52 protein-coding genes and 7 tRNA genes (1 of these 59 running past the window's edge) are annotated in these 57,671 nt (G+C 55.7%); 28 read left to right on the top strand and 31 right to left on the bottom strand.

Features of this window, described 5'->3' with window-relative positions:
• On the bottom strand, positions 1-112 hold the 5' portion of the coding sequence (locus tag B498_RS09715; protein ID WP_008501625.1) for an ArsC family reductase. It extends 239 nt beyond the left edge of the window; only the first 112 of its 351 coding nucleotides appear in the window; the start codon lies at positions 110-112; the stop codon falls past the left edge of the window.
• 387 nt (positions 113-499) lie between these two features.
• Here B498_RS09715 and ypfM point away from each other — a divergent pair, with 387 nt between their 5' ends.
• Complete coding sequence (gene ypfM, locus B498_RS23150; protein WP_015572204.1) at positions 500-559, top strand: protein YpfM; 60 nt, start codon at positions 500-502, stop codon at positions 557-559.
• Between the two features lie 109 nt (positions 560-668).
• Here the strand turns inward: ypfM and acrD are convergent, their stop codons facing one another.
• Together acrD and narQ are read right to left on the bottom strand one after the other, a co-directional pair.
• Positions 669-3,782 carry a multidrug efflux RND transporter permease AcrD gene (gene acrD, locus B498_RS09720; protein ID WP_008501624.1) on the bottom strand — a complete coding sequence of 1,038 codons (3,114 nt, stop codon included), beginning with the start codon at positions 3,780-3,782 and terminating at the stop codon, positions 669-671.
• A gap of 142 nt (positions 3,783-3,924) precedes the next feature.
• Positions 3,925-5,619 carry a nitrate/nitrite two-component system sensor histidine kinase NarQ gene (narQ, locus tag B498_RS09725; protein WP_008501623.1) on the bottom strand — a complete coding sequence of 565 codons (1,695 nt, stop codon included), beginning with the start codon at positions 5,617-5,619 and terminating at the stop codon, positions 3,925-3,927.
• 152 nt (positions 5,620-5,771) lie between these two features.
• On the opposite strand from narQ, the gene aegA reads away from it, so the two are divergent.
• The 3 genes from aegA to B498_RS09740 all read left to right on the top strand — a co-directional run bounded on the left by aegA (position 5,772) and on the right by B498_RS09740 (position 9,556).
• The gene (aegA, locus tag B498_RS09730; RefSeq protein ID WP_008501622.1) at positions 5,772-7,751 is read left to right on the top strand and encodes a formate-dependent uric acid utilization protein AegA; all 1,980 of its coding nucleotides are present in this window, start codon (positions 5,772-5,774) and stop codon (positions 7,749-7,751) included.
• Between the two features lie 66 nt (positions 7,752-7,817).
• Positions 7,818-8,411 (top strand): GDP-mannose pyrophosphatase NudK, encoded by a 594-nt coding sequence (gene nudK, locus B498_RS09735; RefSeq protein ID WP_008501621.1) that lies wholly within the window; start codon positions 7,818-7,820, stop codon positions 8,409-8,411.
• Between the two features lie 101 nt (positions 8,412-8,512).
• Entirely contained in the window at positions 8,513-9,556 is a 1,044-nt protein-coding gene (locus B498_RS09740) for a DUF1176 domain-containing protein (RefSeq protein ID WP_008501620.1), read from the top strand.
• Positions 9,557-9,652: 96 nt separating this feature from the next.
• Here B498_RS09740 and tkt read toward each other — a convergent pair whose 3' ends face one another.
• Entirely contained in the window at positions 9,653-11,641 is a 1,989-nt protein-coding gene (gene tkt, locus B498_RS09745) for a transketolase (protein ID WP_008501619.1), read from the bottom strand.
• 19 nt (positions 11,642-11,660) lie between these two features.
• Entirely contained in the window at positions 11,661-12,611 is a 951-nt protein-coding gene (tal, locus tag B498_RS09750; RefSeq protein WP_008501618.1) for a transaldolase, read from the bottom strand.
• 289 nt (positions 12,612-12,900) lie between these two features.
• On the opposite strand from tal, the gene maeB reads away from it, so the two are divergent.
• Complete coding sequence (maeB, locus tag B498_RS09755; RefSeq protein ID WP_008501617.1) at positions 12,901-15,180, top strand: NADP-dependent oxaloacetate-decarboxylating malate dehydrogenase; 2,280 nt, start codon at positions 12,901-12,903, stop codon at positions 15,178-15,180.
• Between the two features lie 79 nt (positions 15,181-15,259).
• Here the strand turns inward: maeB and hemF are convergent, their stop codons facing one another.
• Positions 15,260-16,159 (bottom strand): oxygen-dependent coproporphyrinogen oxidase, encoded by a 900-nt coding sequence (gene hemF, locus B498_RS09760; protein ID WP_008501616.1) that lies wholly within the window; start codon positions 16,157-16,159, stop codon positions 15,260-15,262.
• On the bottom strand, positions 16,159-17,034 hold the full coding sequence (amiA, locus tag B498_RS09765) for an N-acetylmuramoyl-L-alanine amidase AmiA (protein WP_008501615.1): 876 nt from the start codon (positions 17,032-17,034) through the stop codon (positions 16,159-16,161). The genes hemF and amiA overlap by 1 nt, the downstream gene beginning before the upstream one ends.
• Before the next feature lie 212 nt (positions 17,035-17,246).
• Between amiA and B498_RS09770 the strand changes: the two genes are divergently transcribed.
• The 10 genes from B498_RS09770 to pdxK all read left to right on the top strand — a co-directional run bounded on the left by B498_RS09770 (position 17,247) and on the right by pdxK (position 25,592).
• On the top strand, positions 17,247-17,672 hold the full coding sequence (locus B498_RS09770) for a GNAT family acetyltransferase (RefSeq protein WP_008501614.1): 426 nt from the start codon (positions 17,247-17,249) through the stop codon (positions 17,670-17,672).
• Positions 17,659-18,108, top strand: coding sequence for a DUF2919 domain-containing protein (locus B498_RS09775; protein ID WP_008501613.1), 450 nt, complete (start codon positions 17,659-17,661; stop codon positions 18,106-18,108). Before B498_RS09770 ends, B498_RS09775 begins: the two co-directional genes overlap by 14 nt.
• Positions 18,109-18,171: 63 nt before the next feature.
• Positions 18,172-18,747 (top strand): RpoE-regulated lipoprotein, encoded by a 576-nt coding sequence (locus tag B498_RS09780; RefSeq protein ID WP_008501612.1) that lies wholly within the window; start codon positions 18,172-18,174, stop codon positions 18,745-18,747.
• 92 nt (positions 18,748-18,839) lie between these two features.
• Positions 18,840-19,739, top strand: coding sequence for a Dyp-type peroxidase (locus B498_RS09785; protein WP_008501611.1), 900 nt, complete (start codon positions 18,840-18,842; stop codon positions 19,737-19,739).
• 175 nt (positions 19,740-19,914) lie between these two features.
• Positions 19,915-20,928 (top strand): sulfate ABC transporter substrate-binding protein, encoded by a 1,014-nt coding sequence (locus tag B498_RS09790; protein ID WP_008501610.1) that lies wholly within the window; start codon positions 19,915-19,917, stop codon positions 20,926-20,928.
• On the top strand, positions 20,928-21,761 hold the full coding sequence (gene cysT / locus B498_RS09795) for a sulfate/thiosulfate ABC transporter permease CysT (protein WP_008501609.1): 834 nt from the start codon (positions 20,928-20,930) through the stop codon (positions 21,759-21,761). Before B498_RS09790 ends, cysT begins: the two co-directional genes overlap by 1 nt.
• On the top strand, positions 21,761-22,636 hold the full coding sequence (gene cysW, locus B498_RS09800) for a sulfate/thiosulfate ABC transporter permease CysW (protein ID WP_008501608.1): 876 nt from the start codon (positions 21,761-21,763) through the stop codon (positions 22,634-22,636). The genes cysT and cysW overlap by 1 nt, the downstream gene beginning before the upstream one ends.
• Positions 22,626-23,720, top strand: a complete 1,095-nt coding sequence (gene cysA / locus B498_RS09805; protein ID WP_008501607.1) for a sulfate/thiosulfate ABC transporter ATP-binding protein CysA — start codon at positions 22,626-22,628, stop codon at positions 23,718-23,720. Before cysW ends, cysA begins: the two co-directional genes overlap by 11 nt.
• 118 nt (positions 23,721-23,838) lie before the next feature.
• The gene (cysM, locus tag B498_RS09810) at positions 23,839-24,750 is read left to right on the top strand and encodes a cysteine synthase CysM (RefSeq protein WP_008501606.1); all 912 of its coding nucleotides are present in this window, start codon (positions 23,839-23,841) and stop codon (positions 24,748-24,750) included.
• Between the two features lie 5 nt (positions 24,751-24,755).
• The gene (gene pdxK / locus B498_RS09815) at positions 24,756-25,592 is read left to right on the top strand and encodes a pyridoxine/pyridoxal/pyridoxamine kinase (RefSeq protein WP_008501605.1); all 837 of its coding nucleotides are present in this window, start codon (positions 24,756-24,758) and stop codon (positions 25,590-25,592) included.
• 44 nt (positions 25,593-25,636) lie between these two features.
• Here the strand turns inward: pdxK and crr are convergent, their stop codons facing one another.
• The 5 genes from crr to cysZ all read right to left on the bottom strand — a co-directional run bounded on the left by crr (position 25,637) and on the right by cysZ (position 30,430).
• The gene (gene crr, locus B498_RS09820) at positions 25,637-26,146 is read right to left on the bottom strand and encodes a PTS glucose transporter subunit IIA (protein WP_003861316.1); all 510 of its coding nucleotides are present in this window, start codon (positions 26,144-26,146) and stop codon (positions 25,637-25,639) included.
• Between the two features lie 40 nt (positions 26,147-26,186).
• The gene (ptsI, locus tag B498_RS09825) at positions 26,187-27,914 is read right to left on the bottom strand and encodes a phosphoenolpyruvate-protein phosphotransferase PtsI (protein WP_008501604.1); all 1,728 of its coding nucleotides are present in this window, start codon (positions 27,912-27,914) and stop codon (positions 26,187-26,189) included.
• Positions 27,915-27,958: 44 nt separating this feature from the next.
• Positions 27,959-28,216, bottom strand: coding sequence for a phosphocarrier protein Hpr (gene ptsH, locus B498_RS09830; protein ID WP_000487600.1), 258 nt, complete (start codon positions 28,214-28,216; stop codon positions 27,959-27,961).
• A 317-nt stretch (positions 28,217-28,533) separates the two neighbouring features.
• Positions 28,534-29,505 carry a cysteine synthase A gene (cysK, locus tag B498_RS09835; RefSeq protein WP_008501603.1) on the bottom strand — a complete coding sequence of 324 codons (972 nt, stop codon included), beginning with the start codon at positions 29,503-29,505 and terminating at the stop codon, positions 28,534-28,536.
• A gap of 163 nt (positions 29,506-29,668) precedes the next feature.
• Entirely contained in the window at positions 29,669-30,430 is a 762-nt protein-coding gene (gene cysZ / locus B498_RS09840; protein WP_008501602.1) for a sulfate transporter CysZ, read from the bottom strand.
• Between the two features lie 230 nt (positions 30,431-30,660).
• Here cysZ and zipA point away from each other — a divergent pair, with 230 nt between their 5' ends.
• The 3 genes from zipA to B498_RS09855 all read left to right on the top strand — a co-directional run bounded on the left by zipA (position 30,661) and on the right by B498_RS09855 (position 33,946).
• Positions 30,661-31,644: a cell division protein ZipA gene (zipA, locus tag B498_RS09845; RefSeq protein ID WP_008501601.1), complete on the top strand. Its 984-nt coding sequence runs from the start codon at positions 30,661-30,663 to the stop codon at positions 31,642-31,644.
• A 69-nt stretch (positions 31,645-31,713) separates the two neighbouring features.
• Entirely contained in the window at positions 31,714-33,729 is a 2,016-nt protein-coding gene (gene ligA, locus B498_RS09850; RefSeq protein WP_032622933.1) for an NAD-dependent DNA ligase LigA, read from the top strand.
• 1 nt (position 33,730) lies between these two features.
• Positions 33,731-33,946, top strand: a complete 216-nt coding sequence (locus tag B498_RS09855; protein ID WP_008501599.1) for a DUF3820 family protein — start codon at positions 33,731-33,733, stop codon at positions 33,944-33,946.
• Here B498_RS09855 and B498_RS09860 read toward each other — a convergent pair.
• Entirely contained in the window at positions 33,943-34,938 is a 996-nt protein-coding gene (locus tag B498_RS09860) for a bile acid:sodium symporter family protein (RefSeq protein WP_008501598.1), read from the bottom strand. The two genes, B498_RS09855 and B498_RS09860, sit on opposite strands and share 4 nt — an antisense overlap.
• An 89-nt stretch (positions 34,939-35,027) precedes the next feature.
• On the opposite strand from B498_RS09860, the gene B498_RS09865 reads away from it, so the two are divergent.
• Entirely contained in the window at positions 35,028-35,969 is a 942-nt protein-coding gene (locus tag B498_RS09865) for a LysR family transcriptional regulator (RefSeq protein WP_008501597.1), read from the top strand.
• On the opposite strand, the gene B498_RS09870 is transcribed toward B498_RS09865, so the two are convergent.
• From B498_RS09870 to B498_RS09890, 5 genes are all read right to left on the bottom strand, one after another.
• On the bottom strand, positions 35,960-36,298 hold the full coding sequence (locus tag B498_RS09870) for a FlxA-like family protein (protein ID WP_008501596.1): 339 nt from the start codon (positions 36,296-36,298) through the stop codon (positions 35,960-35,962). The two genes, B498_RS09865 and B498_RS09870, sit on opposite strands and share 10 nt — an antisense overlap.
• Positions 36,299-36,424: 126 nt before the next feature.
• Positions 36,425-36,500: transfer RNA gene (locus B498_RS09875), tRNA-Lys, on the bottom strand.
• Positions 36,501-36,504: 4 nt separating this feature from the next.
• Positions 36,505-36,580: transfer RNA gene (locus tag B498_RS09880), tRNA-Val, on the bottom strand.
• 29 nt (positions 36,581-36,609) lie between these two features.
• Positions 36,610-36,685 (bottom strand) — tRNA-Val (locus B498_RS09885).
• 41 nt (positions 36,686-36,726) lie between these two features.
• A tRNA-Val gene (locus B498_RS09890) sits at positions 36,727-36,802 on the bottom strand.
• 258 nt (positions 36,803-37,060) lie between these two features.
• Between B498_RS09890 and gltX the strand changes: the two genes are divergently transcribed.
• A complete protein-coding gene (gltX, locus tag B498_RS09895) occupies positions 37,061-38,476 on the top strand; it encodes a glutamate--tRNA ligase (RefSeq protein ID WP_008501595.1) in 1,416 nt (471 codons plus the stop codon).
• 46 nt (positions 38,477-38,522) lie between these two features.
• Here gltX and B498_RS09900 read toward each other — a convergent pair whose 3' ends face one another.
• Together B498_RS09900 and B498_RS09905 are read right to left on the bottom strand one after the other, a co-directional pair.
• Positions 38,523-38,915: a YfeC-like transcriptional regulator gene (locus tag B498_RS09900; RefSeq protein ID WP_008501594.1), complete on the bottom strand. Its 393-nt coding sequence runs from the start codon at positions 38,913-38,915 to the stop codon at positions 38,523-38,525.
• A 1-nt stretch (position 38,916) separates the two neighbouring features.
• Positions 38,917-39,279, bottom strand: coding sequence for a YfeC-like transcriptional regulator (locus B498_RS09905; RefSeq protein ID WP_008501593.1), 363 nt, complete (start codon positions 39,277-39,279; stop codon positions 38,917-38,919).
• Positions 39,280-39,496: 217 nt separating this feature from the next.
• On the opposite strand from B498_RS09905, the gene B498_RS09910 reads away from it, so the two are divergent.
• The 3 genes from B498_RS09910 to B498_RS09920 all read left to right on the top strand — a co-directional run bounded on the left by B498_RS09910 (position 39,497) and on the right by B498_RS09920 (position 42,094).
• Positions 39,497-39,572: transfer RNA gene (locus B498_RS09910), tRNA-Ala, on the top strand.
• Positions 39,573-39,613: 41 nt separating this feature from the next.
• Positions 39,614-39,689 (top strand) — tRNA-Ala (locus B498_RS09915).
• Positions 39,690-39,904: 215 nt separating this feature from the next.
• The gene (locus tag B498_RS09920; protein ID WP_032622932.1) at positions 39,905-42,094 is read left to right on the top strand and encodes an EAL domain-containing protein; all 2,190 of its coding nucleotides are present in this window, start codon (positions 39,905-39,907) and stop codon (positions 42,092-42,094) included.
• Positions 42,095-42,138: 44 nt separating this feature from the next.
• Here B498_RS09920 and B498_RS09925 read toward each other — a convergent pair whose 3' ends face one another.
• The 4 genes from B498_RS09925 to B498_RS23135 all read right to left on the bottom strand — a co-directional run bounded on the left by B498_RS09925 (position 42,139) and on the right by B498_RS23135 (position 44,799).
• Entirely contained in the window at positions 42,139-43,326 is a 1,188-nt protein-coding gene (locus B498_RS09925; protein ID WP_008501591.1) for a NupC/NupG family nucleoside CNT transporter, read from the bottom strand.
• A 408-nt stretch (positions 43,327-43,734) separates the two neighbouring features.
• Positions 43,735-44,124: a hypothetical protein gene (locus tag B498_RS23145; protein WP_157179051.1), complete on the bottom strand. Its 390-nt coding sequence runs from the start codon at positions 44,122-44,124 to the stop codon at positions 43,735-43,737.
• Positions 44,125-44,196: 72 nt separating this feature from the next.
• Positions 44,197-44,529, bottom strand: a complete 333-nt coding sequence (locus B498_RS23140; RefSeq protein WP_157179050.1) for a hypothetical protein — start codon at positions 44,527-44,529, stop codon at positions 44,197-44,199.
• A gap of 154 nt (positions 44,530-44,683) precedes the next feature.
• Positions 44,684-44,799: transfer RNA gene (locus B498_RS23135), tRNA-Met, on the bottom strand.
• Here B498_RS23135 and B498_RS23130 point away from each other — a divergent pair.
• Positions 44,767-44,913 carry a manganese transporter gene (locus tag B498_RS23130; RefSeq protein ID WP_148639726.1) on the top strand — a complete coding sequence of 49 codons (147 nt, stop codon included), beginning with the start codon at positions 44,767-44,769 and terminating at the stop codon, positions 44,911-44,913. The genes B498_RS23135 and B498_RS23130 overlap by 33 nt on opposite strands.
• A gap of 39 nt (positions 44,914-44,952) precedes the next feature.
• Here B498_RS23130 and B498_RS09935 read toward each other — a convergent pair whose 3' ends face one another.
• A complete protein-coding gene (locus B498_RS09935; protein ID WP_008501589.1) occupies positions 44,953-45,294 on the bottom strand; it encodes a DUF2502 domain-containing protein in 342 nt (113 codons plus the stop codon).
• Between the two features lie 127 nt (positions 45,295-45,421).
• Entirely contained in the window at positions 45,422-46,420 is a 999-nt protein-coding gene (gene mgrA / locus B498_RS09940; protein WP_008501588.1) for an L-glyceraldehyde 3-phosphate reductase, read from the bottom strand.
• Positions 46,421-46,605: 185 nt separating this feature from the next.
• On the opposite strand from mgrA, the gene ipdC reads away from it, so the two are divergent.
• Positions 46,606-48,264 carry an indolepyruvate decarboxylase gene (gene ipdC, locus B498_RS09945; protein WP_008501587.1) on the top strand — a complete coding sequence of 553 codons (1,659 nt, stop codon included), beginning with the start codon at positions 46,606-46,608 and terminating at the stop codon, positions 48,262-48,264.
• On the opposite strand, the gene B498_RS09950 is transcribed toward ipdC, so the two are convergent.
• Positions 48,265-49,500: an ion channel protein gene (locus tag B498_RS09950; protein WP_008501586.1), complete on the bottom strand. Its 1,236-nt coding sequence runs from the start codon at positions 49,498-49,500 to the stop codon at positions 48,265-48,267.
• A 205-nt stretch (positions 49,501-49,705) separates the two neighbouring features.
• Here B498_RS09950 and glk point away from each other — a divergent pair, with 205 nt between their 5' ends.
• Positions 49,706-50,671 (top strand): glucokinase, encoded by a 966-nt coding sequence (glk, locus tag B498_RS09955; RefSeq protein WP_008501585.1) that lies wholly within the window; start codon positions 49,706-49,708, stop codon positions 50,669-50,671.
• Between the two features lie 35 nt (positions 50,672-50,706).
• On the opposite strand, the gene B498_RS09960 is transcribed toward glk, so the two are convergent.
• The gene (locus B498_RS09960; RefSeq protein WP_008501584.1) at positions 50,707-51,438 is read right to left on the bottom strand and encodes a LytR/AlgR family response regulator transcription factor; all 732 of its coding nucleotides are present in this window, start codon (positions 51,436-51,438) and stop codon (positions 50,707-50,709) included.
• A 3-nt stretch (positions 51,439-51,441) separates the two neighbouring features.
• Complete coding sequence (locus B498_RS09965) at positions 51,442-53,148, bottom strand: sensor histidine kinase (protein WP_008501583.1); 1,707 nt, start codon at positions 53,146-53,148, stop codon at positions 51,442-51,444.
• Positions 53,149-53,534: 386 nt separating this feature from the next.
• Between B498_RS09965 and alaC the strand changes: the two genes are divergently transcribed.
• Complete coding sequence (gene alaC, locus B498_RS09970; protein ID WP_008501582.1) at positions 53,535-54,773, top strand: alanine transaminase; 1,239 nt, start codon at positions 53,535-53,537, stop codon at positions 54,771-54,773.
• Between the two features lie 52 nt (positions 54,774-54,825).
• Here the strand turns inward: alaC and ypdK are convergent, their stop codons facing one another.
• Together ypdK and lpxP are read right to left on the bottom strand one after the other, a co-directional pair.
• A complete protein-coding gene (ypdK, locus tag B498_RS22930) occupies positions 54,826-54,897 on the bottom strand; it encodes a membrane protein YpdK (RefSeq protein ID WP_099458937.1) in 72 nt (23 codons plus the stop codon).
• A gap of 357 nt (positions 54,898-55,254) precedes the next feature.
• Positions 55,255-56,175, bottom strand: a complete 921-nt coding sequence (lpxP, locus tag B498_RS09975; RefSeq protein ID WP_025912768.1) for a kdo(2)-lipid IV(A) palmitoleoyltransferase — start codon at positions 56,173-56,175, stop codon at positions 55,255-55,257.
• A gap of 789 nt (positions 56,176-56,964) precedes the next feature.
• On the opposite strand from lpxP, the gene tssB reads away from it, so the two are divergent.
• Positions 56,965-57,462, top strand: coding sequence for a type VI secretion system contractile sheath small subunit (gene tssB / locus B498_RS09980; protein WP_008501580.1), 498 nt, complete (start codon positions 56,965-56,967; stop codon positions 57,460-57,462).
• Positions 57,463-57,671: the final 209 nt, after the last annotated feature.

Here is a 57,671-nt window from a genome sequence, read left to right as displayed (position 1 = left end):
CGAGCCCGTCGGCACGGTAATCGTGGAAGCGGTACTCCACGCTGTTAGCGTCCAGCCAGCGGCGGGCTTTTTTGATGGTGTCGCAATTTTTAATGCCGTACATCACAACCATGGTGAATCCTTTTGATGTTCTGATAATTAAATGTTCAGTAAATTCGAAGATATATCCTTAAGTGGAATATAACACATTCAGGAATTGTCTGGATTAATACGTCTTCTTAATTCGACTCACAACTGTACGCTGAATATTCTTTCATCATTTAAGCATAGATGTCCATTAACTTTAAAAATCCAATAAACTCAGCCAATAAAATAAAACTCACCCGTTCGTAGGGTTATTTCAAAATATTGCTGGCCGTCACAAAAAATTGAGGGCTCTCCGTTCATATTTATCATAAATCCCCGCAGGACGTAGGGTACAATCACAGCAATTGGTTAAATAGTCTTCACAATGATGGTACGTTTTTGTAGAATGCGCATAATAATAAGAGAGGTTGTTATGATTGAACGTGAACTGGGGAACTGGAAAGATTTTATCGAAGGCATGCTTCGTAAATGACATTCAGTAAGAATTGCAAGAGCACTAAAATAAGTAAAATAACCATAGTGTGAATTAATCACACAGTAAAAAGGCGGCCGATAAAGCCGCCTTTTTTTATTTCAACCACTTACTCAGGACGTTCCTTTAGCGGGAAGCGGCGACGCACCAGCACAAAGAACAACGGAACGAAGTAAATGGCCAGGATGGTGGCCGAAATCATGCCGCCCATCACCCCCGTGCCGACGGCATGCTGGCTGCTGGAACCTGCACCGGTGCTGGTCGCCATCGGCAGTACACCAAAAATAAACGCCAGCGAGGTCATCAGGATCGGACGCAGGCGCTGACGGCAGGCGTGCAGCGTGGCGGCCATCAGCTCGTGGCCTTTGGCATTCATCTCGTTAGCAAACTCAACGATCAGAATGGCGTTTTTCGCCGACAGCCCAATGACGGTGAGCAGGCCCACCTGGAAGTAGACATCGTTCTCCAGGCCGCGCATCCACGTTGCGAGCAGCGCACCGATAACCCCAAGGGGCACGACCAGCATGACCGAGAACGGGACCGACCAGCTCTCATACAGGGCGGCAAGGCAGAGGAAGACCACCAGCAGCGAGAGCGCGTAAAGGGCGGGGGCCTGCGCCCCTGAGAGACGCTCCTGGTAAGACATGGCCGTCCACTCGAGACCAAAACCGGCGGGCAGCTGTTGCACCAGTTTTTCCATGGTGTCCATGGCGGTACCGGTGCTGACGCCCGGCGCGGCTTCCCCGACGATTTCAACCGCAGAGTAGCCGTTATAGCGTTCCAGGCGTGGCGATCCGCTCTCCCAGTGCGAACTGGCAAAGGCGGAGAACGGCACCATGCCGCCAGCATTATTTCTGACAAACCAGCGGTTAATATCATCCGGCAGCATGCGGAACGGCGCGGCGGACTGGACATACACTTTTTTCACGCGGCCGCGATCCATAAAGTCATTCACATAGCTCGACCCCCACGCCGTTTGCAGGGTGTCGTTGATATCGTTGATCGACACACCCAGCGCCTGCGCCTTACGCTGATCGATATCCACCTGAAGCTGCGGGCTGTCGTCGAGGCCGTTATGGCGAACGCGGGTCAGGCCGGGATCGTTGCCTGCCAGTGCTAACAGCTTATCGCGTGCCGCCATCAGCGCCGTGTGGCCCGCACCGGCGTGATCCTGCAGCTCCATATCAAACCCGGCTGAACTGCCCAGGCCGCTTATCGCCGGTGGGCTGCTGGCAAAGACGCGCGCTTCTTTGATGTGCGCAAAGGCTTTTGTCGCACGTTCAATGATGGCAAACGAGGTGCCCGTCCGGGTATCGCGTTCGTCCCAGTCCTTCAGGCGGACAAACATGCGGGCAACGTTCTGCCCGTTTCCGCCCGGGCCGGAACCGACGGTGGAGAAGACCGAGACAACGTTATCTTTCTCTTTGGTGAAGAAGTACTGCTCCACTTTCTGCACCACTTTAAGCGTCTGCTGCTGCGTTGCGCCGCTCGGAAGCTGCACCGAGGTGGTGAACATCCCCCGGTCTTCCATCGGCAGGAACGAGGTGGGCAGGTGCAGGAACAGCCACACCATCCCGCCCAGCAGCACAACGTAAATCATCATCCAGCGCAGGCTGCGGTGCAGTACGCGACCCACGGCAGATTCATAGCGCGCGGCGTTGCGGTTGAACATCCGGTTAAACCAGCCGAAGAACCCTTTCTGCCCGTGATGCTCCCCTTTGTGCAGCGGTTTCAGAATGGTGGCGCACAGCGCGGGGGTGAGGATCAGCGCGACCAGCACGGAGAGCACCATCGCCGAGACGATGGTGATCGAGAACTGGCGATAAATCGCCCCGGTGGTGCCGCCAAAGAAGGCCATTGGGATAAAGACGGCCGACAGCACCATCGCAATCCCGACCAGCGCCCCCTGAATTTGCCCCATGGACTTGCGCGTCGCCTGGCGCGGAGAGAGCCCTTCTTCGCTCATGATGCGCTCGACGTTTTCAACCACCACGATGGCATCATCCACCAGAAGGCCGATTGCCAGCACCATCGCAAACATCGTCAGGGTATTAATGCTGTACCCGAAGGCGTAAAGCACCGCAAAGGTCCCCAGCAACACCACGGGGACGGCAATGGTGGGGATCAGCGTCGCGCGGAAATTTTGCAGGAACAGGTACATGACCAGGAACACCAGCGCGATGGCTTCCAGCAGGGTTTTCACCACGTCCTCAATCGACGCTTTAACGAAGGAGGTGGTTTCATAGGCGACTTTGTACTCCAGCCCGTGCGGGAAATACTGCGACAGCTCGTCCAGACGGTCTAACACCAGTTTTGCCGTCGCCATTTCGTTCGCGCCGGAGGCCAGCTTAATCCCCAGACCGGAGGCCTGATTGCCGTTAAAGCGGCTCAGGTAGTCGTATTTCTCCGCCCCCATTTCCACCGTGGCGACATCGCCCAGACGCACTTCCGACCCGTCCTGATTCACGCGCAGGGTGATATTGCGGAACTGGTCCGGCGTCTGCAGCAGGGATTGCGAATTAATGGTGGCGTTCAGGGCTTGCTTATCAACGGAAGGCGTTCCCCCCAGTTGTCCCACGGCAATCTGGGCGTTCTGGGCTTTAATGGCATCCGTCACGTCGGTTGCCGTCATCTGGTAGCTGTTCAGCTTGTTGGGATCGAGCCAGATACGCATGGAGTACTGTGAGCCGTAGGCGTCGATATCCCCGACGCCGTTGATACGGCTGATGGGATCCTGAATATTACTGGCGACGTAGTCCGCGATGTCCTGTTTATCCATCGAGCCATCTGTCGAGACAAACGCGATGGTCAATATGTTGGTATCGCCGGTTTTACGCACGGTCACGCCCTGGTTTTGCACCGCCTGGGGCAGCTTGCGCATCGCCGACTGCAGCTGGTTTTGGACCTGCTGCACCGCTTCGTCCGGGTCGGTGCCCGCCTTAAAGCTCAGGGTCACCGTCGCCTGTCCCGTGGCGCTGCTTTGCGAGGACATGTACATCAGGTTATCCAGACCCGTCATGTTCTGCTCGATAACCTGCGTCACGGTATTTTCCAGCGTCTGTGCCGATGCGCCGGGGTAGTTTGCGGTGACGCGCACGTTCGGCGGTGCCAGGTCGGGGTATTGCTCAACGGGAAGTGACGTAATCGCCAGGACACCTGTTAGACACAACAGGATGGCAAGCACCCAGGCAAAAATGGGGCGATCGATGAAAAAATTCGCCATGAAAGTGTGACCTCGTTTTGCTGCACGTCATTATTGTTTATTGCCCGCATAACTTTAGCGGTAAGGCCCAGGTCAAACGTGGAGAAATAAAGGAGATAGTGTAAATTATCATGCGCTTTTCCCTGCGCTTCCCTCTTTACCGTTATTTACCCGTTAACGGCGTGGGCGCCGGAAACGTCACGCTGACCAGCGTGCCGCCGTTTTGCGGCTGTGAAAAGTGCAGCACTCCTCCAAGCCGCTGCGCGCGTTCGCGCATAATGTTAAGACCGTAGTGTCCCGGCGGCTCGCTGGCCTCGCCAATCCCGATGCCGTTGTCGCGAATGCTGACGCTGTGCGTACCGTCCGCTGCGGTCACGCAACTGACGGTGATTTCGCTCGCCTGCGCGTGCTTAATGGCGTTCAGCACCGCCTCACGCACGATTTGCAGCAAATGCACCTGCTTTTGCGCGTCGAGCGCCAGCGAGGAGAGGCGGCAGTCGAGATGCAGTTTCGCCTGCGTCTGGCTCTGCAGCCCGTCGAGGGACTCCTGCAGCGCCGCGGGTAAATTCGCGTGGTTCAACGTCAGGCGGAAGGTGGTCAGCAGCTCGCGCAGCTGCTGCCAGGCGTTGTTCAGCTCGCGGGAGAAGTCGGTGATAATGGCCTGCGCTTGGGTATTTTCTTCCGGCACGGCGCGTTTGAGCAGCGCAAGCTGAATGCGCAGATACGACAGCACCTGCGCCAGCGAATCGTGCAGCTCGCGGGCAATAGTGGCGCGCTCTTCCATCAGCAGCAGCTGCTGGTAATGCTTTTGCGCCTGGTTAAAGTACAGCCCGCGCCCGAGCATGGTCGCCACGCTTCTCATCAGCGGAAGGGGGACGCTGTCCGTCTCGCTTTGCCAGCGCAGCTCGCCGTAGAGCGTGTCCTGCATCAGTACCGGCAGGTTTTGCAGAGGGATACCCTCAGCCTCCGTCCCTTCGCACAGCCGCCAGTCGTCGCTGGTGCGCAGTTCCAGATAATTCATCTGCGTATAGTCATGGACAATCTGCAGGATATGCCGGAAACAGTGGCTGTCAATCTGGCCGGTATTGAGCGCCTGCGAGCACTTGAACAGCATGTCGAGCTGCTGGTGGGCTTCGTGCAGGTACCGCGTCTTTTCCGCAACCGAGGCTTCGAGCGAACGGTAGAGCGTATCAAGCTCGGCTGACATGTGGTTAAAGGCGCGCGAAAGCTGGCCCAGCTCGTTCGGCAGGGCGCTATCCGGCGCAGGAGTGGCAAATTCGCCGCGCTCAATGCGTTCGCTGGCCGCCACCAGGTTATTCAGCGGCAGCACCACCTGACGACGGATGCGTCGCAGGGTAAACAGCGTCATCAGCAGGATCCCGAGTGCGCCAGCCAGCGAGAGCAGGGTGACCGTTTGAATTTTATGTTCGGAGTAGTGCTGGAGGGCGAGCACAAAAGCATCAATGCGGCCCACAAAATCCTCAATATTGCGTTGGTACCACGCGCTGTCGCCGCGGGCGATATGCGCATCCATCTCCTGCCAGGCCACATGCAGCTGCTGATAGCGTGCTTTCACATTGTCCGGGACGTACCAGCGATCCAGCTTCTGCAGGGCAGGCGCACCGAGCGTCTGTTGCCAGCTCTCGCGATGTGCCGCAAGGGACGGGCTGTTGCGCTGCATCTCGTAGCCCAGACGATAGCTCTGCATGCGCAGTGAGCCAGCGATGTTGATGGCTTCGGCATCGCGCTGGCTGCTGGCCAGCGTCAGCAACGCGACGGTGCTGCTGAGTACGGATAGGGCAATGATCGAAAAGAAAGCCCAGGCAAGGCTTCCGGAAACGGGTCGTTTAACGGTCACAGAACGGCTCTCTGAATAAAATTGATCTGCCACAGGTTCACTGGAAATAATTGGGCGCTTCAGGCATTTGAACATTGCCCGAACGCACCGTGATGCGTAAATACCATACTCTTATAAAGAGAAAGGTTATTGAACCAAAAACAGGTGTGGTTATGAATCGTTTTATTATGGCTAACAGCCAGCAGTGCATTGGGTGTCGCGCCTGCGAAGTCGCCTGCGTGATGGCGCACAACGGTGAGCAGCATGCCCTGAGCGAGCGCCATTTTCATCCCCGTATCACGGTCCTGAGATCCGGCGAGAAGAGCCACCCCGTGACCTGTCATCATTGCGAAAATGCACCCTGCGCGCAAAGCTGCCCGAACGGCGCCATCAGCAAATGCGATGACAGCGTACAGGTGAATCAACAAAAATGCATCGGCTGTAAGGCCTGCGTGGTGGCCTGCCCGTTTGGCACGATGGAGATTATCGTCACTCCGCTCGACAATGGCAGCGTGAAGGCCTCGGCGAATAAATGCGATCTCTGTCTGACGCGTCCACACGGCCCGGCCTGTATCGAACATTGCCCGGCGGATGTCCTCTCCCTGGCGACGCCCGCCGCGCTGGAAAACCTGGCGAAATCGCGCCGACAGCGCACGGCCTGCCTGGAGGCGCAGCCCTGGCATGGTGCCGAGGCCGTCAGCGTGGACGCGCCGCGTACCAAACTGCAGCAGATGCAAACGACCCCGCCCCGCGGCGAGCCCGACAAGCTGGCTGGCGCAGAGCGCGTGGGCCATTTTAACGAAATTTACCTGCCGTTCCGGGCCGAACAGGCCGCCCGCGAGGTGTCGCGCTGCCTGAAGTGCGGAGAGCACAGCATTTGCGAATGGACCTGCCCGCTGCACAACCACATCCCGCAGTGGATTGAGCGCCTCAACGCGGGGGATATCACCGGCGCGGCCGAGCTTTCTCATCAGACCAACTGTTTACCTGAAATTACCGGTCGCGTCTGCCCGCAGGACCGGTTATGCGAGGGAGCCTGCACGCTTCGTGACGCGGCGGGGGCCGTTACGATCGGCAACATCGAGCGCTACATCTCCGATCGGGCGCTGGCGATGGGCTGGCGGCCGGATATGTCCGCCGTCACGCCGTCAGGTAAACGTGTCGCGATTGTCGGCGCGGGGCCCGCCGGGCTGGCGTGCGCCGACGTGCTGGCGCGCCGCGGCGTGAGCGTGACGGTCTATGACCGGCATCCGGAGATCGGCGGTTTGCTGACCTTTGGCATCCCGGCATTTAAGCTCGATAAATCGCTGCTCGCGCGGCGCAGAGAGATCTTTACCGCGATGGGGATCCGCTTCGAGCTGAACTGCGAGGTGGGCCAGGACGTGTCGATGTCGCAGCTCAAGAGCGATTACGACGCCCTGTTTATTGGCGTGGGTACCTATCGTTCGATGAAGGCGGGTATCCCGAACGAGGATGCGCCAGGGGTCTACGACGCGCTGCCTTTCCTGGTGGGCAACACGCGGCATGTTATGGGGCTGGAGGCGACGGCCAGCGAGCCGTTCATCGACACCCGTGGCCTGAACGTGGTGGTGCTGGGTGGAGGCGATACCGCGATGGACTGCGTCCGCACGGCGTTACGTCACGGCGCGGCGACGGTCACCTGCGCCTATCGTCGGGATGAGGCCAACATGCCGGGCTCGAAGAAAGAGGTGCAGAACGCCAGAGAAGAGGGGGCGTCATTTGAGTTTAACGTCCAGCCGGTTGAGCTGACGCTGGATCCGAACGGTAAGGTCAACGGTATCCGGATGCTGCGTACCGCGCTCGGTGAGCCGGATGCGCAGGGGCGTCGTCGGCCCGTTCCGGTGGCGGGCAGCGAGTTTGTGATGGCCGCGGATGCAGTCATCATGGCGTTTGGCTTTAATCCGCACGCGATGCCGTGGCTGCAGGCGCAGGGTGTCGAAACGGATGACTGGGGGCGGATCGTGGCCTCGGTCGAGAGCCGCTACCGTTATCAAACAACCAACCCGCAGATCTTCGCCGGGGGCGATGCGGTACGCGGCGCGGATCTGGTCGTCACCGCGATGGCGGAAGGGCGTCATGCCGCGCAGGGGATACTCGACTGGCTGGGAGTGGATGTACCACAACATCATTAATCCGGCGGACGACAAAGCGGGATTCACGGCGTAGTATAGGACGACTCATTGTGCCGTGGAGCCCGTATGACCCTGAAAATTGACGTTATCAAAGACAAAATTCTCTCTGAAAACTACTTTGTCCTGCGTAACATCACCTATGATCTTACACGTAACAACGGTGAAGTGATCCGCCACAAGCGCGAGGTCTATGACCGTGGTAACGGAGCAACCATCCTGCTCTATAACCGTGAAAAGCAGAGCGTGGTGCTGATCCGTCAGTTCAGGGTGGCAACATGGGTCAATGGCAATCCTGACGGACGTCTGATTGAAACCTGCGCGGGCCTGCTCGATGACGATGAGCCGGAAGTCTGCATCCGCAAAGAGGCCGTCGAAGAGACCGGCTTTGAAGTGGGCGAGGTCAAAAAGGTCTTCGAGCTGTACATGTCCCCGGGCGGCGTGACGGAAATTGTCCATTTCTTCATTGCTGAATACAGCGACGCACAGCGCACGCACCGGGGCGGTGGCGTAGAGGATGAAGATATCGACGTGCTGGAGCTTCCTTTTGCCCAAGCGCTGGAGATGGTGCGTTCAGGCGAAATCAGGGATGGTAAAGCGGTGATATTGCTGCAGTATTTACAGACAACCGGGCTGATGAACACCCCTTTCGAACGGATATAGCCTGTTTTTCAGGTATATCTGATAAATCCGATTGAGCAACCCCGGCGGGAACACGAAGATACTGCCCTGTTATGCGTTTTCGTTCCGGGATTGTGTCATTCATGCGCTACAGCGTCTTTTTATTTTCCCTGTTTTGTGTGCTCCTCGCGCCGCAGGTGCGGGCTGCACCTGCGCAGCAAGCCTTCTCTGACTGGCAGGTGACCTGCAATAACCAGAACTTTTGCCTTGCCCGCAACACGGGCGAACACCGCGGTCTGGTCATGACGCTCACCCGGAGCGCCGGGGCAAAAACGGATGCCACGCTGCGTATCGATCTCGGCGGTCTTGATACGCCTTCCGTGAAAGAGCCGGATATTGCCCCGCGGCTGCTGCTGGATAATGTTCCCCTGAAGCTCGACAAACAGCGCTGGCAGCTCACCCCCTGGCATCTGAAAACGGACGATGCGGCCACCATCACCGCCTTTCTGAAAAACATCCAGGAAGGAAAAGCCCTGACTCTGCGAGGCGGTAAGCAGGTGATTTCACTGGCCGGTCTGAAAGCCGCGCTGCTGTTCATTGATGCCCAGCAAAAGCGCGTTGGCAGCGAAACCGCGTGGATCAAGAAAGGTGACGATCCGCCGTTAAGCGTGCCGCCCGCACCTGCCCTGAAAAAGGTGGCGATCGTTAATCCTACCCCAACACCGCTTTCCCACGCTGAACTGAACGATCTGCTGGATTATGGTACCGGCAGGATGAACAGCAGCCAGTGCTCGCTGGATCCTAACCGTCGCGAAGTGCGCGTCACCGCGTTAACCGATGACAAAGCGCTGCTGATCGTCAGCTGCGAGGCGGGGGCCTATAACACGGTCGATCTGGCGTGGCTGGTGTCACGTAAAAAACCGTTCTCTGCCCGCAGCGTGAGGCTGCGTCTGCCGTTTACGCCGTCAAGCGACAGCAGCGAAATCGAGTTGATGAACGCCAGCTTTGATGAAAAGACGCGTGAGCTGACCACGCTCTCGCTGGGGCGCGGTATGGGGGATTGTGGGATCCAGACGCGCTGGCGGTTTGACGGCCAGCGTTTCCGCCTGGTGCGCTATGCCGAGGAACCCAGCTGTGATAACTGGAATGGGCCAGACGCCTGGCCCACGCTGTGGATCACGCGGTAGCTTTTTGCCGGGTGGCGCTGTCGCTTACCCGGCCTACGGTTTGGTGGTTTTGTAGGCCGGGTAAGGCGTAGCCGCCACCCGGCAACGCAGACCGCACTAAATCACGCTCAGCGCCTTCTCTACCACGTTCTCAACGGTAAAACCAAAGTACGGGAACAGCTTGTCGGCAGGGGCGGACTCACCGTAGCCCCGCATCCCAACAATCGCCCCTTTGAGCCCGACATACTTGTACCAGTAGTCGGCAATACCGGCCTCCACCGCCACGCGCGCCGCGACGTTAGAGGGCAGCACCGATTCCCGGTACGCCTCGTCCTGGGCGTCAAAGATATCCGTTGAGGGCAGGGACACCACGCGCACCGCGTGGCCTTCGGCGGTCAGTTTTTCCGCCGCTTTCACCGTGATTTCCACCTCGGAACCGGTCGCAATCAGGATCACGTCCGGCTTGCCGCCGCTGTCTTTCAGGATGTAGCCGCCGCGGGCAATGTTTTTCACCTGCTCCGGCGTGCGCTCAATCTGCGTCAGGTTCTGGCGTGACAGGATCAGCGCCGTCGGGCCGTTATGGCGTTCTACCGCCAGCTTCCAGCCCACTGCCGCTTCGACCTGATCGCAGGGGCGCCAGGTGCTGAAGTTGGGCGTTAAACGCAGGCTCGCCAGCTGTTCAACCGCCTGGTGGGTGGGGCCGTCTTCTCCCAGACCGATGGAGTCGTGGGTATAGACCATAATCTGCCGCGCCTTCATCAGCGCTGCCATGCGCGCCGCGTTACGGGCGTACTCGACGAACATCAGGAAGGTGGCGGTGTAGGGCACGAAGCCGCCGTGGTGGGCGATGCCGTTGGCGATCGCGGTCATCCCGAACTCGCGCACGCCGTAGTGGATATAGTTCCCGGCAATATCCTCTTTCAGCGATTTCGAGCCCGACCAGATGGTCAGGTTACTCGGTGCCAGGTCCGCCGAGCCGCCCAGCAGCTCAGGAAGGAGAGGGCCAATCGCATTCAGGGTGTTTTGCGACGCCTTACGGGTGGCGATTTTTGCCGGGTTGGACTGCAGGTTTTCAATCAGCGCCTGGGTTTTATCGTCCCAGTCCTCCGGCAGACCGCCGCTCATGCGCCGGGAAAACTCGGCGGCCAGTTCCGGGTACGCTTTTTTGTAGGCGGCAAATTTCTCGTTCCAGGCCTGCTGGGCTTTCTCACCGTCTTCACGGGCATCCCACGCCCGGTAGATCTCTTTCGGGATTTCAAACGGCGGGTACTTCCAGCCCAGCTTCTGCCGGGTCAGCGCCACTTCTTCGTCACCCAGCGCCGCGCCGTGCGCCTCTTCTTTACCCGCCTTGTTCGGCGAGCCGAAGCCGATAACCGTGCGGCAGATAATCAGGGACGGTTTGTCCTTCACGCTCTGCGCTTCCTGAATCGCTTTTTTCACCGCCTCAGGATCGTGGCCGTCGATCTCGTGCACCACGTGCCAGTGGTAGGCCTCGAAGCGTTTTGCCGTGTCGTCGGTGAACCAGCCCTCGGTTTCCCCGTCGATGGAGATGCCGTTGTGATCGTAGAAGCCAATCAGCTTGCCGAGCCCCAGGGTGCCCGCCAGGGAACAGACCTCATGGGAGATCCCCTCCATCAGACAGCCGTCACCCATAAACACGTAGGTGTAGTGATCGACAATCTCGTGGTCCGGCTGGTTGAACTGTGCCGCCAGCGTACGCTCGGCAATCGCCAGCCCGACCGCATTTGCCAGCCCCTGACCGAGCGGCCCGGTGGTGGTCTCCACGCCCGGCGTATAGCCGATCTCCGGGTGACCCGGGGTTTTGGAGTGCAGCTGGCGGAAGTTTTTCAGCTCCTCAAGCGGCAGATCGTAACCGGACAGGTGCAGCAGGCTGTAGAGCAGCATCGAGGCGTGGCCGTTGGAGAGAATAAAGCGGTCTCGGTCGTACCAGGTGGGATCGTTGGGGTTGTGTTTCAGGAAGTCGTTCCACAGCACTTCGGCAATATCGGCCATGCCCATCGGTGCGCCGGGATGGCCAGAATTGGCTTTCTGCACGGCATCCATGCTGAGGGCGCGGATGGCATTGGCGAGCTCTTTACGGGACATAGTTCACTCCGTGGCAAGGTTAAAGTTTGGCAGCGAGAAGATCTTCAAGTTTGCGCTGGTCGACAGCGAACAGGCGGATACCTTCCGCCAGTTTTTCCACGGCCATGGCGTCCTGATTGTGCTCCCAGCGGAATTCGGCTTCGGTCATGGCTTTCGGTTTTGGCAGAACGGTAGAGGTGGGGATCAGCTTGCGGATGACCGTCTCTTCTTTATCCTGTAGCTCCTGGAGCAGGTTAGGGGAGATGGTCAGGCGGTCGCAGCCCGCCAGGGCGAGGATCTGCTCGGTACGGCGGAAGCTGGCCCCCATCACGATGGTTTCGTAGCGATGCTGTTTGTAGTAGTCGTAGATATTGCGCACCGATTTCACGCCCGGGTCCTCATCCACCACGTACGGATCCATCGGCTGTTTCGCCTGGTACCAGTCGTAGATGCGGCCAACAAACGGTGACACCAGGAACACGCCCGCTTCGGCACAGGCGCGCGCCTGGGCAAAGGAGAACAGCAGCGTCAGGTTGCAGTGAATTCCCTCTTTTTCCAGCACCTCTGCCGCGCGGATGCCTTCCCACGTCGACGCCAGCTTGATCAGAATGCGTGATTTATCGATCCCCTGCTCCTGGTAGAGTTCCACCAGGCGGCGAGCCTTGTTGATGCTCTTTTCTTTATCGAACGAAAGGCGGGCGTCAACTTCGGTCGAGACGCGCCCCGGAATGCTTTTAAGAATTTCCGCACCAAAATTAACTGCCAGCTTGTCGCTGGCTTCGGCGACCTGCTGCTCCTGCGTCTTCCCGCGCTGTTTTCCGTAGGCAATGGCGTCATCAATCAGATGACTAAAATGGGTAAGCCCGGCTGCCTTGAGCAGTAGCGAAGGGTTGGTGGTCGCATCCTCCGGCTGATAGTGGCGAATCGACTCGATATCGCCGCTGTCTGCCACCACCGTGGTGAATTGTTTGATGCCGTCTAGCTGGTTCATAAATGATTACTCCTTGGAAATAAAAGCGTTAGCTGAGTGCGTTAGTTCACACTTCTGAGAAAATCATGATGGACTTAACAAAAAAGCATAGCAGACGGGGGAGGCATTGCTTTTGAGACGGGTAACATGGCTGTTATAAATTGATAACAATTTTTAATGTGTGATGGTGAGAGTTTGGCAGCCTTCAAAGTTTAGGAGGCGGCCTGAGGCGATACTAGGCGGCACACCAGGGTGTGCAACCGGATCGTTTTCGTCACCCTTTTGACCGATACGTGAAAGGAAAAATAAGATGGATGAGCAGTTGAAACAGAGTGCCCTCGATTTTCACGAGTTCCCTGTCCCGGGCAAAATTCAGGTCTCCCCAACCAAGCCGCTGGCGACCCAGCGCGATCTGGCGCTGGCCTACTCGCCGGGCGTGGCGGCCCCGTGTCTGGAGATCGAAAAAGATCCGCTGGCGGCCTATAAATACACCGCGCGCGGCAACCTTGTTGCCGTGATCTCTAACGGCACGGCGGTACTGGGGCTCGGTAACATCGGCGCGCTGGCCGGTAAGCCGGTGATGGAAGGCAAGGGGGTGCTGTTCAAGAAATTCGCCGGTATCGACGTGTTTGATATCGAGGTGGACGAGCTCGATCCTGACAAATTCATCAACGTGGTGGCCGCGCTGGAGCCGACCTTCGGCGGGATCAACCTGGAAGACATCAAAGCGCCGGAATGTTTCTATATCGAGCAGAAGCTGCGCGAGCGTATGAACATTCCCGTGTTCCATGACGACCAGCACGGAACGGCCATTATCAGCACCGCCGCCATTCTCAACGGCCTGCGCGTGGTAGAGAAAAATCTCTCCGACGTGCGCATGGTGGTCTCCGGCGCTGGCGCGGCGGCGATTGCCTGTATGAACCTGCTGGTGGCGCTGGGTATGCAGAAACACAACATTGTGGTCTGCGACTCAAAAGGGGTGATTTACAAAGATCGTGAGCCGAACATGGCGGAAACCAAAGCGGCGTATGCGGTAGAAGACGACGGCAAGCGCACGCTTGAGGACGTGATTGACGGCGCGGATATCTTCCTCGGCTGCTCGGGTCCGAAAGTGCTGACCCAGGAGATGGTGAAGAAGATGGCGCGCGCGCCGATGATCCTGGCCCTGGCGAACCCTGAGCCGGAAATTCTGCCGCCGCTGGCGAAAGCGGTGCGTGAAGACGCCATTATCTGCACCGGGCGTTCCGACTACCCGAACCAGGTGAACAACGTGCTCTGCTTCCCGTTCATCTTCCGCGGCGCGCTGGACGTCGGCGCGACGGCGATCAACGAAGAGATGAAGCTGGCCGCGGTGCACGCCATTGCGGAGCTGGCCCACGCCGAGCAGAGTGAAGTGGTTGCCTCAGCCTATGGCGATCAGGATCTGAGCTTTGGCCCGGACTACATCATTCCAAAACCGTTCGACCCGCGTCTGATTGTCAAAATTGCCCCTGCGGTGGCAAAAGCGGCGATGGATTCCGGCGTGGCGACGCGTCCGATTGAAGACTTCGACGCTTACGTCGATAAGCTCACCGAGTTTGTCTATAAAACCAACCTGTTCATGAAGCCGATCTTCTCTCAGGCGCGCGCCGACGCGAAGCGCGTGGTGCTGGCGGAAGGGGAAGAGGCGCGCGTGCTGCACGCCACCCAGGAGCTGATCACCTTAGGCCTGGCGAAACCGATCCTGATTGGTCGTCCGAGCGTGATTGAAATGCGTATCCAGAAGCTGGGCCTGCAGATTAAGCCGGGCGTCGACTTCGAGATCGTCAACAACGAATCCGATCCGCGCTTCAAAGAGTACTGGAGCGAATACTACGCGATCATGAAGCGCCGGGGGATCACCCAGGAGCAGGCGCAGAAAGCCGTCATCAGCAACACGACGGTGATCGGCGCGATCATGGTCCATCGCGGCGAGGCGGATGCGCTGATCTGCGGCACCATCGGCGACTACCACGAGCACTTTAGCGTGGTGCAGGAGATCTTCGGCTATCGCGACGGCGTCCATACCGCCGGGGCGATGAACGCCCTGCTGCTGCCGAGCGGGAACACCTTTATCGCTGACACCTATGTTAACGACGATCCGAGCCCGGACGAGCTGGCGGAGATCACCGTGATGGCCGCCGAGACCGTGCGCCGCTTCGGTATCGAGCCGAAGGTGGCGCTGCTGTCGCACTCTAACTTCGGTTCGTCCAAATCAGCGGCGGCCTGCAAAATGCGTGAGACGCTGGCGCTGGTGCGCGAGCGTGCGCCGGAGCTGATGATTGACGGGGAAATGCACGGCGATGCGGCGCTGGTGGAGAGCATCCGCAACGAACGTATGCCGGACAGCCCGCTGAAGGGATCGGCGAACATCCTGATTATGCCGAACGTGGAGGCGGCGCGTATCAGCTACAACCTGCTGCGCGTCTCCAGCTCTGAAGGGGTGACCGTAGGACCGGTGCTGATGGGCGTGGCGAAGCCGGTGCATGTGTTAACGCCGATTGCCTCCGTGCGCCGTATCGTGAATATGGTGGCGCTGGCGGTGGTTGAGGCGCAGACGCAGCCGCTGTAAGCCTTGTGAGTCGGGTGGCGCGTTCGCTTACCCGACCTACAGGTTGAGCAGGTCGGATAAGCGCAGCGCCATCCGGCAGTTAAACCCAGTCGCGTACTTTAAGGAACTCACTCAAGGCAGCCTCCGGGCTGCCTTCTTTTGGCTCGTAGCAGTACTCCCAGCGCACCAGCGGCGGCATCGACATCAGAATCGACTCCGTGCGCCCGCCGGTCTGCAGGCCAAACAGCGTCCCGCGATCCCATACCAGATTGAACTCCACGTAGCGCCCGCGACGGTAGAGCTGGAACTCGCGCTCGCGCACGCCATAGCTGGTGTCTTTACGGCATTCGACGATGGGCAGGTACGCGTCGGTATAGCCTTCGCCTACCGCGCGCATAAAGCTGAATGCGGTATCAAAATCAGGCGTGTTGAGATCGTCAAAGAACAGCCCGCCGATGCCGCGCTGCTCGTCGCGGTGCTTCAGGTAAAAGTAGTCATCGCACCACTTTTTAAATTTCGGGTAAATGTCTTCGCCAAACGGCAGGCAAAGATCCCGTGCGGTGGTGTGCCAGTGCACGGCATCCTCTTCGAAGCCGTAGTAGGGCGTCATGTCGAAACCGCCGCCAAACCACCAGACCGGATCGGCCCCCGCTTTTTCCGCAATGAAAAAGCGCACGTTGGCGTGGCTGGTCGGCACAAACGGATTGTGCGGATGCACCACCAGCGAAACGCCCATCGCTTCGAAGCTGCGGCCCGCAAGTTCAGGACGGTGTGCCGTCGCAGACGCGGGCATCGCGTCGCCATGAACGTGGGAAAAATTCACGCCCGCCTGTTCGAAGATGCCGCCGTTACGCAGCACGCGGCTACGCCCGCCGCCGCCGGCTTCGCGCTGCCAGTTGTCTTCCTGAAATTCTCCGCCGTCAGCGGCGGCCAGTTTCTGGCAAATTTCGTCCTGCAGCTGCAGCAGGAAGGTTTTGACCAGTTGAGCATTGGGTTTCATCAACGTTTCCTGGAGTGCGCTTTTTGGTTATCAAACCAGTTGAAGTAACTGATAATGCCGGAGGCGATGGCGTTGGCGATCTTCTGACGAAACGCCGTGGTGCCGAGGAGTCGCTCCTCTTCCGGGTTGGTAATGAACGAGGTTTCCACCAGCACGGACGGGATAGACGGTGATTTCAACACCACAAACGCCGCCTGTTCGGTGCTCCTGCTGTGCAGGCGATGCACTGGCTTAATCTTCTTCAGGATGTGCGAGCCGAGCGTCAGGCTGTTTTTGATCGTATCCGTCTGCACGAGGTCGAACAGCACCTGCTGTAGCAGGTGGTCTTTGTCGGTGGCTTTTTTCCCGGCGACTTCATCCGCCCGGTTTTCGCGGTCGGAGAGGTATTTTGCCATGGCGCTACTGGCGCCGCGGTTGGACAGCGCAAACACCGAGGCACCGGCGGCAGACGGGTTGGTAAAGCCGTCCGCGTGAATCGACATAAACAGATCCGCCCCGTGCTGGTGGGCGATCTCTACGCGATCGTACAGCGGAATAAAGGTGTCGCCAGAGCGCGTCAGACGCGCGTCAATGCCGTTGCTGCGTAAAATCGCCCGCACATTTTTTGCAATCGCCAGCACGACGTGTTTTTCTTTCGACCCGTTTTTGCCGATGGCGCCGGTATCAATACCGCCGTGGCCCGGGTCGAGCATCACCAGGCGCTTTGCGCCCGGCTTTTTGGTTTTCGGTTTGCTGTGTCCGTTACTGGTTTTAAGCGTGCTCTCGTCTTTTGCCTGAGCCTGCTTTGCGATGCCCGTTAACGTTAAGGCCGCCAGCCCCGCTTTGAGAACCTGACGACGCGATGTGAGTGCTTTTAATGGTTTGAATGTGCTCATGCGGCCTGAATACTAAAAAATGGGGTCCTGGTGTTATATCGTATCGCGTTTAGCGTTACGACAGTCCTTATTGAGAATTGTTTTACTTTTCATTTCAATACGTGACAAAGTGACATTATGCCAAATTTTGGCGAGATTTTCCCCGGTTATTGGCTAAAGGCGTGGTTCGCGCCATAATCACTGTTTTTAAACCCGAAAAGGCGGTTAATACCATGGAGATACGCGTTTTTCGCCAGGAAGATTTCGAAGAGGTGATCACCCTTTGGGAGCGCTGCGATCTGCTGCGTCCGTGGAACGATCCGGAAATGGATATCGAACGTAAGGTGAATCACGACGTCAGTCTGTTTCTGGTTGCGGAAGTCAATGGCGAGGTTGTGGGGACGGTGATGGGCGGTTATGACGGCCATCGCGGCTCGGCCTATTATCTGGGCGTCCATCCGGAATACCGTGGTCGCGGTATTGCCAATGCGCTGCTCAACCGGCTCGAGAAGAAGCTGATCGCCCGCGGCTGTCCGAAAATCCAGATCATGGTGCGGGAAGATAACGACGTGGTGCTGGGCATGTATGAACGCCTGGGCTACGTACACGCTGACGTGCTGAATTTAGGAAAGCGTCTCATCGAAGATGAAGAGTACTGAGATCCATCCGGCAGATTATGACGCGCAGGGTCGCATCAGGCTGCCCTTTTTATTCTGGTGCGTTCTGCTGCTTCAGGCCCGCACCTGGGTGCTGTTTGTGATGGCCGCCGCGTCGCGCGGGCAGGGCGACACGCTGCTGACGCTCTTCTATCCCGATCACGATGCCTTCTGGCTCGGCTTGCTGCCGGGCGTACCGGCGGTGGTGGCTTTCTTGTGCAGCGGTCGGCGGCACGTAATCCCGCGCTTGTGGCGCGCGCTTCGCGGGCTGCTGATCCTTGCCCAAATTGCGCTGCTCTTCTGGCAGCCGGTACTCTGGTGGTACGGTGAACCGCTGACGGGCATCGGCGTTGCGCTGGTGGTTGCCGATATCGTGGCGCTGCTGTGGCTGCTGACCAACCCGCGCCTTCGCGCCTGTTTTGTGCCTCAGGATGATTAATCCGGCACTTTTTGCCGATGTCGCACTCCAACAAGCGTTGATTTAACACGTAAGGACGTTTCAATGAAATCGCTGCGTTTAGTTTTATGCGCTCTTCCGCTGGCATTGACCGGCTGTTCGACGCTCTCCTCCATTAACTGGTCTGCCGCGTATCCGTGGAACTGGTTTGGTTCATCAACGGAAGTGACCGAGCAGGGCGTGGGTAAAATTACCGCCGCGACGGCGCTGGATCAGAATGCTATTCAGGATGCGCTCAGCAGTGACTACCGCCTGCGCAGCGGCATGAAAACAGAGAATGGCAATATTGTTCGCTATTACGAGGCGCTGAAGGGCGACAAGCTGGCGCTGGCGATCAACGGTGACAAAGGCACGGTAAACCGGATCGCGGTGATAGATGAAGATATTCCGACCGCCAGCGGCGTGAAGGTCGGAACGCCGTTTAGCGATCTTTATAAGCAGGCCTTTGGCAACTGCACCAGCGTGCCATCCGACGATGAAGTGGCGGTGGAGTGTAAGGCGGAAGGCAGCCAGCACATCAGCTATGTTTTTACCGGCACCTGGAGCGGCCCGGAAGGGCTGATGCCGTCTGACGACACCCTGAAGAGCTGGAAGGTGAGCAAAATACTCTGGAAGGAGTAATTTGCGCCTGAACAAACCGCCTCGCTGAAATCCGGGTATAATAGCCGCCATCAATGCCACGCTGACGTGGCATCTTTATTTCAGGAGGAGCGATGTCTCAGGTTCAGAGTGGCATTTTGCCAGAACATTGCCGCGCGGCGATTTGGATTGAAGCCAATGTCAAAGGGGACGTGGATGCCCTGCGTGCGGCCAGCAAAGCGTTTATTGATAAACTGGCGACCTTCCAGGCCAAATTCCCGGAAGCCCACCTCGGCGCCGTTGTTGCGTTTGGCAATAACGTCTGGCGTCAGCTGAGCGGCGGTGAAGGGGCAGAAGAGCTGAAGGACTTCATTCCTTACGGCAAAGGCCTTGCACCTGCGACCCAGTACGACGTGCTGATCCATATCCTTTCTCTGCGTCACGACGTGAACTTCTCGGTTGCGCAGGCGGCGGTGGCGGCCTTTGGCGACAGCATCGAGGTGCAGGAAGAAGTTCACGGTTTCCGCTGGGTAGAAGAGCGCGATCTGAGCGGCTTTGTCGACGGAACCGAAAACCCGGCGGGTGAAGAGACGCGTCGTGAAGTCGCGGTAATCAAAGACGGCGTGGACGCGGGCGGCAGCTACGTGTTCGTGCAGCGCTGGGAGCATAACCTCAAGCAGCTTAACCGCATGAGCGTGCATGACCAGGAGATGATGATTGGCCGCACCAAAGAAGCTAACGAAGAGATCGACGGCGATGATCGTCCGGTCACCTCGCACCTGAGCCGCGTTGACCTCAAAGAAGACGGCAAAGGGCTGAAGATTGTCCGCCAGAGTCTGCCGTACGGTACCGCAAGCGGTACGCACGGCCTCTACTTCTGCGCCTACTGCGCGCGCCTGCATAACATTGAACAGCAGCTGCTGAGCATGTTCGGCGATACCGACGGCAAGCGCGACGCCATGCTGCGCTTCACCAAACCGGTGACCGGCGGCTACTACTTCGCGCCGTCCGTCGAGCGTCTGCTGGCGCTGTAAAACCGCTTTCCATACGTAGGCCGGGTAAGCGTTAGCGCCACCCGGCAATTTTCCCCGCGCCTTATTCCCTTTTCTGCTTCTAAATCACCAAACGGTATATAAAACCGTTACTGCTTTCATCACCGTTATAAATATTATGACTATAAGATAGTCATCACATTTATAAGGGTGCGCAATGGCCGTTACTGTACTGAAAAAAGGAACTCTGGCGCTGGCAGGTTTACTGCTGGTGGCACAGGCGCAGGCGACTGAACTGTTGAACAGTTCGTATGACGTCTCCCGCGAGCTGTTTGCCGCCCTTAATCCCCCGTTCGAACAGCAGTGGGCGAAAGACAATAACGGCGACAAGCTGACCATCAAGCAGTCTCACGCCGGTTCGTCCAAGCAGGCGCTGGCCATTCTCCAGGGACTGAAAGCGGATGTGGTGACCTACAACCAGGTCACTGACGTGCAGATCCTGCATGACAAAGGCAAGCTCATCCCGGCGGACTGGCAGAGCCGTCTGCCGAACAACAGCTCGCCGTTCTACTCCACCATGGGCTTCCTGGTGCGCAAGGGCAATCCGAAGAATATCCACGACTGGAGCGATCTGGTGCGTTCCGACGTGAAGCTGATCTTCCCGAACCCAAAAACCTCCGGTAACGCGCGTTACACCTATTTAGCGGCGTGGGGCGCGGCGGACAAGGCTGACGGCAACGATAAAGCCAAAACCGAGCAGTTCATGACCCAGTTCCTGAAAAACGTCGAAGTGTTCGATACCGGCGGCCGCGGGGCGACCACGACCTTCGCAGAGCGCGGCCTGGGCGATGTGCTGATCAGCTTTGAGTCGGAAGTGAACAACATCCGCAAGCAGTATGAAGCGCAGGGCTTTGAGGTGGTTATCCCGAAAACCAACATCCTGGCCGAGTTCCCGGTCGCATGGGTGGATAAAAACGTGCAGGCGAACGGTACCGAGAAAGCGGCAAAAGCCTATCTCAACTACCTGTACAGCCCTCAGGCGCAGGCCATCATTACCGATTACTACTACCGCGTAAACAATCCGGACGTGATGAACAAGCTGAAAGATAAGTTCCCGCAGACCGCGCTGTTCCGCGTGGAAGATCATTTTGGCTCCTGGCCAGACGTGATGAAAACGCATTTTGCCAGCGGCGGTGAGTTAGACAAACTGCTGGCGGCGGGGCATAAGTAATGTTTGCAGTCTCGACCAAACGCGTGCTGCCGGGCTTTACCTTAAGCCTCGGGACCAGCCTGCTGTTCGTCTGCCTGATTCTGCTGTTGCCGCTCAGCGCGCTGGTAATGCAGCTTGCGCAGATGAGCTGGGCCCAGTACTGGGACGTGATCACCAACCCGCAGGTGGTGGCGGCCTATAAGGTGACGCTGCTGTCGGCGTTTGTCGCCTCCATTTTTAACGGCGTGTTTGGCCTGCTGATGGCGTGGATTTTGACCCGCTATCGCTTCCCGGGCCGCACGCTGCTTGACGCCCTGATGGATCTGCCATTTGCGCTGCCGACGGCGGTCGCGGGCTTAACCCTCGCGTCGCTCTTCTCCGTGAACGGGCTGTACGGTGAGTGGCTGGCGAAATTTGACATCAAGGTGACCTATACCTGGCTCGGTATCGCGGTGGCGATGGCCTTTACCAGCATCCCGTTTGTGGTGCGTACCGTGCAGCCGGTGCTGGAAGAGTTAGGTCCGGAATACGAAGAAGCGGCGGAAACGCTGGGCGCCACGCGCTGGCAGAGCTTCCGCAAGGTGGTGCTGCCGGAGCTGTCTCCGGCGCTGATGGCGGGCGTCGCGCTGTCGTTTACCCGCAGCCTCGGCGAGTTCGGTGCGGTGATATTTATCGCCGGGAACATCGCCTGGAAAACGGAAGTGACCTCGCTGATGATTTTCATTCGCCTGCAGGAGTTTGATTATCCGGCGGCGAGCGCGATCGCTTCGGTGATCCTCGCGGCATCGCTGCTGCTGCTGTACTCGATTAACACTCTGCAAAGTCGCTTTGGTCGACGTGTGGTAGGTCACTGATGGCGGAAGTTACGCAATTGAAGCGATACGATGCGCCCCGCATCAACTGGGGTAAATGGTTTCTGATTGGGGCGGGCGTGCTGGTTTCCGCCCTCATTCTCGTCGTGCCGACGATTTATATCTTCGTTCAGGCGTTCAGCAAAGGCCTGATGCCCGCGCTGGAAAACCTGGCGAACCCGGATATGCTGCACGCCATCTGGCTGACCGTGCTGATTGCCCTGATCACCGTTCCGGTGAACCTGGTGTTCGGTACCCTGCTGGCGTGGCTGGTGACGCGCTTTAATTTCCCGGGACGTCAGCTGCTGCTGACCCTGCTGGATATTCCGTTTGCCGTGTCGCCGGTGGTGGCGGGCCTGGTGTATCTGCTCTTTTACGGCTCCAACGGCCCGCTTGGCGGCTGGCTGGATGCGCATAACCTGCAGATCATGTTCGCCTGGCCGGGCATGGTGCTGGTGACCATCTTCGTGACCTGTCCGTTTGTGGTGCGCGAGCTGGTGCCGGTGATGTTAAGCCAGGGGAGCAACGAAGACGAAGCGGCGGTGCTGCTGGGGGCGTCGGGCTGGCAGATGTTCCGCCGCGTGACGCTGCCGAACATCCGCTGGGCGCTGCTTTATGGCGTGGTGCTGACCAACGCCCGCGCGATTGGCGAGTTCGGTGCCGTTTCCGTCGTCTCTGGCTCCATTCGGGGTGAAACCCTGTCGCTGCCGCTGCAGATTGAACTCCTGCAGCAGGACTACAACACCATCGGCGCCTTTACTGCCGCAGCGTTGCTGACGCTGATGGCTATTTTGACCCTGTTTTTGAAGAGTGTGGTGCAGTGGCGTTTAGAAAATCAGGAAAAACGTCAGCATCAGGAGGGAAATCATGAGCATTGAGATTGCCAATATTAAGAAGTCTTTTGGTCGCACCCAGGTGCTGAATGATATCTCGCTGGATATCCCTTCCGGACAAATGGTGGCGCTGCTGGGGCCGTCTGGCTCGGGCAAAACCACGCTGCTGCGCATTATCGCCGGGCTTGAGCACCAGACCAGCGGGCACATCCGCTTCCACGGCACCGACGTGAGCCGCCTGCACGCCCGCGATCGTAAGGTGGGCTTTGTGTTCCAGCACTACGCGCTGTTCCGCCACATGACCGTGTTTGACAACATCGCCTTTGGCCTGACCGTGCTGCCGCGTCGTGAGCGTCCGGATGCGGCGACCATTAAGGCGAAGGTCACTAAACTGCTTGAGATGGTGCAGCTGGCCCATTTGGCGGACCGTTTCCCGGCCCAGCTGTCCGGCGGGCAGAAACAGCGCGTGGCGCTGGCGCGCGCGCTGGCCGTTGAGCCGCAAATTCTGCTGCTGGACGAACCCTTCGGCGCGCTGGATGCACAGGTGCGTAAAGAGCTGCGCCGCTGGCTGCGTCAGCTGCATGAAGAGCTGAAATTCACCAGCGTCTTCGTGACCCACGACCAGGAAGAGGCCATGGAAGTTGCGGATCGCGTGGTGGTGATGAGCCAGGGCAACATTGAGCAGGTTGACGAGCCGGAGCAGCTCTGGCGTGAACCGGCGACCCGCTTCGTGCTGGAGTTTATGGGCGAGGTGAACCGCCTGCAGGGCACCATTCGCGGTGGTCAGTTCCACGTGGGCGCGCACCGCTGGCCGCTGGGCTATACCTCCGCGCATCAGGGCCCGGTCGATCTGTTCCTGCGTCCGTGGGAAGTGGACGTGAGCCGTCGAACCAGCCTGGACTCACCGCTGCCGGTACAGGTGCTGGAAGCGAGCCCTAAAGGGCATTACACCCAACTGGTGGTTCAGCCGCTGGGCTGGTACACCGAGCCGCTGACCGTGGTCATGCGTGACGACGTCCCGCCGCATCGGGGAGAGCGCCTGTTTGTCGGTCTTCAGCATGCCCGTATTTATCACGGCAAGGAACGCATCGAGACGCGCGAGGATATTGCTCTGGCGGAGTCAGCCTGATAGGTTATTAGGATGTTTATCGCCCGGTGGCGCTGCGCTGACCGGGCCTACAGCTAAAACTGCGTCTTGTAGGCCGGGATCGCTGCGCGCAACCCGGCTTTTTTATTGAGTAAAAATCGTGAATACACTCGAACACACCATCGGCAATACCCCTCTGGTCAAGCTTCAGCGCATGGGGCCGGATAACGGCAGCGAAATCTGGGTCAAACTCGAAGGCAATAACCCGGCGGGGTCGGTGAAAGACCGTGCCGCACTGTCGATGATCGTCCAGGCCGAAAAGCGCGGCGAGATTAAGCCGGGCGACGTGCTGATTGAAGCCACCAGCGGCAACACCGGTATCGCCCTGGCGATGATTGCGGCGCTGAAAGGCTACCGCATGAAGCTGCTGATGCCGGACAATATGAGTCAGGAGCGTCGCGCCGCGATGCGTGCCTACGGAGCCGAGCTGATTCTGGTGACCAAAGAGCAGGGGATGGAAGGCGCGCGCGACCTGGCGTTAGAAATGGCCGAGCGCGGCGAAGGTAAACTGCTCGATCAGTTTAACAACCCGGACAACCCTTACGCGCACTACACCACCACCGGCCCGGAAATCTGGCAGCAAACCGACGGGCGCATTACCCATTTTGTCTCCAGCATGGGCACCACGGGGACCATTACCGGCGTATCCCGTTTTCTGCGCGAGCAGGCGAAAGCCGTCACCATCGTTGGCCTGCAGCCGGAAGAGGGGAGCAGCATTCCGGGCATTCGCCGCTGGCCGGCGGAGTATATGCCCGGCATCTTTAATGCGCAGCTTGTGGACCAGGTGCTGGATCTTCACCAGCGCGAGGCGGAAAATACCATGCGTGAGCTGGCCGTGCGCGAAGGTATCTTCTGCGGCGTCAGCTCGGGCGGAGCGGTAGCGGGTGCGATTCGGGTGGCGCAGGCAAACCCGGGTGCAGTAGTGGTGGCGATTATTTGCGATCGCGGCGATCGCTATCTCTCTACCGGCGTCTTTGGTGAAGAGAGTTATTCGCAGGGGGCGGGGATTTAAGCGTCATGGAGATGATTCTATTCCGGGATAATACCCGGGCGCAGCAAACCGATATTGTCGCCGTGCAGTCGCAGGTGGTGTACGGCAGCGTGGGGAACAGCATTGCGGTACCGAATATTCGTACCCACAGGCTGAACGTTACCGCCGTGCCGACGGTACTGTTCAGCAACACGCCGCACTATGACACCTTCTACGGCGGCGTGATCCCCGACGAGTGGTTCAGCGGCTACCTTAAGGCGCTGGAAGAGCGAGAGATCCTGCGCGAGCTTAAGGCGGTCACCACCGGCTATATGGGCAGTGCCAGCCAGATCGTCCTGCTGGCGCAGTGGTTGAAGGCGGTCAAAGCGCAGCATCCTGACCTGCTGGTGCTGGTCGATCCGGTTATCGGCGATATCGACAGCGGGATGTACGTGAAGCCTGAGATCCCCGAAGCGTATCGGGAGCACCTGCTGCCGCTGGCGCAGGGGATCACGCCCAATGTCTACGAGCTGGAAGTGTTAAGCGGCAAGCCGTGCCGCACGCCGGAAAGCGCCATCGCGGCGGCACAGGGACTGCTCTCCGACAGCCTGAAATGGGTGGCGATCACCAGTGCGCCGGTTGCCGACGATCCGCAAAACATCCACGTGGTGCTGGTCTCACGCGAGGGCGTCACCGTCAGCGCGCATCCGCGCGTAGAGACCGATCTGAAAGGGACGGGCGATCTGTTCTGTTCAGAGCTGGTGAGCGGCATTGTAGAGGGGAAAACCGTTGCCGATGCCATTCGCATGGCCGGCGATCGGGTGACTGACGTCATGCTGTATACCCAGTCAAAAGGCTACGACGAGCTTATCCTCCCGGCATAAACAAAAATGGCGCCCGAAGGCGCCATTTTTCTGTGCGGCAAGAATTACTTCTTGATGCGGATAACCGGGGTTTCACCCACGGTGACGCTGCCAGACAGTTTGATCAGTTCTTTGATTTCGTCCATGTTGGAGATAACAACCGGCGTCAGGGTAGACTTGGCTTTTTCTTCCAGCAGTGGCAGATCGAATTCAATCACCGGGTCGCCAACTTTCACACGCTGGCCTTCTTCCGCGATACGTTTGAAGCCTTCGCCTTTCAGTTCAACGGTGTCGATACCGAAGTGAACGAACAGTTCGATACCGCTATCAGATTCGATAGAGAACGCATGGTTGGTTTCAAAAATTTTACCGATGGTGCCGTCAACTGGAGCAACCATTTTGTTGCCAGTTGGTTTGATAGCAATGCCATCACCAACGATTTTCTCAGCAAACACTACATCCGGCACGTCTTCGATGTTGACGATCTCGCCGGAGAGCGGAGCAACAATCTCAATAGTTCCGGAGTCTTTCTTATCATCAGAAACCAGAGATTTCAGTTTATCGAACAAACCCATGATCTTCTCCTAAGCAGTAATTTGGGCCGCATCTCGTGGATTAGCAGATTGTTTTTTCTTCAATGAACTTGTTAACCAGCGTCATTAACTCGTCCGTTGTCGGTTGAGCAAGAGCCTGCTCTGCTAACACCTTCGCATCTTCGAAGTTCGTGTTACGGATAATCTTCTTAATGCGCGGGATGGAAATGGCGCTCATAGAGAATTCGTCCAGACCCATACCCAGCAACAGAAGTGTAGCACGTTCGTCGCCTGCAAGCTCACCACACATGCCAGTCCATTTACCTTCTGCATGAGAAGCATCAATAACTTGCTTGATCAAGTTCAGTACGGACGGTGACATTGGCTGGTAGAGATGTGAAATCATATCATTACCACGGTCAACTGCCAGGGTGTACTGCGTTAAATCATTGGTGCCGATACTAAAGAAATCAACTTCTTTGGCTAAATGACGCGCAATGGTCGCCGCCGCTGGTGTTTCCACCATCACGCCGATCTCGATTGACTCGTCAAACGCTTTACCTTCGTCACGCAGTTCCTGTTTGTAGATTTCGATCTCTTTCTTCAGTGCACGCACTTCTTCAACAGAGATGATCATCGGGAACATGATGCGCAGCTTACCGAAAGCGGACGCACGCAGGATTGCGCGAACCTGGTCACGCAGGATCTCTTTACGATCCATCGCAATACGCACGGCACGCCAGCCCAGGAACGGGTTCTCTTCTTTCGGGAAGTTCATGTACGGCAGCTCTTTGTCGCCACCGATGTCCATGGTACGGACGATAACCGCCTGAGAGCCACAGGCTTCAGCAACGGCTTTATACGCAGCAAACTGCTCTTCTTCCGTTGGCAGCGCGTCGCGGTCCATGAACAGGAATTCTGTACGATAGAGACCAACGCCTTCCGCACCGTTGCGCTCAGCGCCATCAACGTCGCGGACGGTACCGATGTTTGCGCACACTTCTACCTGATGGCCGTCCAGAGTGATGGCTGGCAGGTCTTTCAGCTTAGCGAGTTCCGCTTTTTCAGTCGCAACCTGCTCCTGAACCGCGCGCAGTTTTTCGATCTCTTCGTTAGTTGGGTTGACGTAAACCAGATTGTTTACAGCATCCAGAATCAGATAATCGCCGTTTTTCACCTGAGAGGTGACGCTACCGGTACCCACGATGGCAGGCAGTTCAAGAGAACGCGCCATGATAGAGGTGTGGGAGGTACGGCCGCCCGCATCGGTGATGAAACCGAGGACCTTTTTCAGGTTCAGCTGTGCGGTTTCAGACGGGGTGAGGTCAGCGGCAACCAGGATCACTTCATCCTGAATCGCGCTCAGGTCGATAATGGCCAGACCCAGGATGTTGCGCAGCAGGCGCTTACCGATGTCACGTACGTCAGCCGCACGCTCTTTCAGGTATTCATCATCCAGTTCTTCCAGGGCAGTTGCCTGACCTTCGATAACTTCATGCGCAGCCGCGTCGGCCGTCATGCCTTTATCTTTAATCAGGGCTATGATTTCCTGCTCCAGCTCCTCATCTTCGAGCAGCATGATGTGCCCTTCGAAGATGGCTTCTTTTTCTTCACCGAAAGTTTCGCCAGCTTTAGTTTTGATTGCTTCCAGTTGCGCAGATGCCTTGGCACGACCGCTCAGAAAACGTTCAACTTCCTGATCAACCTTGTCGGCAGAAATTTTTTTCCGGTCGATGACGATCTCGTCTTCTTTCAGCAGCAGTGCTTTGCCGAAAGCGATACCCGGGGATGCTAAAATGCCTGAAATCATAACCCTACCTTACTTGTGACTGATATTTAAAAGAACCCGGAAACTTACTCGAGCTCAGCCATCAGTTTTACCAGATGCTCAACTGCTTTCTGCTCGTCTTCACCTTCCGCAGAGATGGTGACTACGGTGCCCTGAGTCAGGCCCAGAGTCTGCAGTTTGAACAGGCTTTTTGCGCTGGCGCTTTTGCCGTTGGAAGTCACAGTGATTTCAGAAGTGAAGCCTTTCGCTTCTTTAACAAACTGAGCAGCAGGGCGGGTGTGCAGACCGTTCGGAGCGGTAATGGTAACTTCTTGCTGGAACATTGTATTTCCCCAACTTATAGGTTTAGTGTTGTGGAACTAAAGTCTAGCCTGGCGACTGAACTTTAGCCTGTATTGTTAGCGCTGACGTTTCGATCGTCATTAAACATTATGCAGCGAAAGCAAGACTTGAACCAAATCATAAAATCGATTCAGCAAGGCTATTTCGTTCGCTGATTAATTTCACGCATCAAAATAATTGCTGGTTTAAATACCAGACCCAACGGGGTGAAGCAATGCCAGGAGGGGCAAAAGTTTGAAGCAGGCCACAAAAAAGCACCTGAAAAGGTGCTTTTTTACGCGTTATTAACATAGTGGCACTACTGTTGCAGCTCTTTTTCAGTGAACAGATCGGCAAACAGTGCGGTGCTCAAGTAACGCTCACCCGAGGAAGGAAGGATAACCACAATATTCTTATTGGTAAAGGCCTCATCTTCCTGAAGTTTAAGCGCTGCCGCAACGGCCGCACCGGAAGAGATACCTGCCAGAATGCCTTCTTCGTCCATCAGGCGACGCGCGGTAGAGATGGCTTCTTCGTTCGTGATAGTGACTACTTTATCAATCAGCTTCAGATCCAGGTTGCCCGGAATGAAGCCTGCGCCAATCCCCTGAATTTTGTGCGGGCCGGGTTTGAGCTCTTCCCCCGCCAGGGCCTGGGTGATAACCGGTGAATCAGTCGGCTCAACGGCAACGGTGATCAGCTCTTTTTTACCTTTGGTGCCTTTAATATAGCGTGACACGCCGGTCAGCGTGCCGCCGGTACCTACGCCGGAGATAAAGACGTCAACCTGGCCGTCGGTATCTTCCCAGATTTCCGGGCCGGTAGTCTTCTCGTGAATTTCCGGGTTAGCCGGGTTGCTGAACTGCTGCAGCAGCAGGTATTTCGCCGGATCGCTGGCCACAATCTCTTCGGCTTTCTGAATGGCACCCTTCATGCCCTTCGCGCCTTCGGTCAGCACCAGGTTCGCGCCCAGCGCTTTAAGCAGCTTACGACGCTCGATGCTCATGGTTTCAGGCATGGTCAGCGTCAGCTTGTAGCCGCGCGCGGCAGCAACATAGGCCAGAGCGATCCCGGTATTGCCGCTGGTCGGTTCCACCAGCTCAACGCCCGGCTTCAGTACGCCACGTTTTTCAGCATCCCAAATCATGTTTGCACCGATACGGCATTTTACGCTGAAGCTCGGGTTACGTGATTCGACCTTCGCCAGAATGCGTCCATTACCGATACGGTTCAGTCGAACCAGGGGCGTATGACCGATAGTCAGCGAGTTGTCTTCATAAATCTTACTCATGGCCTGTCCTTAACTGTATGAAATTGGGATACCGACCCAGCATACCTGCTAAGCAGGTAGGGGGAAGTAAGGAATTCGCATATCTATATACTGCAAGGAAATAATGGGGATCAGTATGGAATAAGGGGCGGCATAAGCCACCCCAGCTTTACACATTTTTGCATTATTTCCATAACGCGTGCTTAGCACGGTAGCAGTCGACCCACATGGCGGTCGCGCCGCAAACGGCAACCGGCATGATGAACAGATTCAGGAACGGAATCATAGTGAACAGGCTGGTCAGCGCGCCAAACTGCATATTGGCGATCTTCTGGCTGCGCAGGGCGGTGCGCATCTCTTTAAACGGCACCTTGTGGTTATCGAACGGATAGTCGCAGTACTGGATGGCCAGCATCCAGGCGCTGAACAGGAACCACAGCACCGGTGCCACCGTCTGGCCAATGCCGGGCACAAAATAGAGGATAAGCAGCACAACCGCGCGGGGCAGGTACCAGGCAAACTTCTGCCATTCACGCTTCATAATGCGAGGGAGGTCTTTCATGATCCCCAGGATGCCCGTGTCCGGCGGTGTTGCGCCGGTAAGGCGCGCTTCCAGCTGTTCCGCCAGCAAACCGTTAAACGGCGCGGCTATCCAGTTGGCAATCGTCGAGAAGAAGTAGCCAAATACCAGCAAAACGGAGATCACCGCCACCGGCCAGAGCAGGTAGTTAAGCCACTGCAGCCAGTCCGGCACGTAGCTCATCAGCGATGGGATCCAGCTTTCCAGTTTTGTGAACAGCCACCAGAACGCGCCGCCCATCAGAATAATGTTGATCAACAGCGGCAGAATGACGAAGCGTCGAATACCCGGCAGAGAGACCAGTTTCCAGCCCTGAGAAAAATACCAGACGCCGCTGCGCGGGGGAGAAGAAGATGTTGAAACCATAGCCAGGCTGTACTCCTTTTTACACAACCAGTGGAATTGCCCGCCTATATTATCCACTTACGGACCAATGACCAGTTCGGAAATGTTCGAAAAACCAGCAAAAAGCACGATTTCCTTCATCTTTATGCTGTGAATGCTCTGCACACACTTGCACTTGACGTAAACGGCAAATACTCTTAGTGAGTAAATGTTTGCCGTGGTGGCAAGGTGTTAGAACAACAGAGAATATAATGATGCAGGATTTGCGTCTGATATTAATCATTGTTGGCGCGATCGCCATAATCGCTTTACTGGTACATGGTTTCTGGACCAGCCGTAAAGAGCGTTCCTCGATGTTTCGCGATCGCCCACTGAAGCGCATGAAGTCCAGTCGTGACGACGATGACAGTGAAGATGACATCGATGGAAGCGACGATGACGGCGTGGGTGAAGTTCGTGTTCATCGGGTCAATACTGCGCCCGGCGTAGGCCATGGGGAGCATGAAGCACCTCGTCCTTCGCAGCACCAGTATCAACCGCCGTATGCTTCTGCACAGCCGCGCCAGCCAGCGCCACAGCCAGTGGAAGAACCGGTGCGCCAGCCGCCGCAACAGCCTGTGTATCAGCAGCCTGCTGCGCCACAGCCGGTTCAACAGCAACCCGTGCAGCAGCCTGTGCAACAGCAGCCTGTGCAACCGGTACATCAACCGCAGCAGCCTGTTCATGTTCAACCTGCGCCGCAGCCCGCTCCGGCCCCGCACGTTGAGCCTGAGCCCGTTGTAGAGCCAGAGCCGGTTGTTGAAAAACCGCAGCGTAAAGAAGCGGTGATCATCATGAACGTGGCCGCCCATCACGGCAGCCATCTGAACGGTGACGTACTGCTGAACAGTATTCAACAGGCCGGCTTCAAGTTTGGTGATATGAATATCTTCCATCGTCACCTGAGCCCGGACGGTAGCGGCCCGGCGCTATTTAGCCTGGCCAATATGGTTAACCCTGGCACATTCGACCCAGAAATGACGGGCGATTTCGTGACGCCGGGTGTCACTATCTTTATGCAGGTGCCGTCCTACGGCGACGAACTGCAAAACTTTAAGCTGATGCTGCAATCCGCTCAGCACATCGCTGACGAAGTGGGTGGTGTGGTGCTCGACGATCAGCGTCGCATGATGACCCCGCAGAAGCTGCGTGAGTATCAGGACCGCATCCGCGAAGTTAAGGAAGCCAACGCATAACCGACGCGTTATCTTCAACTCCTCCTCAACCCCCGCATGTCGGGGGTTTTTTCTCATTGATGGTGTGATATGGACTCAATCGAACAACAACTCACTGAACTGCGAACCACGCTTCGCCATCATGAATATCTCTATCATGTTATGGACGCGCCGGAAGTCCCGGATGCGGAGTATGATCGCCTGATGCGCGAGCTGCGCGAATTAGAGGCGCAGCATCCTGAACTCATTACACCGGATTCCCCCACCCAGCGCGTCGGCGCTGAGCCGCTGGGCGCTTTCAGCCAGGTGCGTCATGAAGTACCGATGCTGTCGCTGGATAACGTCTTCGATGAAGAGAGCTTTCTCGCGTTTAACAAGCGCGTGCAGGATCGCCTGAAAAGCAGCGACGCTCTCACCTGGTGCTGCGAACTGAAGCTGGATGGCCTGGCGGTCAGTCTTCTCTATGAAAACGGCGTGCTGGTGCGTGCCGCGACGCGTGGCGACGGTACGACGGGCGAAGACATCACTACCAACGTGCGTACCATTCGCGCGATCCCGCTGAAGCTGCAGGGTGACAATATTCCTGCACGTCTGGAAGTGCGCGGCGAGGTGTTTCTGCCCCAGGCGGGCTTCGAGAAAATTAACGAAGAGGCACGTCGCACCGGCGGGAAAGTGTTTGCTAACCCGCGTAACGCGGCGGCGGGCTCGCTGCGCCAGCTTGATCCGCGCATCACCGCGAAGCGACCGCTTACGTTCTTCTGCTACGGCGTCGGTATTCTGGAGGGCGGCGAGCTGCCGGATACCCATCTCGGGCGTCTGCTGCAGTTTAAGGCGTGGGGCCTGCCGGTGAGCAACCGCGTTCAGCTCTGCGACTCGCCGGAAGCGGTGCTGGCGTTCTACCACAAGGTGGAAGCGGACCGTCCGACGCTCGGCTTTGATATTGATGGCGTGGTCATCAAGGTGAACTCGCTGGCGCTGCAGGAGCAGCTGGGCTTTGTGGCGCGCGCGCCGCGCTGGGCGGTGGCGTTTAAGTTCCCGGCTCAGGAGCAGATGACCTTCGTCCGCGACGTGGAGTTCCAGGTGGGACGTACGGGGGCCATTACCCCGGTCGCTCGTCTGGAGCCCGTGCAGGTGGCGGGTGTGTTGGTGAGTAATGCCACGCTGCATAATGCCGATGAGATCGAACGCCTGGGCCTGCGTATCGGTGACAAAGTGGTGATCCGCCGCGCGGGTGATGTGATCCCGCAGGTGGTTAACGTCGTTGAGTCAGAACGTCCTGACGATACGCGCGAGGTTGTCTTCCCGACCCATTGCCCGGTGTGCGGCTCGGACGTCGAGCGCGTAGAAGGTGAAGCGGTGGCGCGCTGTACGGGCGGCTTAATCTGTGGCGCGCAGCGTAAAGAGTCACTGAAGCACTTCGTCTCCCGTCGCGCAATGGACGTTGACGGTATGGGCGACAAGATTATCGATCAGTTGGTTGAGAAAGAGTACGTCCACACGCCAGCGGATCTCTTCAGGCTGACCGCAGGTAAACTAACCGGTCTGGATCGCATGGGGCCAAAGTCAGCCCAGAACGTGGTTAACGCGCTGGAAGCGGCAAAAGAGACCACCTTCGCCCGTTTTCTTTATGCGCTGGGCATTCGTGAAGTGGGTGAAGCGACGGCAGCAGGGCTGGCGGTGTACTTTGGTACGCTGGAGGCGCTGGAAAAGGCAAGCATCGAGGAGCTACAGAAAGTCCCGGATGTCGGCATCGTCGTCGCTACGCACGTCTTTAACTTCTTTGCCGAAGAGAGCAACCGCGAGGTCATCGGCCAACTGCTGGCAGAGGGCATCAAATGGCCTGCGCCGGTCGTCGTCAACGCCGAAGAGATCGACAGCCCGTTCGCCGGTAAAACGGTGGTGCTGACCGGCAGCCTGAGCCAGCTATCCCGTGATGATGCAAAGGCACGTCTGGTCGCGCTGGGAGCTAAAGTGGCGGGCAGCGTGTCGAAGAAAACCGACCTGGTGATCGCCGGGGAAGCCGCCGGTTCCAAGCTGGCGAAAGCCCAGGAGCTGGGCATTGAGGTTATCGACGAAGCAGAAATGATGCGTCTGTTAGGAGAGTAACGTGGAGAAAGAGCAGCTCGTTGAGATCGCCAATACGGAGATGCCGTTCGGTAAATACAAGGGCCGCAGGCTGATTGATTTGCCGGAGGAGTATCTGCTGTGGTTTGCCCGTAAGGATGAATTCCCGGCAGGGCGACTGGGCGAGCTGATGGCGATTGCGTTACTGATCAAAACCGAGGGGCTGACCCAGCTGGTGCAGCCCCTGAAACGTCCTTAAGCCTTTGCGGCGCGGGTCCCTTCCTGCGCCAGTTTTTCCGTCTGGCGCTTGTAGCGACGCGCCAGCACCGCGCAGACCATCAGCTGGATCTGATGGAAAATCATTAGCGGCAGTACCATCATTCCAATCACCGAGGTCGGGAACAGAATGTTGGCCATCGGGATACCGTTTGCCAGACTCTTCTTCGAACCGCAGAACACAATCGTAATTTCATCCGCTTTGTTGAAGCCGCACTTGCGTGCCACAAAGACGTTTACTGCAATGACAATTGCCAGCAGGATGAGGCTGACCACCACGATAAAGAGCAGCGAACCAGCGCCCACCTTATGCCAGATCCCGTTCACGACCGCTTCGCTGAAGGCGGAATAGACCACCAGCAGGATCGACGACTGGTCGGTTTTTGAAATCCATTTCTTGTGCTTTGCCACAAATGCGCCCGTCCACGGACGCGAGAGATGCCCCAGCACAAACGGCAGCAGCAGCTGCAAACAGATTTTGCCGACTTGCTCAAGGTTACCTTCCGCGCCGTGCATGTTCATCAGCAGGCCCACCAGCAGCGGGGAGACGAAAATCCCCAGCAGGCTGGATGCGGATGCCGAGCAGACGGCGGCCGCAACGTTCCCTCCCGCCAGAGAGGTAAAGGCAATGGCGGATTGCACGGTAGCCGGCAGAATGCAGAGATACAGAAAACCGGTATAGAGCGCCGGGTCGACGTTAACCGGTGCCCACCAGGCAAACAGCACGCCGAGGATCGGGAAGAGAATGAACGTGCTGCACATTACCCAGAGATGCAGCCGCCAGTGGCTCCCCCCTGCGATAATCGCTTCACGGGACAGCTTCGCGCCGTGCATAAAAAACAGCAGTGCAATGGCGGCCGTCGTCAGCCCTTCAAAGAACGGAACGAACCCGCCGCGAGCGGGAAAGAACGAGGCCAGTAAAACGGTAACGACCAGGGTGAGCGTAAACGGATCAACAATACGAAATAGTTTCATAATGACTCCTGAAAACAGATGTCGCTATTGTGCTTTTTTCCATTTGAGAAATAAAATTGATTTATTGCATCCATTCATGAATTAAACAGATGAATTATTCCTTACGCCAGCTCCGCATTTTCGTTACCGTCGCCAATGCCCGCAGCTTTAGCCGGGCAGGGGAGATGATTGGCCTGAGCCAGTCGGCGGTCAGCCACAGCGTGAAAGAACTGGAAAATCAGACCGGCGTCCGGTTGCTTGACCGCACCACGCGCGAAGTGGTGTTGACCGAAGCCGGGCAGCAGCTTGCTCTGCGCCTTGAACGGCTGCTGGATGAGCTGAACAGCACGCTCAGAGACGTGGGGAGGCTGGGGCAGCAGCTTTCGGGTACCGTGCGGGTCGCGGCCAGCCAGACGATATCTGCACACCTTATCCCGCAGTGTATTGCCGAGGGGAACCATCGCTACCCGGACATTGACTTTGTCCTGCATGACCGGCCACAGCAGTGGGTACTGGAGAGCATCCGCCAGGGGGATGTCGATTTTGGTATTGTTATCGATCCCGGCCAGGTGAGCGATCTGGAGTGCGAAAGCGTACTTTCGGAGCCCTTTTTGCTGCTCTGCCGTGACGACGATCCGCTGGCCGCGTTGCCTGACGTCAGGTGGCAGTCACTGCAGGGCGCAAACCTGGTTTTACAAGATTATGCCTCGGGCAGCCGCCCGCTGATTGATTCCGCGCTGATGAATCAGGGGGTAAAGGCAGCGATCGTGCAGGAGATTGGCCACCCGGCAACGCTGTTTCCCATGGTGGAAGCCGGGATCGGCATCAGCGTGTTGCCCGCCCTGGCGCTTCCCCTGCCTCAGGGAAGTCGACTGGCCGTGAAGCGGTTGACGCCCGTTGTCGAACGAAAGCTAATGCTGGTGCGGCGAAAAAATCGTTCACTCTCGGGGGCGGCGCAGGCTATCTGGGAAGTGGTGCGTATCCAGGCACAGCGATTGACCGAGGCCCGCATACGCGATCCACTGTTTAACGCTTCAGAAGATCAGATGTAGATATCAATCTGGTTATTGTCTGATGGGCTATTCACACCTTCCACTTTGCCCAGTTTTTGATCCTGCTTTTTCTGGGCCTCTTCGGCCTGCTGGCGCTGCAGTGCGGCGAGCTGCGCCTGCAGCACTTTGATCTGGGTCTGAATCAGTTCCTGCTGCTTTTTCTTATCTTCCGTGCTGCCGGGACTGTTCGCCAGCTCTTTTAGCTGCTGAGTTAGCTTTTTGATCTTATCGAGAATGCGGCTGATTTGCGCGGCGATATCGTTACTGCTGGAAGTACCGCTCCCGCCGCTGGTTTGAATAGGTTGGGTTGATGCCTGAATGGTCGTCATACTTTTTCCTCGCGTTATAAAACAGAGGTATCGGCACCGACGGGATTAGCTTGAGGAAAATGCGGCAGGTTCACATTTTTTATATCGCAGATAGCAAAAAAGCGCCTTTAGGGCGCTTTTTTACATTGGTGGGTCGTGCAGGATTCGAACCTGCGACCAATTGATTAAAAGTCAACTGCTCTACCAACTGAGCTAACGACCCGAAATGGTGGGCGATGACGGGCTCGAACCGCCGACCCCCTCCGTGTAAAGGAGATGCTCTACCAACTGAGCTAATCGCCCATTTCGGAACTGCTGCGATAAGATGAGAATGGTGGGCGATGACGGGCTCGAACCGCCGACCCCCTCCGTGTAAAGGAGATGCTCTACCAACTGAGCTAATCGCCCAATCTCAATCCTTATCTACACTGCGAGTCTACCGAAGTAGATGGTGGGTGATGACGGGCTCGAACCGCCGACCCCCTCCGTGTAAAGGAGATGCTCTACCAACTGAGCTAATCACCCCCGCTGTGTGGAGTCGCATTATAGGGAGAGTTGAAAATGAGTCAACGCATTTTCTAAAGTTTTTATTCGTTCGTCGTAAAATTAAGCAAAACGATCGCGAAACGGGCAGTGGCGCATGATTTCTAAACAAAAATCGCAAACTCGGGCCCGATTCAGGGAACAACATTGAGGAATCGCCGCACAGTGATAGAATATTGCCCATTGTTTTTTCCCCAGGATTTGCCGATTGCCGGCATCTTTATAACGTAAGGCCATTTCATGAAAATCAAAACTCGCTTCGCGCCGAGCCCGACAGGCTATCTGCACGTCGGTGGTGCACGTACCGCTCTCTATTCCTGGCTTTTCGCACGCCACAACAAAGGTGAGTTCGTGCTGCGTATTGAAGACACCGATCTTGAGCGCTCCACGCCAGAAGCAATTGAAGCCATTATGGATGGGATGAACTGGCTGAACCTGGAATGGGATGAAGGTCCCTACTTCCAGACCAAACGCTTTGACCGCTATAACGCCGTCATTGATGAGATGCTGGTCGCGGGCACGGCGTATAAGTGCTACTGCTCCAAAGAGCGTCTGGATGCGCTGCGTGAAGAGCAGATGGCGAACGGTGAAAAGCCGCGTTATGACGGCCGCTGCCGCCACGACCACAGCGAGCATGCTGCAGATGAGCCTTGCGTTGTGCGTTTTGCTAACCCGCAAGAGGGGTCTGTGATCTTTGACGATCAGATCCGTGGCCCGATCGAATTCAGCAACCAGGAGCTCGACGATCTGATCATCCGTCGTACCGATGGTTCTCCAACCTACAACTTCTGCGTGGTGGTGGACGACTGGGATATGGAAATTACCCACGTTGTGCGCGGTGAAGACCATATCAACAACACGCCACGTCAGATCAACATCCTGAAGGCGCTGAACGCCCCTGTGCCTGTTTATGCGCACGTCTCCATGATCAACGGCGACGACGGGAAAAAGCTGTCTAAACGTCACGGTGCGGTGAGCGTGATGCAGTATCGCGACGACGGCTATCTGCCAGAAGCGCTGCTGAACTATCTGGTGCGTCTGGGCTGGGCTCACGGTGACCAGGAGATCTTCAGCCGCGAAGAGATGATCGAACTGTTCTCTCTGAGCTCTGTCAGCAAATCCGCCAGCGCGTTCAACACCGACAAGCTCCAGTGGCTGAACCATCACTACATCAATACCATGCCGCCAGAATATGTGGCGACGTATCTGCAGTGGCACATTGAGCAGGCAAATATTGATACCCGCACAGGCCCTGAGCTGGCGGATCTGGTGAAACTGCTCGGCGAGCGCTGCAAAACGCTGAAAGAGATTGCTGAAAGCTGCCGCTACTTCTATGAAGAGTTTGATGCGTTTGATGCGGACGCCGCGAAGAAACACCTTCGCCCGGTTGCGCGTCAGCCGCTGGAAGTGGTGCGTGACAAGCTGGCTGCTATTACCGAGTGGACCGCAGAGAATGTGCATCACGCCATTCAGGCGACGGCGGACGAGCTGGAAGTCGGCATGGGTAAAGTCGGTATGCCACTGCGCGTTGCGGTGACCGGTGCGGGTCAGTCTCCGGCGCTGGACGTAACGGTTCATGCTATCGGCAAATCACGCAGCGTAGCGCGCATTAACAAGGCTCTGGACTTTATCGCTGAACGAGAAAATCAGCAGTAATAACGTCTCAGATAAAACAAACGGCAGGGGAACCTGCCGTTTTTTTTTATGCTTCTTCTTCTGCAATACCCAGACGCTTAAGAAAGCCGTGAATGCCTTCGCGCTTCAGGAAGGTGTCCAGACGCTTCTGCTCTGCTGCAGTCATACTCTCCAGCGTCTCAATTATGCCCGGAAACAGGTTTGCAGAGGGGGCATTGTAGGCGGAAGTGGCCTCCGCGAGATGGTAAACCGCCTGACGGTTGCGAATCGCCGGGAGACTCATGATATGTTCCTTCACGCGCGCATCGATATGAATGAGCCTCGCGCGACCGCCTTTCACGCCATTGAGTCCTTCTGTTTTCCAGCCCTGCTGGCGAATCCAGCGATTAACCGTTTGCCTGGCAACGCCCAAACTCTCCGCCAGCTCTTCCGTGGTCATTTTGCTCCGTAATTTTTTCATATCAGTCCCGATCGCGAATCCCTAAACGTTGCAACAATCCGGTGATCCCTTCCCGCAGTAACAGCGATGTCATCTGTTTCTGCTCTTCCGGCGTCATTTCATCAGCCAGCGTCAGGAGTAGGGTGTGAAGCGAACTGTTATGGCTGGTACCTTCTGCCATATCGGACGTTTCGCTTGCCCGACGTGCGCTGCGGATAAAGTCGCGAACTTTTTCGTTCACATGTACCAGTCGCGCTTTCCCGCCCTGAACGCCAGGTTTTGGTGACGTAATCCAACCCTCTTTGCGTACCCATTTATTGATGGTCTGTCGGCTATAGCCAGTGAGCAGGGCTAACTCTTCTGGCGTCATTCGTTCCTTGATCATGCAATTTCCTGAATATCAGTGGGGTTAATTAACGGCTCATTTTATAGCACCGTTTTACATGAAAACGTGACAGGCTTAACTCCTGATTACGAGCACGCTCGCAAAGTGATTCATTTGCATGATTTTTCGGCGATCGAACGGCGGTCATTGATTTTGCCGTTGACACTCCGCAGCGGAATTCATATTATGCCGCCCGTCAACATGACAGCTTTACGATGGGGCTATAGCTCAGCTGGGAGAGCGCCTGCTTTGCACGCAGGAGGTCTGCGGTTCGATCCCGCATAGCTCCACCAAACTCTGAACCCAACAGAGTGCGGTCAGTAAAGTCACATGTGGGGCTATAGCTCAGCTGGGAGAGCGCTTGCATGGCATGCAAGAGGTCAGCGGTTCGATCCCGCTTAGCTCCACCAAAATTGTAAACCCTCGTCAAATGACGAGGGTTTTTTTTATCTGTTTGTAACGCCCGCCACTGGTTTTTGTTATCAAAAAGAAGGTATTCCCATACCTCACCTCAATCGAAATCAATAAACGTGTCTATAAATAGACTTGAACTTGATTCGTGCAATTAATAAACCTATTATCCATCCGGTCAATGATTCAGACGGATAATATACTCATCAGCTTAATGAATAGAAAAACGTACAATAATGTAAAGATATTTATAATTGCCCTGACACTTTGTCTGATTGCGGTACCTGTCTCCCGTTATCTCTCTCCACGCGCAATTGTTAATGGTCATGACGTTTATTTAGCATGGCTGCCGCTCAGCGTGATGCTGGCGGTAATTCTGCTATTTGGGCGCAGGGCTATTCTTCCCATTTTGTTAGGTTTTACTGTCACTAATTTATTCTATATTAATTTAGCGCCGCTACAATATTCAGTTTTGCTGTTCTGTCAGACCTTTGCGTTGTTCGCGGCCTGCGGTCTGCTACGCCTCATGCTGGGCAAGCGCTGGCGCCACTCCATCCCTAACAAGCACATCGGGTTACGTATATTCTGGCTCGGTTTTATTGTGCCATTTGGTATTAAGCTGTCGATGTATATGGCAGGCTATTTGTTTGATTTTCCGGTGACTATATCAACCTATTTCGGCGAAGGGACGGTAATTTATAATGTTGTGGATATTCAAAGCCTGATATGCGCGGGGCTGATTTTTACCATGATGTTCTATTACCCATTAAGAATGATAATTAATCCTCGTTATGCCGTCACCTTCTGGCGGCGAAGCGTGAAGCCCGTGTTTTATCACAAGAATCCATTATATATTTTTGTCTGGCTGATGCTTTTAGGCGCCATTCTCATCATTTTATGTGGTCCTTTTGAATCACCGGTCATTGCGGGCTATTTGATGCCGCTGATTTTTATTCTATTTACCCTGGCAATAAGCCGCCTGACCTATGCGTTGATTTCTCTGCTGTGGGCCACCTCAGCGCTCCTGCTGTTGACCTACAACTACAACTTCCTGAACGGGGTCGAATCGGGCCATTCTCTCTCCTTTATCCTCTCAGTGCTGATCTCTTTCGCTATCTGCTTGCTTTACATGTCGCGCATTTACCAGCGCAGCGAGTGGCTGAAGCGGGGCTGGCAGGGCAGGGCGCTTACCGATCCCCTTACCGGTTTGCCCAATATTCGTGCGCTGGAAGATTATCTTGAGATTCACCCGGATGCCAAAGTGTGCATTCTGCGCATGGATAACCTGGAGTTTTTGAGCCGCCACTACGGGATTATCATGCGGGTCCATTGCAAACGTACGATCGCCACGTCGCTACAGCCACTTCTGCAGAAAGATGAGACGCTCTTCCAGCTTCCGGGAAGCGAACTGGTGCTGGTATTACTGGGGCCGGGAACCGCCGAGCGTCTCCAGCATATGGTCGATCGGCTGAACAGCCGTAAGATTTTCTGGAACAACACCGGGCTGGATATTGAATTTGGCGCATCGTGGGGAATGGTCGAAAACGGCGAAAAGCTGCATCACACCCTGGGACAGCTGAGCTGGCTGGCAGAGCAGGCCTGCGGAGAGCAAAACGTTCTCGCGCTCACGAATAGCCTTGAGGCGGCATCAGGACAAACGACAGAGCGTGTCCTGATGCTGGCGCGGATTAAGCATGCCCTTGAGGCGGGGCAGTTCCATTTATACGCGCAACCGATCCAGAAGGCGGACGGGAGCGGGTATTACGAAATCCTGGCGCGTATGGAGAGCGAGGGCGAGATCTTCACCCCTGACCGCTTTATTCCGCTGATTGCCCAGTTCAACCTCAGTCATCGGTTTGATATGTGCATTATGGAGAAATTACTGCTGTGGCTGCGCGATCACCCTGCAACACAGGCTGGCGCCCGTTTCTCCGTCAATCTGATGCCGCTCACGCTGATGCAAAAAGAGGTGGCGACCGAGATTTGCGCGCTGTTTGAACGGTACGGCGTGGCATCTCAGGCCGTCGTGATTGAGATCACCGAGGAGCAGGCTTTTTCAAATTCAGGCACAAGTATCAACAATATTCAGCAGCTGCGGGATTACGGTTTCCGAATCGCCATAGATGATTTTGGTACTGGCTACGCCAACTACGAGCGCCTCAGACGCCTGCAGGCGGACATCATTAAAATTGACGGCTGCTTTGTGAAAGACATTTGTACAGACGACATGGATGCAATGATCGTCCAGTCGATGTGTAATCTGGCGAAGGCAAAATCGCTGTGCGTCGTCGCGGAATACGTCGAAACGCCGGCCCAGCGGGAGATGCTGCTTCGCTTTGGTGTGGATTACCTGCAGGGATACCTGATAGGCAAACCCAAACCGCTGGAAGAATTGCGGGCATAAAAAAACCGGGAGCCAGGCTCCCGGTTTTTGTTTAACGGTAAACGTTACAGAACCAGTGCCGCGATGGATGCGGACAGGACGCTCACCAGCGTAGAGCCGTAAACCAGCTTCAGGCCAAAGCGAGAAACCACGTTACCCTGCTCTTCGTTCAGACCCTTAATCGCACCGGCGATGATACCGATAGACGAGAAGTTCGCGAAGGAGACCAGGAACACGGAGAGAATACCTTCCGCGCGCGGAGAAAGCGTGCTGGCAATTTTCTGCAGATCCATCATCGCAACGAATTCGTTAGAAACCAGTTTGGTTGCCATGATACTGCCCACCTGCAGCGCTTCGTGAGCCGGAACACCCATCACCCATGCAACAGGGTAGAAGATGTAGCCCAGAATGCCCTGGAAGGAGATACCCAGCACCGCGGCGAACAGGGCATTCAGTGCAGAAATCAGCGCAATGAAGCCGATCAGCATGGCGGCAACGATAATCGCGACTTTGAAACCGGCCAGGATGTATTCACCCAGCATTTCGAAGAAGCTCTGGCCTTCGTGCAGGTTAGACATCTGGATGTTCTCTTCGCTGGCGTCAACGCGGTACGGGTTGATCAGCGACAGAACGATAAAGGTGCTGAACATGTTCAGTACCAGCGCAGCCACCACGTATTTTGGTTCCAGCATGGTCATATACGCGCCCACGATAGACATGGAAACGGTAGACATTGCGGTTGCCGCCATGGTGTACATGCGGTTGCGGGACATCTTGCCGAGAATATCTTTATACGCGATGAAGTTCTCAGATTGACCGAGGATCAGGGAACTGACGGCGTTAAAGGATTCCAGCTTACCCATGCCGTTCACTTTGGATAACAGGAAACCAATTCCACGAATCACGAACGGCAGAACGCGAATGTGCTGCAGAATACCGATCAGCGCGGAGATGAAGACGATAGGGCAGAGAACCTTCAGGAAGAAGAACGCCAGACCTTCGTCGTTCATTTTACCGAAGACAAAGTTGGTCCCTTCATTGGCGAATCCGAGCAGTTTTTCGAACATTTCGGAGAAGCCTTTCACGAAGCCGAGGCCTACGTTGGAGTTCAGGAAGAACCACGCAAGTAAAACTTCAATGACCAGCAGTTGGACAACATAACGAATACGAATTTTTTTGCGGTCTGTGCTGACCAGCAATGCGAGTGCAGTAACGACAACAAGTGCCAGGACAAAATGAAGGACGCGGTCCATATTTGCTCCAAATATGAGGCAGGTTTAATTTTCGTGCACATTCTATGTAACAAGCGAAAAGAAAACGAGATCGAGGACACACTATAGTTACATCCTGTGACGAGTCTCAAAAATAGTGATCCACAATACATTTTTGTTATGTTAGGTAAATGAGTGAAAAGTTAAGTTTGTGTGCTAGTCTTCACAAAAGCATGCGCGATTTCAGTTTCGGTTAGATCGCCCCACTTACCCGCCCGTCTATCGTTCAAAGCTATCAGAGAAATCACTGCAAACTTCATAAATGATCTTGATAATCATTCTCATTTTGATAGCATTAAACATAGCAAAGGCTATATTTCAGAGGCAGAAATGACAAACAGTCGCGTAGAGGGTAGCAGTGGCAGAGCAGCGCGCAAGTTGCGGTTCGCATTAATGGGACCTGCGTTCATCGCTGCCATTGGTTATATCGATCCAGGTAACTTTGCGACCAATATTCAGGCCGGGGCCAGCTTCGGTTATAAGCTGCTCTGGGTGGTCGTCTGGGCAAACCTGATGGCAATGCTGATTCAGATGCTCTCCGCAAAGCTGGGGATTGCGACGGGCAAAAACCTGGCGGAGCAAATTCGCGACCATTATCCGCGTCCCGCGGTCTGGCTCTACTGGGTTCAGGCTGAAATCATCGCCATGGCCACTGACCTTGCTGAATTTATCGGCGCAGCGATCGGCTTTAAGCTGATTCTGGGTGTGTCGCTGTTGCAGGGGGCGGTCCTCACCGGGATTGCCACGTTCCTGATCCTGATGCTGCAGCGTCGGGGTCAAAAGCCGCTGGAGAAGGTCATTGGCGGTCTGCTGCTGTTTGTCGCGGCGGCCTATATCGTTGAGCTAATCTTCTCACAGCCGAATCTGGCGCAGCTCGGTAAAGGAATGGCGATCCCAAGCCTGCCGACCTCGGAAGCGGTGTTCCTGGCCGCCGGGGTGCTGGGGGCGACCATCATGCCGCATGTGATCTATCTCCACTCCTCGCTGACTCAGCATCTCCACGGTGGGACGCGTAAAGAACGTTACTCCGCCACCAAGTGGGACGTGGCGATCGCCATGACCATCGCGGGGTTTGTCAATCTGGCGATGATGGCTACTGCAGCCGCAGCTTTCCACTTTAACGGTCATACCGGTATTGCCGATCTCGACCAGGCATATCTCACGCTGGAGCCGTTGCTGAGCCATGCTGCCGCCACGATATTTGGCCTTAGCCTGGTGGCTGCTGGTCTCTCTTCTACGGTGGTGGGCACGCTGGCAGGCCAGGTGGTGATGCAGGGGTTTGTCCGGTTCCATATTCCGCTGTGGGTTCGTCGTTCCGTCACCATGCTGCCGTCATTTGTGGTGATTCTGATGGGACTCGACCCAACGCGAATTCTGGTCATGAGCCAGGTGCTGCTGAGTTTTGGTATTGCGCTGGCGCTGGTGCCGCTGCTGATCTTTACCAGCAACAAAACCCTGATGGGCGAGCTGGTCAACTCAACGCTGGTGAAACGAACCGGGTGGGCCATCGTGGTGGTGGTCGTTGCGCTGAACCTGTGGTTGTTAGTGGGAACCGCGCTGGGTCTTTAACAAAAAAAGGAGCCGTGGAGGCTCCTTTTTGATTTTTGATTAGTGATGATGGCCGTGACCATGACCTTTGCCGCGACCCCAGCCGCCGCGACGGTCGTCACGATCGTTCCAGCCTTCACGGTAACCGCGCTCATAGGCGCTGTCTTTATACCAGCCGCGGTGTCTGCCGTTATCATGTTTCCACCAGCGATCGCCGCGCCACTCATAGTGACGATGCCAGTAATCACGGTCGCGCCAGTAGCCGCCGTCCCAGTATCTGCCGTAGTCGTCACGATCGCCAATTTGTAATTTTACTGATGGCAACAGGGTGATTTCGCCCGCAGTGGCGATCAGCGGCGCCGAAGCCAGTAATACCGCTGCAAGAATCAGTGACCTGAACATACTCTTTCTCCTTCACGATCGGGGCCTTTGTTGGGCCTGTTAACGCAATTTTACGAGTTGGTAAAGCGTCGTATCATCGCCTCAACTCCGAATTCCTGGGTGAGAGCACTTTTTGCTAAAAGTGATGTTATATTGAGCTGCTCAGGATCGCGTCTATACGGGCCAACTCTTCTGCAGAGAAATGGCGGTTTGCCAGCATCCCCACGGCGTCATCAATCTGAGCCGCTTTACTTGCCCCAATCAGCACCGACGTCACTTCCTCATGGCGTAATACCCAGGCCAGCGCCATCTGGGACAGCTTCTGGCCGCGACTTTCTGCCAGGGCATTCAGCTTCCTGACTTTCTCCAGCTTCTCTTCGGTGAGCTGATCGGGTTTAAGGAACTGACTGCCGCTAGCCGCGCGTGAGTCTGCGGGGATGCCGTTCAGATAGCGATTGGTCAGTTGCCCGCCGGCCAGCGGCGAGAAGGGAATACAGCCGACTCCTTTTTTCTGCAACACGTCCAGCAGCCCCGCTTCCGGCGCACGTTCAAAGAGGGAGTACTTCGGTTGGTGGATCAGGCAGGGCGTCCCGAGGTCATTAAGGATATCAATCGCCTGGCGAGCCAGAACAGCCGGGTAGTTGGATAATCCGACATACAAAGCCTTCCCCTGACGCACCACATGGTCAAGCGCTTTCATGGTTTCCTGCAGCGGCGTTTGAGGATCTGGCCGGTGATGATAGAAGATATCCACATACTCCAGCCCCGTGCGCTTCAGGCTTTGATCGAGGCTTGCCAGCAGATATTTACGTGACCCCCAGTCGCCGTAAGGCCCCTCCCACATGGTATAACCCGCTTTGGTGGAGATGATTAGCTCGTCGCGCCAGGGGAGGAAATCCTCCTGCAAAATACGTCCGAAATTACGTTCGGCCGATCCGGGGGGCGGGCCATAGTTGTTGGCAAGGTCGAAATGCGTAATGCCCAGATCAAACGCACGCTGTAAAAGTTGACGGCTGTTTTCGATAAGGGTGGCGTCACCAAAGTTATGCCACAGCCCAAGCGAGATGGCAGGCAACCTGAGTCCGCTTCGCCCGCAGCGGCGATACTCCATTGTCCTGTAACGATTTTTGTCCGGCTGATAACCCATTTTCGTGACCTCTGGCGCTGAAGTGATAAATCAGTGTATGCGTTTACATTTTCGTGAAAAAAAGCAGCATAGCGCAGCCTTTTTTGTAAAGCATTCTTTCCATGCCCTTCTTATCGCCAATTCTGGACAGCCATCACGCTTATTTAATACTCAAGGTGAGGTCAACATTAGAAGGATACCTGTTCATGCGTACCCCATACTGCGTCGCCGATTACCTGCTGGACCGTCTTACTGATTGTGGAGCCGATCATCTGTTTGGCGTGCCGGGCGACTATAACCTGCAGTTTCTCGACCATGTGATAGACAGCCCGGATATCTGCTGGGTGGGCTGTGCCAACGAGTTAAACGCTTCTTATGCCGCTGACGGATACGCCCGATGTAAGGGCTTTGCCGCGCTGCTGACGACATTTGGCGTAGGAGAGTTAAGCGCCATGAACGGCATTGCGGGCAGCTTCGCCGAGCACGTTCCGGTCTTGCATATTGTGGGGGCACCGGGTACGGCATCACAGCAAAGAGGGGAGCTGCTGCACCACACGCTTGGCGACGGTGAGTTTCGTCATTTTTATCATATGAGCGAGCCGATCACTGCTGCACAGGCGATCCTGACCGAACAAAACGCCTGTTATGAAATCGACCGGGTGTTAACGACAATGCTCCGGGAGCGTCGCCCCGGCTATCTGATGTTGCCTGCCGACGTGGCAAAAAAGGCCGCCACTCCCCCTGTAAACGCTCTCACGCTCAGGCATCCACACGCCGATAGTGCCTGCCTGAAAGCGTTCCGGGACGCCGCAGAAAACAAGCTTGCCAGGAGCAAGCGTACTGCGCTGCTGGCCGATTTCCTTGTCCTGCGCCACGGCCTGAAGCATGCGCTACAAAAATGGGTCAAAGACGTGCCGATGGCACACGCCACCATGCTGATGGGCAAAGGTATCTTTGACGAACGTCACGCCGGATTTTATGGCACCTACAGCGGTTCAGCGAGCGCCGGTGCGGTAAAAGAGGCGATTGAAGGGGCGGATACCGTACTGTGCATCGGCACGCGATTTACCGATACCCTGACCGCCGGCTTCACGCATCAGCTCACCCCGGCACAAACGATAGAAGTTCAGCCTCATGCCTCACGCGTAGGTGATCTTTGGTTTACCGGCATCCCTATGCTTCAGGCAATCGAAACGCTGGTGGAACTGTGCAAACAGCACGTGCACGAGACACCCGCGCAGTCTTCTCAAAGCGCGATGGCCTACCTGCAGCCGGATGGCTCGCTGACGCAGGCGAATTTCTGGCAAACGTTGCAGACATTTATTCGTCCGGGAGACATCATTCTTGCGGATCAGGGCACCTCGGCCTTCGGCGCGATCGACCTTCGTCTGCCGGCTGACGTGAATTTTATCGTCCAGCCGCTGTGGGGATCGATTGGCTATACGCTGGCGGCAGCATTTGGCGCGCAAACGGCCTGCCCGAACCGGCGCGTGATTGTCCTGACGGGGGATGGCGCTGCGCAACTTACTATTCAGGAGCTTGGCTCGATGCTGCGGGATAAACAACACCCCATTATTCTGGTCCTGAACAACGAAGGGTACACGGTGGAAAGAGCGATCCACGGGCCTGAGCAGCGTTACAACGACATTGCGCTATGGAACTGGACGCAAATCCCGCAGGCCCTGAGCCTTGATCCTCAGGCCCAGTGCTGGCGGGTCAGTGAAGCGGAGCAGCTGGCGGACGTCCTTGAGAAAGTGGCACACCACGAGCGGCTTTCGCTGATTGAGGTGATGCTGCCGAAAGCCGATATCCCTCCGCTGCTGGGGGCAATCACCAAAGCGCTGGAAGCGCGCAACAGCGCCTGATCATTTGTCGTTTCGCCAGGCCATCATCATCGGTTTGCCCGCCAGCAGGAGCCAGGCGGGCAACATCACGATGCAAAGTAACGGGATGAGGGTGGTATCCGGTACCACCACGGCGGCCATAAAGAGGCTCAGCCAGGCATCGCGCGTGACCACCAGCACCAGCCCCAGAATCGAGCAGGAAACGGTAATCGCAGCCGGGACCGCATCGACATGCTCGTGCAGCATCAGCCCCAGCGCGACGCCGACAAAGACCGCCGGGAAGATGCGTCCACCACGGAAACCGCAGGCGGCCGCCACCACCAGCGCTGCCAGCTTGATCACGGCAAACAGCAGATAGTCGGAGACGCTAAACACCTGGCTGAAGGCCAGCTGCTGCATCTCGTCCAGTCCTTTAAACAGCGTCACCGGCCCGCCGATCGTACCTAAAATACCCAGAATCAAACCGCCAGCCCCCAGAATCAGCACCGGGTGTTTGAGTCTGTGCATCAGCCGGTGAAGGCGTGGAAGACACCATACTGCCACCATGCCCAGCGCAATGGCGATGGCGGCGACGATGGCACCGCTGAAAATATCGGCGATTTGCATCTGGCCGTAGTGGGGGAGAGAGAGTGAAAAATGGGGATGGAAAAACAGGCTGGTCGTCAACGCTCCGGCGGCTGCGGCCATCAGTGGGGCAAAGAGCTTGTCCCACAGCGGGACGTCGTTGTTACTGCTGAGCGTCTGAGAAAAGATCAGTGCCGCCGCAACGGGCGTGCCGAAGAGCGCCCCGATGGTGCCTGCGGAGGCGAGAATAGTCCAGTCCAGCGCGCCAACGCGGGGCAAAATGCGTGAACCAAGAAAAACCGCCAGGCCAATGTTCACGGCCATAATCGGATGCTCAGGTCCCAGACTAACGCCGCCGGCCAGACCGATAATCAGCGCAATAATTAGCCCTGGCAACGCCGAGGGGGCTACCGGGGCACCAATCAACGGTTCCAGTGCCGGATCGGGGCCAGCATGGCCGGGACTAAAACGGATCACCAGGCCCACCGCAATACCGGTTAACGTCAGCATCCCAACGATCCACGCAGGAGAGTCAGCGGTGACGCCCAGCCCTGCAGGAAGCGCGTTCCATAATAGTGTTTGCAGCACCGACGCGACTTTCATCACGACAATAAGGACCAGACTTGAAACCACGCCAATGATGAGCGCCGGAATTGCCAGCAACAGCATGGTTCTGGCTCGCGGGTGAAGCATGATGATTTCCTTGTACAAAACGGTATTACGTTACTTTGCACATTAAGCCTTATGGCAATAGTGCAAAAGGTGCTGAAACGGTAAAGTTATTCTGTGACGAAGATCGATAATCCATGGGCATTCACCTTCCGGTCGTTGTTGTTATCACGCCTTGAATTTACAGTGTCCCAAAGATTTATTCTGACTTTAGCGGAGCAGTAGAAGAATGACAAAGTATGCTTTGGTAGGCGATGTGGGCGGCACGAATGCGCGCCTTGCATTATGCGATGTAAATAGCGGTGAAATTTCCCGGGCGAAAACCTATTCCGGTCTCGATTATCCAAGCCTTGAGGCCGTTGTCCGCGTCTATCTGGAGGAGCATCAGATAAGCGTCGAAGATGGCTGCATCGCCATTGCCTGCCCGATAACCGGCGACTGGGTCGCCATGACCAACCATACCTGGGCATTCTCCATCGCCGAGATGAAAAAAAACCTCGGCTTTGCGCATCTTGAAATCATCAATGACTTTACCGCGGTGTCCATGGCGATCCCGATGCTGAAGCCTGAGCATCTGATCCAGTTTGGCGGCGCTGAACCGGTCGAAGGTAAGCCGATTGCGGTTTACGGGGCCGGTACCGGGCTGGGCGTTTCACATCTGGTGCATGTCGCTCAGCGCTGGGTGAGCCTGCCGGGTGAAGGTGGTCACGTGGACTTTGCGCCAAACAGCGAAGAAGAGGGCATTATCCTCGAAGAATTACGCGCGGAGATCGGCCACGTCTCCGCCGAGCGCGTGCTGTCAGGACCGGGGCTGGTGAACCTGTACCGGGCGATTGTGAAATCGGACGGTCGTCTGCCGGAAAATCTGCAGCCGAAAGACGTCACCGAACGCGCGCTGGCGGACAGCTGCATTGACTGCCGTCGTGCCCTGTCGCTGTTCTGCGTGATCATGGGGCGCTTCGGCGGCAATCTGGCGCTGACGCTGGGTACCTTCGGAGGCGTTTATATTGCAGGTGGTATTGTGCCGCGTTTCCTGGAGTTCTTTAAAGCCTCCGGCTTCCGCGGCGGGTTTGAGGATAAAGGGCGCTTCAGAAGCTACGTGCAGGACATTCCGGTTTATCTGATCGTGCATGATAACCCAGGCCTGCTGGGGTCGGGTGCCCACCTGCGTCAGGTTCTCGGTCAAATCCTCTGACGCATAGCCCTCTCCCGCAGGAGAGGGCTTTTTTGTTACAGGTGCATGAGCTGGCGGAACTCTTTCACCTTGCTGCGGCTTACCGGCACCTGAAAATCCAGATCCTTCAGACGCAAGATATAGGTGTTGTTAAACCACGGTTCGATCTCGCGGATCTTGTTTAAATTGACGCAGAACGAGCGGTGGCAGCGGAAAAAGTGCGACGCAGGCAGCTTGCTGCAAAACTCGGTGATGTTCATCGCCATCACGTAAGATTCCCGTCGCGTATAGACAAACGTCATCTTTTCATGGGCTTCGGCATAGTAGATATCACTGACCGGCGTCACGATGATGCGCTCATCTTTGACCAAATTAATGGTGTCGTTTTCCCGTACCGTTGGGCTGGCGTTTGCAGGGGCGGTCTGCTGCTGCCACGCGGCCTCCAGCTTTTGCAGCATGCTGACAATCCGCGACTCCTGGTAAGGCTTAAGGATATAGTCAAATGCCTCCAGCTCGAAGGCCTCTACGGCGTGCTCTTTCCAGGCGGTAACGAAAACAATAAACGGCTTATGGGCAAACTGATTGATGTTTTGCGCCAGCAATACGCCATCCAGCGACGGAATATTGATGTCCAGGAAGATGGCATCGACCCGGTTATGCTGCAGAAACTTCAGCACGTCCAGACCGTCATCAAAGGTACCCACAATTTCCATCTGGCTGTGGGTGTTGATAAGCCAGGTTAGCTCCTGTTGAGCCAGAATTTCATCTTCTACGATGATGACTTTCATGGGTTACTCCACCTGGGGCAACAGTGATGTTGCCGAATGAACGGGAGAGCGCTCGTTCGGGACGTAAAACGCAATTTCGGTGCCCGGTTCAAGACGCTGAATATGCAGCCCGTCGCCGTAAAGCAGCTTGACCCGGTGGTGCACGTTCAGCAGGCCGATTTTATTTCCAGGCATCTCGTTAGACTCCACCCGCTCAATGACTTTTGGATCAATGCCGTGGCCGGTATCGCGCACGGCAATACGCACGCGGTTGCCGCTTTCGGTGACGCTGATGGTGACGACGCCTTTGCCTTTACACGGCTGAATGCCGTGAACAATCGCGTTTTCGACCAGCGGCTGGATAAGCAGGCTTGGGATCACGCAGTTGACCTCTTCATCAATATCGTAAATGACCGTGAGCTTGTCACCAAAGCGCGCCTGCTCAATCGCGATGTAGTCTTTAATCTGATACAGCTCTTTTTTGATGTCGATCTGCTCGTCATCTTTCAGCTCGATGTTGTAGCGTAGATAGCGCGACAGGTTAAAAATCAGCTGGCGCGCGGTGTCCGGATTAAGACGAATGGACGAGGAGATCGCGTTCAGCGCGTTAAACAGGAAATGGGGATTGATTTTGCTCTGCAGCGCGCGCAGCTCTGCCTTATTTGCCATCTCACGCAGTTGTTCCGCCCGGGATACTTCCAGCTGGGTGGAGATAATCTGCGACAGGCCGATGGCCATCTCCTGCAGCGTGGAGGTGATCTGATGCGCGTGGCAGTAATAAATTTTCAGCGTGCCCGTCACGACGCCTTTCTCCCACAGCGGAATCACCAGCATGGAGTGGATTTCCGGCGTTCGGTGGGCTTCATCATTGTTTTTAATAATGATTTTACCGTAGTTAATCGCCTGTCGGGTGGTTGGGCTGATGGTGTCATCATTATCGCGATAGTTGTGCTCCCCGACGCCAACGTAGGCCAGCACGTGGTCAATATTGGTGATGGCGACAGCGTCAGCGTGGATGTCATGGCGAATGATTTCGCAGACCTGACGCAACGACTCCGCGTTAACGTGGCGGAAGAGCGGTAGCGTTTTGTTGGCGATATCCAGCGCCAGCTTGGCCTGACGGGCGGCGCTGGCCTCTTTTTCCCCTTCAACGCTTTGCACCAGCAGCACGATAAAGCCGATGCACACGCTGCCCAGGATCATCGGAATACCGATTTTCGAGACGATATCCAGCCCAAGTTCGGTGGTCGGGGCCCAGACGACGACCAGGATCATGGTCAGCGTTTCGCACACCATGCCCGCCACGATCCCGGCGCGCCAGCGCTGTTTTTTCGTGATTTTGCGGCTGATCCAGCCGGAGAGCACCCCGGCGATAATGCTGGTAATAAAGCATGGCACCGCCGTGACGCCGCCGATATCAATCAGGTAGCGATGGGTTCCGGCAATCACGCCGGTGATGACACCCACCCACGGGCCAAACAAAATTCCGCCAGACATCACGGCGATAATGCGCACGTTAACCAGCGAACCCTCTACCGGCACTCCAGACCAGGTGCTGAACAGGGCGAACAGCGAAAAGATGGCGGTAACGGCCAGCAGCTCTTTTGGCGAGTGTGCGGATTTGTGCAATAGCTCGCGAAACAGGCGAATGCGAATGAGGAAAAACAGGCAAATCAGCATTAATGCCGCACGGTCAAAAACCGCCAGCAGCATAGTGAATATTTCGTGCACGAGTAGACCTGGGAAAACGGGAAAGAACCATGATAAAAAACCTGACGCGTGTTGACCAGCTATCCGTCAGGTTTATCAAATGAGGAAAAACCATAATTTCTAAAGGGGATTGTCTGTGGGTAACGGACACATCCTGATTTTTTATAGCCTGCGTATCGTCAGGTAACTGTTTTGATATCATCCTGTTAAATAACAGCTATCAGAAAGCCAACCCTGAAACAGGGACTTCCGCTTTTCGGCACAGCCGGGTTCCGGTTTTCAGGCGATCGCTTTTTTTTCACTTCCCTCTCGACAGGGTGATTTTTTTCAGGTTATTTTCTAAGCACGCCACATCGGTGGCAGCGTCGCTCGGACGGTCCGGGCGCTAACGTTAATCTGAGGAATCTATGGCTGAATTCAGTCCTGAACGCCGTTTTACGCGTATCGATCGTCTCCCCCCTTATGTTTTCAATATCACCGCTGAACTGAAGATGGCTGCGCGTCGGCGCGGCGAAGATATTATTGATTTCAGCATGGGTAACCCTGACGGCCCAACACCACCGCATATCGTTGAAAAACTCTGCACGGTTGCCCAGCGTCCGGATACGCACGGCTACTCGACCTCCCGCGGTATTCCCAGATTACGTCGCGCGATCTCGCGCTGGTATCAGGATCGCTATCAGGTTGATATCGATCCGGAAAGTGAAGCGATTGTCACCATCGGCTCGAAAGAGGGGCTGGCACACCTGATGCTGGCTACGCTGGATCATGGCGATACGGTGCTGGTACCGAATCCCAGCTACCCAATCCACATCTACGGTGCGGTGATTGCCGGGGCGCAGGTCCGTTCGGTTCCGCTGGTGGAAGGGGTCGATTTCTTTAACGAACTGGAACGTGCGATTCGCGAAAGCTATCCGAAACCGAAGATGATGATCCTCGGTTTCCCGTCGAACCCAACGGCCCAGTGCGTGGAGCTCGATTTCTTCGAGAAAGTGGTCGCGCTGGCGAAGCGTTATGACGTGCTGGTGGTTCACGATTTAGCCTATGCCGACATCGTGTATGATGGCTGGAAAGCGCCATCTATTATGCAGGTCCCGGGCGCGCGTGACGTGGCGGTAGAGTTCTTCACCCTGTCGAAAAGCTACAACATGGCGGGCTGGCGTATTGGCTTTATGGTGGGTAACAAAACGCTGGTGAGTGCACTGGCGCGAATTAAGAGTTATCACGACTACGGCACCTTCACGCCGCTGCAGGTTGCGGCTATCGCTGCTCTTGAGGGTGACCAGCAGTGCGTCCACGAGATTGCCGCTCAGTATAAGCGCCGCCGTGACGTGCTGGTAAAAGGCTTGCATGAAGCCGGCTGGATGGTGGAAATGCCGAAGGCGTCCATGTACGTCTGGGCGAAAATTCCGGAACCGTACGCGGCGATGGGATCGCTGGAGTTTGCCAAAAAGCTGCTCCAGGATGCGAAGGTGTGCGTATCACCGGGCATTGGCTTTGGTGATTATGGCGACACCCATGTGCGATTTGCCCTGATTGAAAACAGCGACCGCATTCGTCAGGCGGTGAGGGGCATCAAGAGTATGTTCCGGGCCGACGGGCTTCTCTCCTCGAAGAGCGTGGCTGAAAATCCCGCGTCATCATGACATAAAAAAACAGGAGCCAATGGCTCCTGTTTTTTTGACTGCATGTTCTTCACTAGATCATCAGGGCAAAGGTTCCGGCCCAGACTAAAACAATCACAGAAATGCCCATAAAGAAATATTTCACGTTTCATCGCTCCGCGTATCTTGTGGTACGCATTTAAAAACAGAGTCCACCTGATTATAGAGAACTGAAATCCGGTCAAAGCGGAAATGAGAATTTTCCCGTTTCGCCGCTGACTCCAGCTCAGAATTCTGTGCTTTCCTGTTGCCAGACGGCGCTAATGTACGCCTAAAAATGAGGGGTGACAAGAGGGATTTTTTTAAATAATTTCCGTCACTTACGAGTGTCGTGGAACGGCGACAGTTTGATTTCGCATCGCAATAAATTCACTTTGGGCGACGCAATGAAAAACGGTTTCTTAACGGATGACAGGTGATTGAAAAGGTTAGTTTCTTAGCGAAACTAACCTTTCTGAAGAGCTTAAATATAGAGCGAGGCTTCGCCAATAGGGCGGGTTTTGAAACGACGATGCATCCACAGATACTGCTCTGGCGCACGCATGATTTCAGTTTCGATGACTTTATTGATAAACGCCGCGGCTTCGCACTCGTTTTCAGGATAGTTAGCCATCTCAGGAGAGATGTGCAGACGATAGCCTGATTTATCTGCTTTTCTCACCATCGTCACGGTCAGCATGGAAGCGCCCGACAAACGAGAAATGACAAAGGTGCCGTTGGTCGTCGCAACATCTTTAACCGCAAAGAAAGGCGCAAAGCTGCTGCCTTTACGTCCATAATCCTGATCGGGGGCAAACCAGACGGCTTCACCTTTCTTCAGAGCCCCGACCATACCGCGCAGGTTATTACGGCTGATCATCGCCTTATTCGAACGCATGCGGCCACGCGTTTGTACCCACTCCATCAGCGGACTGTTGTGTGGTCGATAGGTCGCCATCATTGGCTGGCACAGACCCATCACGCGGCCACCCAGTTCCAGCGACATAAAGTGAACGCCGACGACCATCACGCCGCGTTTTTGCATCTGCGCGCGTTTAAGGTTATCCAGCCCTTCCACGTCAAACCACTTGCGGACGCGCTCATCCGGCCAGAACCAGGCCATGCCGGTTTCAAGCAGTGCCATGCCGATAGACTTGAAGTTTTCAGCAATGAGTTTCTCGCGCTCTTCGGCATTGTAATGCGGAAAGCAAAGCTCAATATTTTTACGCGCGATGGATTCGCGGCGTTTCAGGAAGAAGCGGGAAGCGCTGCCCAGTTTCGACCCCAGCAAACGCAGGACAGGGTACGGAAGTTGAACCAGCAGCCAGAGAACGCCAAGACCAAACCATGTAAACCAGTAACGCGGGTGTAAAAACGCGCGTTGAAATTTGGATTGAGACAAAATAGTAAAACCTATGTGAAGCCTGTAAAGGTAGCGCAGAGTTTGCGATACGACGTGCCGATAAGACCGTTCTTCAAGGTGATGGTTGCAGGCTTTACCGAACTTTACGGCGTTGCCTGGCCACTGCTGATTTGGGCGGGCGGCGTAATGTAGCACCGTTATACGATATGTGCTATTACTCGTTTTTGATTAAAAAAGCGGCAGTTAAGGAGGTGCTTGATTTTACAGATTTTATAGAAAGTCGCATTGAAAGCGTTTTTCCTGACTGAGCGGAGAGCAGAAGCCCTGGCGATCGGATGGAAGACGTAACGAAAAAGAATGGCATTGTTGAGTTACGGCAAATTAATTATTTCTCGTTTATTTCTTCCTTACCTAATAAATAAGAATTTTCTTTGTGAAAAATCTTATTTATTATTCATATCCTCAATGGAATAGTCGTCTTTTATCACCCACTTTTCTCTTCTTTTAATCGTACTGCAATAAAATATTGCAGTTCTTTCTTGTTTTTTGACATAGTGCCGTGATGCAAATCAAAATAAGAGGTTTTTATTAATATCTCTCTGGCTGCAATCCCTTCGGCGATACAAATATTCGATTTGTGAGAAAAGAGTAGTTTCTTTTTCTGAGTTGATTGAGCAATTTGCGATAATGTCTTAGTGGAAAATTCTTAAGAAAATTCTTGTATCGGATAAATGATCTGTGTATTTGATTTTGTTCCGATCATTATTCTATTATTGCGCATCAAGAACGATACCGTGAAGTTGGCATAGCAAAACAAAGAGGGATGATTAGATGGCTGACAGTTTTCAGAACGAGGTGCCTAAGGCACGTATTAACCTGAAGCTTGACCTGCATACTGGCGGAGCAAGCAAGAAAATGGAATTACCCTTGAAATTGCTTGTTACGGGTGATTTCAGCAACGGGCAGGAATCTGCGACAATATCTGAGCGTGAAAAGATTAACATCACCAAAAATAATTTTGATAGCGTTCTTTCCGAATATTCCCCAAAAGTTAACCTGGCCGTAAAAAATACACTGTCTGACGATGGTGGTGAAGACAACATTCAGCTGACTTTCCAGAGCATGAAAGATTTCACGCCAGAGCAGGTGGCTGCCCAAATTCCGCAGCTGAAGGCGATGCTGGCGATGCGCAACTTGCTTCGCGATCTCAAAGCTAACCTGTTGGATAACCAGACTTTCCGAAAAGAGCTGGAAAAAATCGTTGTTGACCAGTCGCTTAGTGCTGAGTTGCGAAATGAACTGTCCGCACTGGCTTCAAAACAACCTTAACCATCATGCTGTTTTAACGGATTAATCAAGGAATGCTCATGTCTGTACAAAATCATATTGCTGGCGGGGAAAGCGTGGTGCTGGAACGTCCTGCTGTGGGTGGTGTATACGCCTCACTGTTTGAGAAAATCAATCTGAATCCTGTCTCCGAGCTGAGTGCGCTGGACATCTGGCAAGATGCACAGGCGATGAAGGCGGACGTTGACAGC

The organism is Enterobacter sp. SST3, assembly GCF_000286655.1.
Classification (GTDB): Bacteria; Pseudomonadota; Gammaproteobacteria; order Enterobacterales; family Enterobacteriaceae; genus Enterobacter; species Enterobacter roggenkampii.
Note: the sequence above shows the minus strand (reverse complement) of the source record. Positions and strands in the feature narration are given on the sequence as shown.

Bases quoted from the DNA above. Each gene is read 5' to 3' on its own strand.
- acrD (WP_008501624.1), bottom strand. From the start codon at position 3,782: ATGGCGAATTTTTTCATCGATCGCCCCATTTTTGCCTGGGTGCTTGCC.
- aegA (WP_008501622.1), top strand. From the start codon at position 5,772: ATGAATCGTTTTATTATGGCTAACAGCCAGCAGTGCATTGGGTGTCGC.
- nudK (WP_008501621.1), top strand. From the start codon at position 7,818: ATGACCCTGAAAATTGACGTTATCAAAGACAAAATTCTCTCTGAAAAC.
- B498_RS09740 (WP_008501620.1), top strand. From the start codon at position 8,513: ATGCGCTACAGCGTCTTTTTATTTTCCCTGTTTTGTGTGCTCCTCGCG.
- tkt (WP_008501619.1), bottom strand. From the start codon at position 11,641: ATGTCCCGTAAAGAGCTCGCCAATGCCATCCGCGCCCTCAGCATGGAT.
- tal (WP_008501618.1), bottom strand. From the start codon at position 12,611: ATGAACCAGCTAGACGGCATCAAACAATTCACCACGGTGGTGGCAGAC.
- maeB (WP_008501617.1), top strand. From the start codon at position 12,901: ATGGATGAGCAGTTGAAACAGAGTGCCCTCGATTTTCACGAGTTCCCT.
- hemF (WP_008501616.1), bottom strand. From the start codon at position 16,159: ATGAAACCCAATGCTCAACTGGTCAAAACCTTCCTGCTGCAGCTGCAG.
- amiA (WP_008501615.1), bottom strand. From the start codon at position 17,034: ATGAGCACATTCAAACCATTAAAAGCACTCACATCGCGTCGTCAGGTT.
- B498_RS09770 (WP_008501614.1), top strand. From the start codon at position 17,247: ATGGAGATACGCGTTTTTCGCCAGGAAGATTTCGAAGAGGTGATCACC.
- B498_RS09775 (WP_008501613.1), top strand. From the start codon at position 17,659: ATGAAGAGTACTGAGATCCATCCGGCAGATTATGACGCGCAGGGTCGC.
- B498_RS09780 (WP_008501612.1), top strand. From the start codon at position 18,172: ATGAAATCGCTGCGTTTAGTTTTATGCGCTCTTCCGCTGGCATTGACC.
- B498_RS09785 (WP_008501611.1), top strand. From the start codon at position 18,840: ATGTCTCAGGTTCAGAGTGGCATTTTGCCAGAACATTGCCGCGCGGCG.
- B498_RS09790 (WP_008501610.1), top strand. From the start codon at position 19,915: ATGGCCGTTACTGTACTGAAAAAAGGAACTCTGGCGCTGGCAGGTTTA.
- cysT (WP_008501609.1), top strand. From the start codon at position 20,928: ATGTTTGCAGTCTCGACCAAACGCGTGCTGCCGGGCTTTACCTTAAGC.
- cysW (WP_008501608.1), top strand. From the start codon at position 21,761: ATGGCGGAAGTTACGCAATTGAAGCGATACGATGCGCCCCGCATCAAC.
- cysA (WP_008501607.1), top strand. From the start codon at position 22,626: ATGAGCATTGAGATTGCCAATATTAAGAAGTCTTTTGGTCGCACCCAG.
- pdxK (WP_008501605.1), top strand. From the start codon at position 24,756: ATGGAGATGATTCTATTCCGGGATAATACCCGGGCGCAGCAAACCGAT.
- crr (WP_003861316.1), bottom strand. From the start codon at position 26,146: ATGGGTTTGTTCGATAAACTGAAATCTCTGGTTTCTGATGATAAGAAA.
- ptsI (WP_008501604.1), bottom strand. From the start codon at position 27,914: ATGATTTCAGGCATTTTAGCATCCCCGGGTATCGCTTTCGGCAAAGCA.
- ptsH (WP_000487600.1), bottom strand. From the start codon at position 28,216: ATGTTCCAGCAAGAAGTTACCATTACCGCTCCGAACGGTCTGCACACC.
- cysK (WP_008501603.1), bottom strand. From the start codon at position 29,505: ATGAGTAAGATTTATGAAGACAACTCGCTGACTATCGGTCATACGCCC.
- cysZ (WP_008501602.1), bottom strand. From the start codon at position 30,430: ATGGTTTCAACATCTTCTTCTCCCCCGCGCAGCGGCGTCTGGTATTTT.
- zipA (WP_008501601.1), top strand. From the start codon at position 30,661: ATGATGCAGGATTTGCGTCTGATATTAATCATTGTTGGCGCGATCGCC.
- ligA (WP_032622933.1), top strand. From the start codon at position 31,714: ATGGACTCAATCGAACAACAACTCACTGAACTGCGAACCACGCTTCGC.
- B498_RS09860 (WP_008501598.1), bottom strand. From the start codon at position 34,938: ATGAAACTATTTCGTATTGTTGATCCGTTTACGCTCACCCTGGTCGTT.
- B498_RS09865 (WP_008501597.1), top strand. From the start codon at position 35,028: ATGAATTATTCCTTACGCCAGCTCCGCATTTTCGTTACCGTCGCCAAT.
- B498_RS09870 (WP_008501596.1), bottom strand. From the start codon at position 36,298: ATGACGACCATTCAGGCATCAACCCAACCTATTCAAACCAGCGGCGGG.
- gltX (WP_008501595.1), top strand. From the start codon at position 37,061: ATGAAAATCAAAACTCGCTTCGCGCCGAGCCCGACAGGCTATCTGCAC.
- B498_RS09900 (WP_008501594.1), bottom strand. From the start codon at position 38,915: ATGAAAAAATTACGGAGCAAAATGACCACGGAAGAGCTGGCGGAGAGT.
- B498_RS09905 (WP_008501593.1), bottom strand. From the start codon at position 39,279: ATGATCAAGGAACGAATGACGCCAGAAGAGTTAGCCCTGCTCACTGGC.
- B498_RS09920 (WP_032622932.1), top strand. From the start codon at position 39,905: ATGAATAGAAAAACGTACAATAATGTAAAGATATTTATAATTGCCCTG.
- B498_RS09925 (WP_008501591.1), bottom strand. From the start codon at position 43,326: ATGGACCGCGTCCTTCATTTTGTCCTGGCACTTGTTGTCGTTACTGCA.
- B498_RS23140 (WP_157179050.1), bottom strand. From the start codon at position 44,529: ATGGCTCAGCAACGGCTCCAGCGTGAGATATGCCTGGTCGAGATCGGC.
- B498_RS09935 (WP_008501589.1), bottom strand. From the start codon at position 45,294: ATGTTCAGGTCACTGATTCTTGCAGCGGTATTACTGGCTTCGGCGCCG.
- mgrA (WP_008501588.1), bottom strand. From the start codon at position 46,420: ATGGGTTATCAGCCGGACAAAAATCGTTACAGGACAATGGAGTATCGC.
- ipdC (WP_008501587.1), top strand. From the start codon at position 46,606: ATGCGTACCCCATACTGCGTCGCCGATTACCTGCTGGACCGTCTTACT.
- B498_RS09950 (WP_008501586.1), bottom strand. From the start codon at position 49,500: ATGCTTCACCCGCGAGCCAGAACCATGCTGTTGCTGGCAATTCCGGCG.
- glk (WP_008501585.1), top strand. From the start codon at position 49,706: ATGACAAAGTATGCTTTGGTAGGCGATGTGGGCGGCACGAATGCGCGC.
- B498_RS09960 (WP_008501584.1), bottom strand. From the start codon at position 51,438: ATGAAAGTCATCATCGTAGAAGATGAAATTCTGGCTCAACAGGAGCTA.
- alaC (WP_008501582.1), top strand. From the start codon at position 53,535: ATGGCTGAATTCAGTCCTGAACGCCGTTTTACGCGTATCGATCGTCTC.
- tssB (WP_008501580.1), top strand. From the start codon at position 56,965: ATGGCTGACAGTTTTCAGAACGAGGTGCCTAAGGCACGTATTAACCTG.